Here is a 54,696-nt window from a genome sequence, read left to right on the forward strand (position 1 = left end):
TCGGCAAGAAGTTCGACATCCGCGAGTTCCACGACGCGGGCCTGCTCTCGGGCATGACCCCGCTGACCACGCTGGAACGCGTGATCGACGACTACATCGTCAGCAAGGGCGGCAAGGCCTGAGCTAGCTGGAAATCTCCTCCCCCAGGCGGGGGAGGAGGGTTATGGTCTACCCCCAGCTCTCCGACGCTCCTGTCCGGCGGGCCACCGCGGCGACCGCGGGGGTGGGGCGCAAGGGCGGGCTCGGCTTGTCGGCTGGCTTGCCATAGAGCCAGCCCTGGGCGAAGTCGACGCCGGCCGCGCGGACGATATCGGCCACCTCCACCGTCTCGACCATCTCGGCCACGGTGCGGATCTTCAGATCCTGGCACAGCTCGACCAGACGACGCACCAGGGCGCCATCGCGCCCATTGTCGGCCAACTCGCGGACATAGCGGCCGTCGATCTTGACGATGTCGAGCGACAGCTGCTGCAGATAGGCGAACGACGACGAGCCCGCGCCGAAGTCGTCCAGGCAGACCATCGAGCCCAGGCTGCGCAGGCTTTGGATATGGCGGTTGGCGCGCGGCAGGTCGTCGATCGCGGCCGTCTCCGTGACCTCGAAGATCAGCCGGCCCTTGGCTTCGTCGTGCTTGGACAGCAGGCGGCCGACGTGGTCGACGAAGGTCTCGTTGACGATCGTTCGTCCCGAGACGTTCACCGCCAGCTTCAGCTTCCGGTCCTGGTCGTTGGACAGCTTCTTCACCGCCTGTTCGACGATGGCATGGTCCAGCTCCTCGATCAGGTCGAATTCCTCGGCCATGCGGATCAGGGCGAACGGGCTGCCGCCGTCCTCGAAGCGCACCAGCACCTCGTGATGGTGCGCCTGACCGGTCATCAGCGACACGACCGGCTGGTAGGCGAGGTTGAAGCGGCGCTGGCTGACAGCCACGCCCAGGGCGCCGGCGCGGGCCAGGGTGCGCTTCACGGACCGGTTCATCGCCTCCGACAGCGTCATCGGCGGCATGTCCTTCAGGCCCTCGCGCAGGAAGTCGTCGAGGGCGTAGCGAAGCGCGCGAAGCGCGCGGGCCGAGCTGCCGCCGGCCTCCAGCGGCACGATGTGGGCGCGGGCCTCGGCGCTGACCATGCGGGTCAGGCGCTTGATCATGTTGTCCGGACGGTCGTCGCGGGTGCGCAGCAGGGCGAAACGATCGGGCGACAGCTGGGTGGCGGCCGAACCGCCGTGTGACTCGGCGCGCACGGCGCTGGCCACGCGCATGTCGAGGGCGACCGCCTCACCGGGCGGCAGGCCGTCACGCATCGTCTCCAGGCCGGCGAACTCGACCATGGCCAGTTCCAGCTCCAGGCCGGTGACGCGGGCGGCCTCGAACAGACCCTTGGCGATGTCGTCGAACGACTCGCGGGGATGCAGCGTACCGGCCGTCAGCGGCGGACCGGCCGACTGGGCGGCGGTGACGGCCAGCGAGACCCGGCCGTCGTTCTCGGGCAGGGCGCGCAGGATCACGCGGACGTGGCGATTTCCGGGGCCACCGAGGCGCAGCACCACCGGACCACGGCGCACGCCGTCGTCGGCGCAGTTCAGCATGGCGTCCATCAACGGCTGGTCATCGGGGTGGAACAGGTGCGGCCACACCTTGCCGGTCAGCCCCGCCTCGCTTTGGCCCATGACCTTCTGCGCGGCGCCCAGCACCAGGCGCACGCGGCCGTTTTGCAGTTCGACGAGGAGATCGGCGCTGGCGAACGCCAGGCCCAGAAGGCGACGCGGATCGATAGACAAGTCGGTAGTCCCCCCAGAAAACCGGGCCCCCAAGAAGCGGCGAAGCTGGCATGACGGGACTTAAAGAGCCGTTTCGGGCCGGGACGGGCGACCTCATATCCGGTTATCGCTGGTGCGACATTATGACCTACGACAGAAACGGTCGTTTCTATGGAGGGGAACATCTTGCGAACGTGGAACAAAGGGCGTACGACTTGATCATGTTCCACAGGTCGTTGGGACGCGGCGCGGGAAGCGCCGATCGGGCGACCGGAATCATGGGATAGAGGGCGGACAACAATGGCTAGTCAGGCGGCTTTGAAACTCGTGGGCAAAGAAGAAGGCGACAAGCAACGCGCGCTAGAGGCGGCTCTCGCCCAGATCGACCGCGCGTTCGGCAAGGGCTCGGTGATGAAGCTGGGCGAAAAGGGCAAGGTCGAGATGGAGTCGGTGTCGACGGGCTCGCTGGGCCTCGACATCGCGCTTGGCATCGGCGGCCTGCCCAAGGGGCGGATCATCGAGATCTATGGCCCTGAAAGCTCGGGTAAGACGACCCTGGCCCTGCACGTGGTGGCCGAGGTCCAGAAGGCCGGCGGCACCGCCGCCTTCGTCGACGCCGAGCACGCCCTGGATCCGGGCTATGCGTTCAAGCTGGGCGTCAATCTGGACAATCTGCTGGTCTCGCAGCCTGACAACGGCGAACAGGCCCTGGAGATCACCGACACCCTGGTGCGTTCGGGCGCCGTAGACATCGTCGTGATCGACTCGGTCGCGGCCCTGACGCCGAAGGCTGAAATCGAAGGCGAGATGGGCGACAGCCTGCCGGGCCTGCAGGCCCGTCTGATGAGCCAGGCGCTGCGCAAGCTGACCGCCTCGATCAACAAGGCCAACACCATCGTCATCTTCATCAACCAGATCCGTCACAAGATCGGCGTGATGTACGGCAGCCCGGAAACGACCACGGGCGGCAACGCGCTGAAGTTCTACGCCTCGGTGCGCCTGGATATCCGCCGCACCGGATCGGTGAAGGTGCGTGACGAGATCATCGGCAACAACGTTCGTGTGAAGGTGGTCAAGAACAAGGTCGCCCCGCCGTTCCGCGAGGTCGAGTTCGACATCATGTACGGCGAGGGCATCTCCAAGCTGGGCGAAGTCATCGACCTGGGCGTCAAGGCCGGGATCATCGACAAGGCCGGCTCGTGGTTCTCGTACGGCAGCCAGCGCATCGGCCAGGGCCGCGACAATGTCCGCGAGTTCCTGAAGACCAATCCCGACGTCGCCGCCTCCATCGAGGCCGCGGTTCGCAAGTCGTCGCAGAAGATCGAGGAAGAGCTTCTGGTCGGCGGCCCGGAGGACGGCGAGGAGGAATAGTCTCCTCGCGAGGTTTCGCGGCCCTCGCCCGACCCCGGGCGTCCCCGCCTTCAACACGCCCGCGGCCGGACCGCCGCGAGGGCCGCGATCGCAGGCCGCCTGGACCCCATGCCAGGCGGCCTTTTTCGTTCGTCGGACGAGGATGCTCCCCCGCATCGCGGGGGAGCATCGGCGCGCCCAACCCGCCCTTTTCCGCTCCGTCCCGAGCCCCCATCTGCCGAGTCGGTTTCCCCTTCGCCAAAAACCGCGCTATGCAGCGCGCGACTCCCGGCCGCTCGCCGGACGCCCAGACTTGAGACGCTCATGCCCAGCCTGAACGAGATCCGCAGCACCTTCCTCGACTATTTCGGCAAGGCCGATCACGCCGTCGTTCCGTCGGCGCCGCTGGTGCCGCAGAACGATCCGACCCTGCTGTTCGTCAATGCCGGCATGGTGCCGTTCAAGAACGTGTTCACCGGCGCCGAGACCCCGGCCTATCCGCGCGCGGCCAGCTCGCAGAAGTGCGTCCGCGCCGGCGGCAAGCACAACGACCTGGACAATGTCGGCTATACCGCCCGCCACCACACCTTCTTCGAGATGCTGGGCAACTTCTCGTTCGGCGACTACTTCAAGGAACAGGCGATCCACCATGCCTGGACCCTGCTGACCCGCGAGTTCAAGCTGCCGAGGGAAAAGCTGCTGGTCACGGTCTACCACACCGACGACGAGGCGGCGGACCTGTGGAAGAAGATCGCCGGCCTGTCCGACGATCGCATCATCCGCATCCCGACCAGCGACAACTTCTGGTCGATGGGCGACACCGGCCCCTGCGGCCCGTGCTCGGAAATCTTCTTCGACCATGGCGAAGGCATCCCTGGCGGCCCTCCGGGCAGCCCCGATGAGGACGGCGATCGCTTCATCGAGATCTGGAACCTGGTGTTCATGCAGTTCGAGCAGTTGGCCGGCGGCGAGCGCGTCGCGCTGCCCAAGCCCTCGATCGACACCGGCATGGGTCTGGAGCGCGTCGCGGCCGTGCTGCAGGGCGTGCACAACAACTACGATGTCGACCTGTTCAAGGCCCTGATCGCCGCCAGCGTCGAACTGACCGGCGTCAAGGCCGAAGGCGCGGAAGCGCCTTCGCACCGGGTCATCGCCGACCACCTGCGCTCGTCCTCGTTCCTGCTGGCCGACGGCGTCACCCCGTCGAACGAAGGCCGTGGCTACGTCCTGCGCCGCATCATGCGTCGCGCCATGCGTCACGCCTATCTGCTGGGCGCGCAGGAGCCCCTGATGCACCGTCTGGCCCCCACCCTGGTGGCCGAGATGGGCCAGGCCTATCCGGAGCTGCGCCGCGCCGAGGCCTCGATCGTCGAGACCCTGCGCCAGGAGGAAGAGCGCTTCCGCGTCACCCTGGGTCGCGGCATGGGCCTGCTGGACGAGGCGACCGCCAACCTGACCGCCGGCGGCGTGCTGGACGGCGAGACCGCCTTCAAGCTCTATGACACCTACGGTTTCCCGCTGGACCTGACCCAGGACGCCGTGCGCGCCAAGGGCCTGACCGTCGACACCGACGCGTTCGACGCGGCGATGCAGAAGCAGCGCGACATGGCGCGCGCTAACTGGGCCGGCTCGGGCCAGCAGGCCGGCGCGGCCGCCTGGTTCGCGATCAAGGAAAAGGCCGGCGCCACGAACTTCGTCGGCTACGAGACCACCGAGACCACGGGCGTCGTGAAGGCGATCGTCGTCGATGGGGTCGAGGTCGAAAGCGCCACGGGCGGGGCGACCGTCGAGGTGCTGCTGGATCGCACCAGCTTCTACGCCGAGAGCGGCGGTCAGGCCGGCGACACCGGCGTACTGGAAGCCAACGGTCGCGAGAACCTCGTGATCGACACCCAGAAGCAGGCCGGTGAGCTCTATGTGCATCGCGTCGAACTGTCGGGCGATCTGAAGGTCGGCGACCAGGTCGTGGCCTCGGTTAACGCCGAGCGCCGCCACACCACCCGTTCCAACCACTCGGCCGCTCACCTGGTGCACGCCGCCCTGCACCATGTGCTGGGTCCGCACGTCGCCCAGAAAGGCCAGATGGTCGACGGCGAGCGCATGCGCTTCGACTTCAGCCACGGCGGCCCGCTGACGGCCGAGGAGCTCGACAAGATCGAGGCCGAGGTCAACGCGGTCATCCGCCAGAACGTCCCGGCCGAGACTAAGGAAATGGCCCCGCAGGAGGCCATCGAGGCCGGCGCCGTGGCCCTGTTCGGCGAAAAGTACGGCGACAGCGTCCGCGTGCTCACGCTCGGCAAGTCGCTGAGCGATGAGGCCAAGGCCTATTCGGTCGAGCTGTGCGGCGGCACCCACGTGGCCCGCACGGGCGATATCGCCCTGTTCAAGATCGTCTCGGAGCAGGGTGTCGCCGCCGGCGTGCGTCGCATCGAGGCCCTGACCGGCGAGGCGGCCCGCCGCTTCCTGCTGGACCAGGCGGGCGTGGCCAAGTCGCTGGCCGACCAGTTCAAGACTCCGGTGGCCGAGGTGACGCTGCGCGTCGACGCCCTGATCGCCGACCGCAAGCGTCTTGAGAAGGAACTGGCCGAAGCCAAGAAGCAGCTGGCCCTGGGCGGTGGCGGCGGCGCGGCGGCGGGTCCGGAAGACGTCAATGGCGTCGCTCTGATCGCCCGTGTCCTGGACGGCGTCGGCGGCAAGGAGCTGCGCGGCGTCGCCGAGGAGTTCAAGAAGCAGCTGACCTCGGGCGTCGTGGCCCTGGTTGGCACAAGCGACGGCAAGGCTGCGGTCACCGTGGCCGTGACCGCCGACCTGACGGCCAAGTTCAGCGCCGCCGACCTCGCCAAGGCCGCCGTGATCGCCATGGGCGGCCAGGGCGCGGGCGGCAAGGCCGACTTCGCCCAGGGCGGCGCGCCGGACGACAGCAAGGCCAGCGAAGGCCTTGCCGCCGTGAAGGCGATCCTGGCCGGCTGATCGGCCTGACAGTTCGAATGACGAAGGGGACGCTGTGAGGCGTCCCCTTTTTCATGCCCGAAGCTTGACGGCGCGCTCGCTTCCATGTTGATTTACGCCTGTAGTCTTCTGGGGCGACGAGATGCGTAACTGGATCGGACTGGCGCTCCTGATGGGGCTCACCGCCTGCGACCAGACCCAGTCCCCGTCGACCGCCATCCCGCCGCCGTCGTTCTGGCGCGTCGAGATCATCGAGGACTCCGGCGGCCAGGCCGGCGCGGTCGAGGTCTGCGCCAATCCGGAGATCTTCGCGGCCTTCTCCCGCGCCGAGCCCAGCATCGCCGGCCAACCGTGCCAGCCCTACGGCAAGCCCGCGACCGACACGCCGACCGACTATGCCGGACGCTGCGAGGCAAGCGGACAGCGCTATGGCCTCTACGTCTCGACCAAGGGCGACCGCGCCAGCGACTTCACCGTCCGCTTCGCCCTGCAGCCGCTTCAGGCCGACATCGGCACGGTCGTGCAGGCCCGCCGTTACCGCCGCCTCGGCGACTGCCCCGCCGGCTGGAAGGCCGGCGACCAAGCCAAGGTCGGCGGCGGGCCGGCCTCGAACCTGCTCGCCCCCAAGGGCCAGCCCACCCCTTGAGAAAGGCCGACACGCCCTAGCTGACGCGGGCTGTCAGCAGCAGCGCGACGATGGACAGGGTCACCGCCGAGGCGGCCGTGGTCAGGGCCACGATCCGCGCCGCGCCGCGTGGCCAGACGCCATAGGCGCGAGTCTGGATGAAGACGTTGACCGCCGTCGGCGCGGCCGCCAGCAGGGTCGCGCCGGCGCGGAAGAGGGGCGGGGCCGGGGTCAGGCCGACGGCCAGCCAGACCAGCAGCGGGAAGGCGGCCAGCTTGACGAGCGTGGCCAGGACCACCGGCGCGGTCGCTGGGGCGGCCTCGTCCTCCGCCTCGCTCAGGCCTAGGGCCGCGCCCAGCGCCACCAGGCCGACCGGACTGCCCGAGGCGGCGGCCATGCCGACAGCGCGGTCCAGCGGCTCGGGCAGGGCGATGTCCAGCAGGGCCAGGGCGACGCCGCCGAGGGCCGCGGCCACGACCGGATTGCGGAACGCCTGCGCGGTCGAGCGCCAGACCGACCGACCGGCCGCCCAGCCCAGCAGGCCCACCCCGGCGGTCGCCAGCACCGCGAAGTCGATGGCCACCACGCCCGCGGCCAGCCGCGCGGCTTCGGCCCCGAGGACCGCGGCGGTGACGGGCAGGGCCAGGAAGGCGCTGTTGCCGACGCCGGACGCCATGCCTGCCCCGGCGCGCTCGGCCCGGTTCCAGCCCAGCGTACGGCCCGCCGCCACGGTCGCGGCCATCAGCAGAAGGCCGATACAGGCATAGGCGACCAGGCCCAGGATCAGGTCATGGCTGGGCCGGCCCAGGCGCGACAGCGAGTGAATCAGCAGGGCGGGAAAGCCGACCCAGTAGACATAGGTCGACAGACCTTGGGTCATCCGTCCGTCCAGCAGGCGCAGCCGGGCGAGGGCCACGCCGGCGCCGACCAGCAGGAAGAAAGGCCAGACCCGGGCCAGAACGTCGAGGACGAGAGGCGTCACGAGAGGTGGATCAACCTTGGCGCTCGTCGCCGGGCAGGCGGATATGCACCAGCTTCCAGGTGAACAGCGCCCTGCGCTCGAAGGTGAAGATCGTGACCCTGCCGCTGCCGTCCGGTCGCTTGACCGCGATGCGCACGCGGTTGGGGTCCCAATAGGCGATGCCGGGATAGGGGCCCTTGATGGTGTCCTTGACCTGGTCGCCCAGCGAAGCATCGCGGGACATGGCGGGTGGGGCCTTGCCAGGGGCGTAGCCCCGGGTCAGGGCCGAGACGCCGGCCACGGTCAGGTAGCGGTCGACCTTGGGTTCGGGCGGGGCGAGCGGTTCGATGGCCTTCCTGAAGACGTTGAGCGGGTCGCGCCAGATCGACGGGGCTTCCGGCTGGGCGGCGGGGGCCTCGGCCACCAGCTGGCCGGTCAGGCTGCGGCGCACGGCGGGGAAGTCGACCAACTCGCCGATCGCCTGCACGTCCTCGTACTGGGCGGCGGCTTTCAGGGCGCGGAACGCGAACCATGGCGCGGTGGCGAAGGCGGCGGCGAAGACGAAGATCGCCAGCACGATCAGGTCCCAGATCCGCTTCTGCAGGGTCATGCCGCCTCCGAAAGGTTAACGCCGGATATCCCAGCTATCGCCGTTCCCCGCAAGACCGCTCGCGCGAGAGGCGCGAAGGGGGGGAGAGGGGGGCTGGCGAAGTGACCCGCGGAAACGAAAAACGCCCCGGAGGCGATCCTCCGGGGCGTTCTCGTTCAGGCCGGAGCCCGGAGTGCCTAGGCCATGGCCTTCTTCAGGTTCTCGTCGATCTTGTCGAGGAAGCCTTCGGTGGTCAGCCAGCCTTGCTTGTCGCCGACCAGCAGCGCCAGGTCCTTGGTCATGAAGCCGCTTTCGACCGTGTCGATGCAGACCTTTTCCAGGGTCAGGGCGAAATTGGCCAGGTCCTGGTTGTTGTCCAGCTTGGCGCGGTGGGCCAGGCCACGCGTCCAGGCGAAGATCGAGGCGATCGAGTTGGTCGAGGTGCTCTCGCCCTTCTGATGCTGGCGGTAGTGCCGGGTGACGGTGCCGTGTGCGGCTTCGGCTTCCACCGTCTTGCCGTCCGGCGTCATCAGCACCGAGGTCATCAGGCCCAGCGAGCCGAAGCCCTGGGCGACGATGTCCGACTGCACGTCGCCGTCGTAGTTCTTGCAGGCCCAGACGTAGCCGCCCGACCACTTCAGCGCCGAGGCGACCATGTCGTCGATCAGGCGGTGTTCGTAGTGGATGCCCTTGGCCTTGAAGGCCTCGGCGTATTCGGCGTCGAAGATCTCCTGGAAGATGTCCTTGAAGCGACCGTCATAGGCCTTGAGGATCGTGTTCTTCGTGGAGAGGTACACCGGATAGCCGCGGCCCAGGCCGTAGGCGAACGAGGCGTGGGCGAAGTCGCGGATCGAATCGTCCAGATTGTACATGCCCATGGCCACGCCGGCGCCGGGAGCCTTGTAGATCTCGTGCTCGATGACCGCGCCGTCCTCGCCGACGAATTTCATCGTCAGGGTGCCCTTGCCCGGGAACAGGAAGTCGGTGGCCTTGTACTGGTCGCCGAAGGCGTGGCGGCCGACGATGATCGGCTGGGTCCAGCCCGGCACCAGGCGCGGCACGTTCTGGCAGATGATCGGTTCGCGGAAGATCACGCCGCCCAGGATGTTGCGGATCGTGCCGTTCGGCGACTTCCACATCTTCTTCAGATTGAATTCCTTCACGCGGGCCTCGTCCGGCGTGATGGTGGCGCACTTGACGGCGACGCCATGCTTCTTGGTCGCGTTGGCCGCGTCGATCGTCACCTGGTCGTCGGTGGCGTCGCGGTTCTCGACCGACAGGTCGTAGTAGTCCAGCTCGAGGTCGAGATACGGGAAGATCAGCTTGTCCTTGATGAGCTTCCAGATGATGCGGGTCATTTCATCGCCGTCCATGTCGACGACGGGATTGGCGACTTTGATCTTGGCCATTGCGGGGATGTTCCTCTGGCGGTGGCGCGACTGTGGCGATCTGGCGCACAGGGCCAGGAAGCGGCGCGGTCCGGGAGGCTATAGACTGTTGCGTCGCGGGGGAAAAGCGGGTCGGTTGGACCTCGTGATCAAGTTCGGTTTTCCAGCGTAGGGTTTCGAGGGCGACGGCCCAGGGGCGCGGGCCAGGCCGTGTTTCTTGAAGCACGGCTCTTTCTTGAGGACGCGAGCCGGTCTGTCCCAGACGGGCTGGGGGAGCAATTTTGAATACGAGTTCCGGAGCGGTCACGAGCGTGACGACGCCGCTGGCGCGGCGGCTTCTGACCATGGTGGCGATCCTGTCGATCGCGGTGACGGGCGTCGCGACGGCGGCGGCCTTCGTCTTCGTGCGCAAGAGCGCGGCCGACACCCAGACGCGGCACCTGGCCGAATATGTCGGCGAGCGGGTCAAGACCGAGGACCGGCTGTTCTCCGACCTGGTCAAGGTCCACGACGCGGCGAGCGAGGCGCTGACGCGGCGTCTGAACATGGGCGACGATCCCGAGATCCTCGCCCAGTTCCAACGGCTGTTCCCGGAAAAGGGCGACGGCACCCGGCGCTCGGTCGACGGTCTGTTCGACGGGGCGCGGATCGGCAACCGCTACGTCTACGGCATCGGCGGCTACCTCCCCAATGCCGTAACGATGAGCCTGCCCGAGCGGCAGTTGTTCGTCGCGGCCACGGACGTGGTGGCCGCGACCGGCGAGGCCCAGATCCGCCACTACGACAACTTCTACTTCTTCACGCCCAAGACGCGGATGGTGATGTTCGGTCCGCACCGGCAGGACAAGCTGCTCTACTACCGACGCGACGCACCGCCGACCCTTTCGATCGCCAACGAGGAGATGACCCTCCTGACCCTGCCGGAGAACAATCCGGACCGGGTGATGAAGTGCACCAAGCTGCGGCGCCTGATCTCCGATCCCAGCGGCCGAGGGCTGAACGCGGCCTGCATGACGCCCTTCTACTACAAGGGCCAGTTCATGGGGGCGTTCGGCACCAGCCTGTCGCTGGACAGCTACCTGCTGCGCGCCGTGGCCGACGCTCTGCCGGGCGGGCGTAACCTGATCGTCGCCGACGATGGCGAACTGATCGGCGCCCAGGGATTGGCTCGAGACGGCGTGGTCGACGTTGGCCTGCTGCGCAAGTTCGAGGCCGACAACGACCTGAAGAACCTGGTGGACACGATCCGCGCCCAGAAGCGCGACGTGGGCGCCGTCCTCACACCAAGGGGCGACCGATTGGTGGCCTATGGCCGGCTCGTCGAGCCGGGCTGGTGGTTCCTGATGACCTTCCCGCCGGGCGACATCGTCCTGTCGTCGCTGAAGACCGCCTCCTGGGTGCTATTGTTCGGCTTCGTCGGCGTGGCCCTGCAGGTGTTGCTGCTCTACCGCCTGACCAATCAGATGGTGGCCGCGCCGCTGGAGGCCCTGGCCGAGGCCCAGCGACGGGGCGATCCGACCGCCGCCGAGCCGATCGAGGCCCGCACCGATGAGATCGGCTCATTGGCTAGAGCGCTCCGCAGCCAGCGGGAGCGCAACGAGGAGCTGCGCCGCTCACTGGAGGACCGCGTGGCTGAGCGCACCGCCGAGCTTGAGCGCGCCAACCAGGCCAAGTCGGTGTTCCTGGCCAACATGTCTCACGAACTGCGCACGCCGCTGAACGGGGTGATCGCCATCGGCGACCGCCTCGGCGACGAGGAGGACCCGGTCGCCCGCCGGGAATTGGCGGCTCTGGTTTCATCGTCGGGACGCCTGCTGGAGCAGGTGCTGGGCGACATCCTGGACGTCTCCAAGATCGAGGCCGGCGAGTTCCGGCTGACCGTCGGGCCGTTCGACCTGACCCAGCTTGTGCGCGGCATGGCCGAGCTGCACGCCGCCGCCGCCGAAGCCAAGCACCTGATGTTCCGCTGGTCGGTCTCGCCCGACGCGGAAGGGGCCTATGAGGGCGACTCGGGGCGGATCAGCCAGATCCTTTCGAACCTCCTGGCCAACGCCGTGAAGTTCACCGCTCGGGGCGAAGTGTCGCTCGAGGTCGATCGAGCGGACGACAAGGTCCGCTTCGTCGTGCGCGATACCGGGCTCGGCTTCGACGAGGGCGTGCGCGAGCGCCTGTTCAAGCGCTTCGTTCAAGCCGATGAGTCGATCACCCGCCAGTTCGGCGGCACGGGCCTGGGCCTTTCGATCTGTGCGGCCCTGGCCGAGATGATGGGCGGCGGCATCAGCGCCGACGCCTCGCCGGGCCATGGCGCGCGCTTCGAGGTGCTGCTGCCGCTGAAGCGCTGCGCGACCCTGGCCGAGACCGCCGTCGAGGAGGATCGCGAGATCTCGCTGGAGGGCATGCGGGTGCTGGTCGCTGAGGACCACCCCACCAACCGCAAGGTCGTCGAGATCGTTCTGGAGCCGTTCGGCGTCGACCTGACCATGGTTGGCGACGGCGAGGCGGCGCTGCGGGCGCTGGACGAGGCCAGCTTCGACGCGGTGCTGATGGACATGCAGATGCCGGTCATGGACGGGCTGACGGCCACCCGCGCGATCCGGGCTCGCGAGGCCGCCTCGGGCGCGCCGCCGATCCTGGTGGTCATGCTGACGGCCAACGCCATGGAAGAGCATATCGCCGCCGCCCAGGCCGCCGGCGCCGACCTGCACCTGGCCAAGCCGCTGCATCCGGCGCAGTTGCTGGAAGCCCTCGCGCGGGCCCGCCATCCATAGGGTTTCGGTTAGAACTCCTTCAAGACCGCTCGGCCGACGTCCGTGTTGATCGCCTCACGCTGGGCCGCGTCGGCGGTCGAGGCGGTCAGGAAGACGACGAAGGCGATCCGGCGGCCGTCCTTCAGTTCGACGAAGGCCACGGCGTGGTTGGTGGGCTGGACGCCGAGGTCCGACCGTGGGGCGCCGGCCGACTGGATGATGCTGGCGCCATCGGGCAGGGCGTCGGCCAGGTAGCCAGGATCGCGGCCCAGCAGGCGCGCGGGGTCGGGTTTGAACAGCAGCTCGCGATTGATGAAGGCTTCCAGCAGGCGGACCAGGCCGACCGGCGTGGCGGTGTCGCGCGGGTCGGTCGCGCGCTCCCGGGTCGCTCGGGCGCGCGCGTCGGCCGGCACGGCGTTGACCGCCTTGCGCCAGGCGGCTTCGCCCTTCCAGCCGGCGCGGAACGAGGCCAGGCCGCGGGCGTCGGTGGCGATCTGGCGGCGGTAGCGGTCGACGCTGACGTGCTCGATCCGCTTGACGTCCAGCCAGCCGTTGACGCCGCCCGGCCCGCCGACCCGCTTGATAAGCAGGTCCAGCGCCGTGTTGTCGCCTTCGCGAGCCAGGGTCTCCAGCTCGGCGACGCTCCAGGTCTGGCGGCCTGGCCAGGCGTCGGCCACGGCGCTGGGCGGGGGCGACAGGTCGACGTCCCGGACAGACAGGATCTCGCCTGGCGGCAGGTGTCCGGACTCGATCTCGGCCATCACCGCCGCCAGGATCGGGATGCGCGCGGCTCCGCCCAGCGGGAACCGCCGGTCGCCGTTGAACGCCCAGAGCTGGCGCGTGCCGAGATCCTCGACCGCCACGCCCAACACGGCCGGCGCGGCGCGGACGGCGATGGCGTCGATGCGCTTCTGGAGGTCCTTCGGCTTCATGGCCGGCTCTTCCTGCCCCAGCATCGGCTTCTCGCCGCAAGAGGCCAGCAAGGGCAGGGCGAGGAGGGCGGTCAGGAGGGCGCGGCGGGACATGCGGGCTAAACGCGGCCGTGGCGGTTCGGCTGCGCTGCCTCTTGCATACGGTGCGCGGTCGGCGGCAAAGGGTGCGGATGACCGAAGACTTCAAGCCCGTCCCGCCCAAAGTCACGCCGCCCTGCGTGATCCTCAACGAGCCCCAGCTGGCCGAGAATATCGGCGCGGTGGCCCGGGTGATGGCCAATTTCGGGCTCTACGACCTGCGCCTGGTGCGGCCGCGTGACGGCTGGCCGCAGGAGCGAGCCTGGGCCAGCGCCTCTGGCGCCAACTGGCCGCTGGACGACGCCAGGGTGTTCGACACTCTGGAAGCGGCGATCGCCGATCTCAAGCTGGTCTACGCCACCACCGCCCGCCCGCGCGAGACGCGCCTGCCGGTCTACACCCCGCGCGAGAGCGCCGGCCACCTGGCCGAGGAGGTCGCCCTGGGCCGCGGCGTCGGCCTGCTGTTCGGCGGCGAGCGCGCGGGTCTGGAGACCCACGACATCGCCCTGTGCCAGGCCATCGTCTCGATCCCGATCGACGAGCGCTTCCGCTCGCTGAACCTGGCCCAGGCGGTGTCGATCAACGCCTACGAATGGAAGATGACCCAGGACGACCGCCCCTGGAAGAAGTTCGAGCAGAACGTCGAGGAGCCCGCCGATCAGGCGACCCTGATGGGCCTCTACGAGCACCTCGAGGGCGAGCTGGACAAGGCCGGCTTCTATCATCCGCCGGAGAAGAAGCCCTCGATGGTGCGCAACCTGCGCGTCCCCCTGGCCCGCGCCCGCCTGACCGACCAGGAGGTCCGCACCTTCCGGGGTGTGATCACCGCGCTCAGCAAGGGGCGCGGCCGCGTCCTGGCCAAGCTGGCCGCCAAGGCCGCCAAGAGCGAGGCTCCTTAAGGATCAAAGCTCGGCGCGAATTTGACTTTAATCATCCTTTTGCCGCTCCGGCGGGCGCACGTTCCAACCGTGGCAAAGTAAGGAACGTCCATGACCCCCGATGCAACAACCCTGATCGTCGTCGCCGATGGACGTCGCGCCCGGCTGCTGGAGCAGACGCGGATCGACGGACCGCTGCATGACCGGCCCGAATGGCTGGCTGACGTGAAGGAACATCACGACCACGCCGCGCCCAGCCATATCACCCACTCGGGCGACGCGCGCGATCGGGCCGAGAAGGCGTTCCTCGCCGATCTGGCCAAGCGCGTGGAAACCCTGGTGGCCAAGCATGGCCTGAACCAGGTGGTCCTCGTGGCGCCGCCCAGGGCCCTGGGACATCTGCGCGAGGCCCTGTCGTCGGCCGTCGCCAAGAAGGTCGTCGGCTCGGACGCTCACGACCGCGTCGACGCCACGCTGATCACCTTGGAAAGTGTCGTTCACGCCGCGCGTTTCGCAAGCGCGGACTGAACCGACTGACGGCGCGCGACGCTTGCGTCCCGCGCCGTTCCCGCGTTCACTCCCTTCAAACAAATGTTGGGGAGGGCGGAATGAACCGTCGTGAACTGCTGGCTCTGGCCGGATCCGTGGGGCTGACGCCGAGCTTGGCGAGCGCCGCTATCCAGGAAAAAATGGATGGTGACGCCACCGCCGCGCGCAACGCCTATCTCTACGCCCTGCCTCTGATCGAGATGGCCACCACTCGGGCGCGCGTCCTCAAGGCCTCCGGCGCGGCGATCAACAGGCTGAGCCATACCCGCACCCTGTCGGACCATACGGCCCGCTGGGTCACGACGCCCAACAACGACACCCTCTATTCGTCCGCCTTCCTGGATCTTTCCAAGGGGGCCGCGACCCTGACCATCCCGCCGATGGGCAAGCGCTACTATTCGGTGGCGGTGATGGACATGTTCACCAACAACAATGTGGTGCTGGGGACGCGCACGATCGGCGGCGAGGGCGGGACCTTCACCCTGATCGGACCGGGGCAGGCCTCGACGGGACCGAACCCCGTCCGCATCGCCACGCCGCATGCCTGGATGCTGATCCGTATCCTGACCGACGGTGGCGAGGATCTGGCCGCCACCCACAAGGCCCAGGACGGCTTCGTGCTGAAGGGGCCGGCTGGCGGCCCGCTCGCCGCCTACGCCGCCCGCGACGCCAAGCCGGCGGACTATTTCGCCGCCGCGCGGACCCTGCTGGCCAGCGACCCGGCCCCGCCGACCGACCTGAAGATCCTGCGTAGCACGGGGGCCTTCCTCGGTGCGGGACCCTTCAGCGAGACCGCGGCCGCCGACGGCGTCGACGAGGCCAAGATGATCACCGTCTTCGCCAAGGGGCGGCAGGTGTTCACCGGCGGCTGGGCGTATCCGCGTCCCACCCTCGGTGACTACGGCCAGGACTATCTCTACCGCGCCATCATCGCCCTGCAGGGCCTGGGCGCTTTGCCGGTGGCCGAGGCCATGTACCTGAAGGCGGCCGGAGACGATGGGGCGGGGACCTTCACGGGCGATGGCCCCTATCGCCTGAGCCTGCCGGCCCAGCCGCCGCTGGACGGCTTCTGGTCGCTGTCGATGTACGAGGCCACCGCCGATGGCCAGTTCTTCTTCACCGACAATCCGCTCAAGCGCTACGCGATCGGCGATAGCACGCCGGGGCTGAAGCGCAACGCCGACGGGACCCTCGACCTCTGGATCGGCCGCGCCGACCCCGGCGGCGACAAGACCGCCAATTGGCTGCCCGCGCCCAAGTCCGGCCCGTTCGCGATGTACCTACGGGCCTACCTGCCCAAGGCGGAACTGCTGGACGGCCGCTTCCGGTTGCCGGCGGTGGTCAAGGTCTAGCCGGCCTCGGCCAGGCTGCGCTCCAGGTGCTCGACCAGCAGGCGGGCCTTGGCGGGCAGCAGGCGCAGGTGCGGATAGACCGCCCACACGCCCTCGTCGGCGGGGCGGTGGGCCTCCAGCAGCGGGACCAGACGGCCGTCGGCGATGGCGGCGTCGACATAGAAGTTCGGCAGCTGGCAGATCCCCAGCCCCTGCAGCGCCGCGTCCAGCACCGCCTGGCCGCTGTTGCAGCGCCAGCGCCCTTGCGGCTTGAAGGCGATCTCGCGCTCGCCGTCGGGGCCATGCTCGCGGAACGGCCAGGTGTCGACCGCGCCCAGCACGCAGGCGTGGCGCGAGAGGTCGGCGATGGCGCGCGGGGCGCCGGTGCGCGCCAGGTAGCCAGGCGCGGCGCAGAGCCGGCGGGTGCGCGAGGCCAGGCGCTTGGCGATCAGTCGGCTGTCGGTCAGGCGGCCGAAACGAATGGCCAGGTCGAAGCCCTCGCTGACGATGTCGCGCACCGCGTCGTCCAGCTCGATCAGGATCGACACCCTGGGGTGGACCAGCATGAACGCGTTGACCGCCGGGGCCACGAACCGCTCGCCATAGGCCGTCGAACAGGTCATGCGCAGCAGGCCTTTCAGTTCGCCATCCTCCTCGCCGACGGCGGCCAGGGCCTCGTCGCGGTCGAGGATCAGCTGGCGGCAACGAGCCAGGAAGGCGCGGCCGGCGTCGGTCAGGCTGACGCGGCGGGTGGTGCGATAGAGCAGGCGGGTCTGCAGCCGCTCTTCCAGCCCGGCGACGGCGCGGCTGACTCCCGAGGTCGACAGGCCCAGGCGCAGGGCGGCCTTGGAGAAGCTCTCGGCCTCGGCCGTGGCCACGAATTCGTCGATCCCGTCCCAGCGGCTCATGCGCGAGAGTTGCGATAATTGTTCCGTGTGAGCAACAATGTTTTGCGCAGATCGGGATTATCGACGCGGCCCGCGCGGCGTACCAAGATCGCGCAAATCTCTAGGGAGTCTCTCCATGAAAACCCGCGCCGCCGTCGCCTTCGAGGCCAAGAAGCCGCTGGAGATCGTAGAGGTCGACCTGGAGGGGCCGAAGTTCGGCGAGGTGATGGTCGAGATCAAGGCGACCGGCGTCTGCCACACCGACGCCTACACGCTGGACGGCCTGGACAGCGAGGGCATCTTCCCGTCGATCCTGGGCCACGAGGGCGCGGGCGTGGTGGTCGAGGTCGGTCCGGGCGTCACGTCGGTGGCGGTCGGCGATCACGTGATCCCGCTCTACACGCCCGAATGCCGTCAGTGCAAAAGCTGCCTTTCCGGCAAGACCAACCTCTGCACGGCCATCCGCGCCACCCAGGGCAAGGGGTTGATGCCCGATGGCACCAGCCGCTTCTCGTACAAGGGCCAGGCCATCGCCCACTATATGGGCTGCTCGACCTTCTCGAACTACACGGTGCTGCCCGAGATCGCGGTGGCCAAGATCCGCCGCGACGCGCCGTTCAAGACGGCCTGCTACTGCGGCTGCGGCGTGACCACGGGCGTCGGCGCGGTGACCAACACCGCCAAGGTCGAGCCGGGCGCCAACGCCATCGTCTTCGGCCTGGGCGGCATCGGCCTGAACGTCATCCAGGGCCTGAAGCTGGTCGGCGCCAACATGATCGTCGGCGTCGATCTCAACCCGGACCGCGAGGCCTGGGGCCGCAAGTTCGGCATGACCCACTTCGTCAACCCGAAGACCATCGACGGCGATCTGGTCCAGCATCTGGTGGCCCTGACCGACGGCGGCGCCGACTACACCTTCGACGCGACCGGCAACACCACGGTCATGCGTCAGGCGCTGGAGGCCTGCCATCGCGGTTGGGGCGAGAGCATCATCATCGGCGTGGCCGAGGCCGGCAAGGAGATCTCCACCCGCCCGTTCCAGTTGGTCACCGGCCGCGTCTGGCGCGGCACCGCCTTCGGTGGCGCGCGTGGCCGCACCGACACGCCGAAGATCGTCGACTGGTACATGGACGGCAAGATCCAGATCGACCCGATGATCACCCACGTCCTGCCGCTGGAGGACATCAACAAGGCCTTCGACCTGATGCACGCCGGCGAGAGCATCCGGACCGTGGTGACGTTCTAAGGGAAGTTTCCCTCCCCCTTGGATGGGGGAGGGGCAGGGGTGGGGGTGACCCCGCTTCAGGATTAGGCGCGGCCTCAGTGACGTCCGCCACCGCTGTTCACCCCCATCCCCGACCCTTCCCCCATCAAGGGGGAAGGGGGAGAAGACGTCCATGACCGTTGAAACCCTCGCCACCCATCGCGTCCACGGCGGAACGCTGCGCTACTGCAAGCACGCCTCCACCAGCACCGGCACGCCGATGAAGTTCACGGTGTGGGTTCCGGACGGGAAGGGGCCGTTCCCCTATCTCGTCTGGCTGTCGGGCCTGACCTGCACCGAGGACAATTTCACGGTGAAGTCGGGCGTCTACGCCTATGCGGCCCAGCACGGCGTGGCGATCGTGGCGCCGGACACCTCGCCGCGCGGTGAGGGCGTGGCCGACGACCCGGCCTACGACCTGGGACAGGGGGCGGGCTTCTATGTCGACGCCACCCAGGCGCCGTGGGCGCCGCATTTCATGATGCATTCGTACGTCACCGGCGATCTGCTGGCGGCCGTCGATGGGGCGTTCCCGCTGGACCCGGCGCGCCGGGGGATCTTCGGCCACTCGATGGGCGGCCATGGCGCCCTGACCATCGCCTTGAAGCATCCGGAGCTCTTCAGGTCGGTCAGCGCCTTCGCCCCGATCGTCTCGCCGTTGAACTGCCCGTGGGGCGACAAGGCGATGACTGCCTATCTAGGGCCGAACCGCGCCGCCTGGCGCGCCCACGACGCCTGCGCGCTGATCGAGGACGGCAAGGGGGCCGCGTTCGACGACATCCTGATCGACCAGGGCCTGGCCGACAACTTCCTGGAAAGCCAGCTGAAGCCCGAACTGATCGAAGCCGCCGCCGCCAAGGCCGGCCGCAAGGTCACCGTCCGGCGGCAGGAGGGCTACGACCACAGCTACTTCTTCATCTCGACCTTCATCGGCGAGCACGTGGAATATCACGCGCAAAAATTGTAGTTCTCGCTGGCAAGCCGTTGAGGGCGCATGGCGATCTGCTATGCTGCCTCAATGGTTCCCGAACCCTCCATCTTCGAGATCGACGAGGAAGCCGAAGCGGCCGCCGACGCCGAAGGCATGGCCGACATCGCGGCTGGTCGCGTTGTTCCGCATGAAGAGGTGGCGGCTTGGCTCGACACCTGGGGCACGCCTGATGAGCAGCCTGCTCCAGCGACGTGGCGCAAGTAGTCTGGACCAAGCGTGCGCTGGCCGACCTGATGGCCATTCGCGAGTATATCGGGCGGTTCATTCCCCTGGCCGCGCAACGCATCGCCGCGCGTCTGAGGTCGGCGGCCGAGAGTTTGGCTGAGCACCCCGAACGTGGGCGCTTGGCGACAGCCACGTTGCGGGAACTGGTCGTCGCGCCGCCCTACGTGATCCGCTACTATTTCGGCGACGATGCCGTGCGCATCGTCCGTATCCGGCATGCCGCCCAGCTCTGAGGCGGCCGCATTGACTCGGATAGGCTCCTCCGGCATAAACCGCGCCTTCACGCCGCCGGCTCGCCGGACGGCGCGAAAAACGCATGACGGATTGACCCGAAGCCGCCGTTGAGATCGCACCTCGTTCGAGGGGCCGGCACGGATCGAATAAAAGAGTGACTTATGTCCAAGCGCCATAGCGCCAAGTACAAGATCGACCGCCGCATGGGTGAAAACCTGTGGGGCCGTCCCAAGTCCCCGGTCAACCAACGCTCGTACGGCCCCGGCCAGCACGGCCAACGCCGCAAGCAGAAGGTTTCGGACTTCGGCCTGCAGCTGCGCGCCAAGCAAAAGCTGAAGGGCTACTACGGCAACCTGACCGAGAAGCAATTCTCGCGCACCTACGAGGAAGCTGCTCGCCGCAAGGGCAACACCTCGGAGAACCTGATCTCGCTGCTCGAATCGCGCCTGGACGCCATCGTCTATCGCGCCAAGTTCGTGCCGACCGTGTTCGCCGCCCGCCAGTTCGTGAACCACGGCCACGTGACCGTGAACGGCAAGCGCGTGAACATCCCGTCGTACCGCTGCAAGGCCGGTGACGTGATCGCGGTCCGCGAAAAGTCGCGCAACATGGCGCTCGTGCTCGAAGCCGTCGCCTCGAACGAGCGCGACTTCGCCGAGTACGTCTCGGTCGACGCCAAGGGCCTGTCGGCCACCTTCGTCCGCGCTCCGGAACTGTCGGAAGTTCCGTATCCGGTGAAGATGGAACCGAACCTGGTCGTCGAATTCTACGCTTCGTAAGCGTCGGATCCGAACAGATACGGAAAAGGCCCCGGAGCGATCCGGGGCCTTTTTTGTTGGACCCTCCGCGCATCGCGGGGGAGGGTCTTGTCCTTAAGGGCTTCGCGCCTCTTGAAACGGCTAGGGCGCTATCCCAGCTTTAGGAGGCGGGACCGGGCCCCTCTGGCGAGTGATGCAAGCACTCGTGATGTCGGACCGCATCGGGTGTTCTCGATGTCTGGGTCCGGCCGCCACCGCCCCCTCCCCAAAGGCGCCGCCTGTCATCGAGGACACCCGTTCCATCTTTTGGACCGGAGGTTTCTTGATGCCCCTTCTGATGTGCCCCAACTGCGATGGCTCCATGCAGGCCGTGCAGCGCGCCAGCGTCGAGTTCGACATGTGCCCGCGCTGCCGAGGCGTCTGGCTGGACCGGGGCGAACTTGAAAAGCTGATGTCCCTGGAGCGCGAGGAGACCCAGGCCATCTACGGCCAGCCGCGCCCCTACACGCGTCCCGACCATCACCACGATCACCACAAGCGCGATCATGGGCGCCATGACCATGACGATGACCGTCGCCATTCGGGCTCGTACGGCCAAAAGAAAAAGCGCTTCGACCTGTTCGACATCTTCGACTGACAACCCTGATAGACCGATGAACCACCTCAAGACCTACATGCTGCTGGCGGGCCTGACCGCGCTGTTCATGGGCGCCGGCTATCTGATCGGCGGTCCCACGGGGATGCTGATCGCCTTGGCCTTCGCCGTGGCGCTGAACGCGTTCTCGTATTGGAACGCGGACAAGATCGTGCTGCGGACCTATGGCGCGCAGACGGTGGACGAGAGCCATCCCGAGTCGCTGATCCGTCACTATGTGACGGACGTCGTGGAGATGGCGCGGAAGGCCGGCCTGCCGCGTCCGCGCGTGACGGTGATCCAGAGCGACCAGCCCAACGCCTTCGCCACCGGCCGCGACCCGGCCCACGCCGCCGTCGCCGCGACCACGGGCCTGCTGTCCCTGCTGACCCGCGACGAGATCCGGGGCGTGATGGCCCACGAGCTGGCCCACGTGAAGAACCGCGACACCCTGACCATGACCGTGACGGCGACCATCGCCGGCGCGATCTCGGCCCTGGCCAATTTCGCGTTCTTCTTCGGCGGTTCGCGGGACGAGGAGCGGCCGGGCGGCGTGATCGGGGCGATCGCCATCGCCATCCTCGCGCCCATCGCCGCCATGCTGGTGCAGATGGCCATCAGCCGGACCCGCGAGTACGAGGCCGACCGCATCGGCGCGTCGATCGGCGGCGACCCGGCGGCGCTGGCCCGCGCGCTGGAGAAGATCGAGGCCTACGCCCGCGGCGGCTATGTGAACTACGAGGCCGAGCGCAATCCGGCCACGGCCCACATGTTCATCATCAACCCGTTGAACGGAAAGGGCGCGGACAGCCTGTTCTCGACTCACCCGGCGACCCGCAACCGAGTCGAGGCCCTGATGCGGCTGGGCGTCTCGCGCCAGGCCGTTCGCCCCGTCCCGGCCATGGCGGCCGCGCCCTCGGTCCCACCCAGCCCCGGCCGCGAGCCCGGTCCCTGGGGGTAGCCAGCCGATCCTCGTTAGGGGATGCTCCGACTCCGGGCGGCTAGCGACATGTGGAGTGGATGGCGAGCGGAGGCTCACGCAGGTGTTTCATGCTCTCCGGCGCGGCGTTCGTGCTGGCCGGCTGCGCGACGACGCCGAGGCTTGTCTCCGGCGAAACCTGGCCGGAGCTGGAGTCTCTGCTCATGGTCTCGCTGGAGCGCCGCGCGGTGACGATCCGGATCGAGAGCCGAGGCTGCGCCAACCGGGCGGACATGGTCTTCCGGGTGGACCGCAAGGATGGCCGGGCGGTGGTCGCCTTCGCCCGTCGCCGACTGGAGACCTGCAAGGGTCCCAAGGTCTGGGCGGACATGACGTTCAGTTATGAAGAGCTTGGTCTGAAGCGCGGCGAGCGGGTCTTGATCGCCAATCCGACAGCGTCTGAAGGGCAGCGGCGAGGGGGCCTTTGATGTTCGACAAAATCCGGAAGGCCCTCGGCAACTTCGCCGAGGATGTGACCCGAGAGTCGAGCGCTTGGAAGATCCAGTGCACGAGCTGTGGTCGGCAGCGGTCGTTGGCCTCCACGGGCGGCATCCGCTACGGAGGCTTTGGAACGAGCTACACGCTCGGCACATGTTCGCGGTGCGGCGGCCTCCGGATGCTCCGGATCTACAAGCCTCAGAAGACGCTTCCCTAACCCTTCGGCGTAAAGCGCTCGATCATCCAGGGCAGGACGCGCGCGGGGCGTTTGGCGGCGATGTCGATCAGCACCCAGTCGGTGCGGCTCTGGGCGCACATCTCGCCGTCCGGGCCGTCGATGCGGACGAAGCGCTCGAAGCGCGGACCCTTCAGTTCGCCGACCCAGGTGTAGCCAGTGGCGATTTCGCCTGGCAGCAACTCGCGGCGATAGTCGATCTCGTGGCGGCGCGCGATCCAGCTCCAGGGCGCGCGCTGCTCCTCGGTCGCCCAGGCTTCCCAGTGGGCGATGGCCAGGTCCTGGGCCCAGCCCAGATAGACCACGTTGTTGACGTGGCCGTTGGCGTCGATGTCCGACGCCTTGGGCTCGAAGGTCAGGGAATAGGCGTCAGAGGGCGGGACGAACAGGCGGCTCACGCGCGGATCAGGCCGCGATGAGGCCCTGGTCGACGAAGAGGGTCTTCAGTTCGCCCGACTGGAACATCTCGCGGATGATGTCGCTGCCGCCCAGAAACTCGCCCTTCACATAGAGCTGCGGGATGGTCGGCCAGTCGGTGAAGGTCTTGACGCCCTGGCGCAGGTCGTCGTCCTGCAGGACGTCGACGCCGATGAACTCGACGCCCAGGTGGTCGAGGATCTGGACGACGACCGACGAGAAGCCGCAGCGCGGCTGGTCCGGCACGCCCTTCATGAACACCACGACCGGATTTTCGGCCACGGTCTTGGCGATGAAGTCGAGGGCGGGGGAGGAGGCGACGTCGGTCATCGGGATTGTCCTGGAACTCAAGGCTTTCAGCTAGGCGCCCCGGGCCGAAGGGTCAAGTGCGCCCTGTCTTTCAAGTACGATTGGCGGCCTTCTCGCGCTCCTGGGCCGAGAAGCGGGCCATCTCGATCTGGGCGCAGACGCCGTTGGGCAGGTCCCGCTCGACCACGGCGGCCAGGCGCTCGACATCCTGGCGGGTGTCTGCGGTGATGCGCACGGTCGACAGCGACGGCTCGGTCAGGGCGTAGCCCAGGCAGATGTCCTCGCCGCTCCAGCCCTGGGTGGCGTGCAGGAACTCATAACCGCCGATGTCGGCCAGAGGGTCGGACCGGCGCCGCCAAAGGGACGGCTTCGGAGCGGCCAGGCCGCCGCCCTCGCGCAGGACCTGGGGCCAGAAGTCCTCGCCGATCACGGCGAAGTCGTGCGTCGAGGCGTGGCGGATGCGGTGGCGCTCGGCCCAGCCGGACGACAGGTTGAACGGCGAGGAAATGGTCGTGACCATCCCGTTCTTCAGCAGATGCGGATCGATGTCACCGCGACTGGCGACACCCAGGCCATGGATCGCGTGGCTGTCGTACAGCGAGCGCAGGCCGGCCTCGAAGACGGGCGGCAGGGCCGGGGCCAGCGGGTCGTTGATCAGCACGAGGTCGAGATAGTCTAGGGAAAGACCCTCGAACGCCGACTTCAGCAGGTCGTCGACGGCCTCGTGGCCCAGGGCCGCCGCGTCGCCGCGCACCCGCCAGGTCAGGAACAGCAGCCGCCGCTCGACGCTGGCGAAGGCCTCGGCCGCACCCTTCAGCAGTTCGGGCGAGTCGCCCTCGACCTGGAAGCTGTTGATGCCGTTTTCCAGCGCCGTGAAGATCAGGGCGCGCCATTCGCTGGTCCGGAGGCGCGAGCTGTCGGCCAGGCGCAGCGTGAGCGCCGAGATCGCCATGCCCGAGGCGCCGAAGGGCCGGTAGCGCACGCCCTTCTCCTATTCCGCCGGAGCAGCGGTTTCGAGGGCCAGGGCGTGCAGGGTCCCGCCCAGCACGTCGGCCAGGGCCTTGTTGACCAACTGGTGCTGGCGCACGCGCGGCAGGCCCTTGAAGGCCGGCGAGACGATGCGGGCTTTCCAGTGGTCGTTGTCGCCGGCCAGGTCGGTCAGCACGATCTCGGAATCGGGGAAGGCCTTGGTGAGGCGGGCCTCAAGCTCGGCGTGGGACATGGGCACTGGGAAGGCTCCGGTCTCTGAAGGGCTTATGTGGCCGGGATTTCTTAACAACGAGCCTACGCTGACAGCGTTGGTCACGAGGGTCCACGGCGATATGAGCGAGATTTAATTGAATTCGCCACCTCGCGCACGGCATGTAGGCGCCATGATCCGTCTTTCTGCGCTGATCGCCGCGGCGATCCTCTCCGCCGCCGCGCCGGCTCTCGCCGCTCCCGGCGACAAGGCCATCGACGATGTCCGCACCCTGTCGGCCGACGACATGCAGGGCCGTGCGCCCGGCGCGCCGGGTTCGGAAAAGGCGCGGACCTACATCCTGTCGCGCTTCGCGCAGATCGGCCTCTCGCCGATCGGCGACAGGTTCGAGCAGCCCTTCGAGTTCGCCAAGCGCGACGGGACCAAGCTGCAGGGCGTCAACCTGGTGGCCCGCATCAAGGGAACCAAGCCCGGCAAGGCGATGGTCGTCTCGGCCCATTACGATCATCTGGGCGTCCGTAACGGCGAGATCTACAACGGCGCCGATGACAACGCCTCGGGCGTGGCGGGTCTGCTGGCCGTGGCCGAGGCCTTCAAGGCCAAGCGGCCCAAGCACGACGTGATCTTCGCGGTGGTCGACGCCGAGGAGAGCGGCTTGCGCGGCGCCAAGGCCTTCGCCGCCGCCCCGCCGGTTCCGCTGGAGACCATCGCGCTGGACGTCAATTTCGACATGCTGAGCAAGAACGCCAGGAACGAGCTCTACGTCTCGGGCGCTTCGCCGTTCCCCTTCCTGAAGCCGATCCTGGTCAAGGTCGCGACGACCGCGAATGTGACGCTGAAGCTGGGCCACGACACCGACACCGACGGCAAGGAAAACAACTGGACCACCCAGTCCGACCACTACGCCTTTGGCGAAAAGGGCGTGCCGTGGGTCTATTTCGGGGTCGAGGACCATCCCGAATATCATAAGCCCACGGATGATTTCGCGACCGTGCCGCAGGACTTCTTCAAGCGTTCGGTGGCGACCGTCGTCCTGGCCAGCCTGGCGCTCGAAAAGGACCTTGACGTCGTGGCCAAGGCTTCGGGGCGCTAAGTCTCGGGTTTGATTTGAATTTCCGCGCGACGAAATGTCGCCGCGGCTGGCGGAGCCACGCAATCTTTCCTTATTCTGGCGAGGTGCAACGTGATTCAGTCGGCGGCGGGAGCGCACCATCAACCTGGGCGTCTTGAAAGATCGGATCTTTGGAACCGCGCCGACGGTGGCTCTCATCGTGGGCGCGGTCATGGCGACGGACTATCTGGTCAACATTGTCCTGTTGAATGCGCCGAACGCCTACACGCCCCTCTCGACCCTGCTGATCGCGCTGGTGGTGGCCGCGCCGCTGTCCTACTGGCTGACCAGCCAGCGCCTGCGGCTGGAACGCTTGCGCGACGACCTCTCCGCCAGCCTCGACGCCAAGCAGGAGGCGATCGAGGAGGCCGACCGGCGCCGGGTCGAGGCGGAGGAGGCCGAACGCCTCTATCGCCTGCTGAGCGACAACCTGACCGACCACGTGGCCCTGTGGTCGCCGAAGGGCGAGCGCGTCTATAGCTCGCCCAGCATCCAGCGGATCACCGGCTACACGCTGGACGAGTTCATGGCCTTGCCGCCCCAGGCCATGGTCGGCGAGGTCGATTTCGCGCGCGTCCAGAAGCTGATCCGCGGCCTGACGCCCGGTGGCGCGCCCGCCACCGCCGACTACGAGTGCACGCGCAAGGACGGAACATTGATCTGGCTGGAGAGCGCCTATTCTCTGCTGAGCGACGGCTCCGGGATCCTGCTGGTCACCTCGCGCGACATCACCGAGCGCAAGCAGCTGGAGTTGGACATCGCCAAGGCGCTGGAACTGGCCGAGACGGCGTCGGCGGCCAAGTCCGACTTCCTGGCCAACATGACCCACGAGCTGCGCACGCCGCTCACGGCCATCATCGGTTTCGCCGAGGTGCTGCGCCGCTCGCGCGGCCTGAGCCAGACCGCCGCCCGCCAGGTCGGCCACATCCTCGACGCCAGCAACACCCTGCTGAGCGTGGTCAACGACGTGCTGGACTTCTCGCGGCTGGAGGCCGGCGGGCTGGAGCTGGACCCGGCGCCGTTCGATCCCGCCGCCATGGCCTCGTCCTGCGCGGCGCTCGTCGAGGAGCGGGCCGTCGCCAAGGGCCTGGTCATCAAGGTCAAGACCAGCAAGGGCCTCAGGCCCATGAACCTGGACGGGCCGCGCCTGTCGCAAGTGCTGCTGAACTTCCTGTCCAACGCCGTGAAGTTCACGGCCCACGGCTCGATCACGGTGGCGCTTAGCCAGAAGGTCGAGGGCGACGCGGCGCTGTTGCGCGGCGCGGTGACCGACACCGGCATCGGCATCGCGCCGGAGCACCTGGACAACATCTTCGACCGTTTCTCGCAGGCCGACGCGGCTGTCTCGCGCCGGTTCGGGGGCACGGGCCTGGGCCTGGCCATCTCGCGCCGCATCGTCGAGCGTATGGAGGGCCAGATCGGCGTCGACAGCGTCGAAGGGCAGGGTTCGACCTTCTGGTTCGAGGTCCGCGGGCCGCTGGCCGAACTGGCCGCGCAGGAGGCGGAGGCCACGCCGCTGCTGGACGGCGAGGCGGGCGTGCGCCTGCTGCTGGTCGAGGACAACGCCGTCAACCGCGAGCTGATCAAGACCATGCTGGAGCCGTTTGGCGTGGACGTGGAGACCGCCAATGACGGCGTCGCCGGCGTCGAGGCCATGCGCCAGGGCCATTTCGACCTCGTGCTGATGGACGTGCAGATGCCGATCATGGACGGCCTGACCGCCACCCGCGAGATCCGGGCCATGGAGGGCGCGCGCGGAGCGGCCACCCCGATCGTGGCCATGACCGCCAACGTCCTGCCCGAACAGATCGCCACCTGCCTGGCGGCAGGCATGGACGACCACCTGGGAAAGCCGATCAACCCGACGAAGCTACTGGAGACGGTGGCGCGGTGGTCGGGCCGGACGCACGCCGCCTGATTCGACTTGGTTGTATATCGGCGTTATTCTAGTTTGGATTGCGATCCACGCTGGGAGGATAGCCATGCCCGCCGACACCGCTGAACCGCTTGCCGCCGCCTCGACGGAGGTGGCCGCGCCCGATTTCGTCAACGAGTCCAACGACCGTAACCAGGCCGACATCACCGCTTTCGCTCAGGCGGGCGATGAGCAGGACGGCCATGCCGTCAAGCTGAACTTCATCAATCAGTCGAACGATCTCAACAGCAGCGACATCGTGATCTTCGGCAGAAACGCCTCGACATCGTTCGACGAGCTGGCGGTGGCCTGGCGGGTCATCAAGAACTGCGGCCAGGGCTGGAACCACCCCTTCACCTATCCCATGAGCAACATGGTCTCGGCTTCCGACAGCTATGGCAATTATTCGCCGCAGATGTCGGCGGCGAATGGCCAGGCGTTCGCTCTGTCGCTAACGGCCTCGGGCGATACGTTGCAGGCCGTCGGTCCGGCGACCAGCGTGACCGAGATCGAAGTCCGCAACAACCTGGCCATGGGCGCGATCAACGCCAACATCTACAAGGCCGGAAAGCTCTTCGCGAGCAAGACCAGCATCGCGCCCGGCCAGAAGGCCGTCTTCTCGTTCAGGCCGACGATCTGGATCGGCGTGGTCTCTCAGGTCGTTGAGGGCGAGGTGATGAACGCGGCCATCCTGTCCCAGGTCAACACCGAGATCTCACTTCTGGGCTTGGCCAGCGCGGATATCGTGATGACCGGCGGCGGGCCGGGACGAACGTCCACGCCCTTCGCCTTCAGCCTGGAGAACGTGACCTACGCCTGACCCCGGGCGGGATCAGTCGACGCAGATCGCCCCGGTCGACTTGCCGTTCACGACCTTGGCGTAGCAGCCGAACTGGCGATTGGTCTTCTGGCACTGGCCGGTGACGTCGCTCGCGGGTTCCAGGTTGCCCTCGAGGATGCACGCGCCTTCGCACTGGCTCTTGTCGGTGCAGGCCTTGCCAGCGTCGGCATAGGGCACGACGCAGGTCGGGATCTGGGCCTTGCCGACCGGCTGGATCGAACCGCCCTTGGCCGAGCACTGGGCGGCCAGGGTCTGGGCGGCCAGGGTCTGGGCGGACGGAGCGGCCGGTTCGGCGGCCTGTTGGGCGCTGGGCGCCGCGCAGGCGCTCAGCATCAGGGCGGCGATGGCGGCGGTGAGGGCGGGGATACGCATCGTACTGGAGCCTTCCGGGCTTAGGCCTTGGGGGCGTTCATGTAGCCCGGCAGCCAGGCTTCGTGAGCCGTGCGCAGGGCGTCGAGCGAGACGCTGAAAAGGTCCTTCGACGCGAAGTCGTTCCCGCCCGCGACGCCGGCGACACTGGCGCGAACGTCAGCGTCCTTGGCCGCGTCCAGCACCGCGTCGGGATCCGGCGTGGCGATCAGGTAGCGGGCCTGGTCCTCGCCCAGCAGATAGTGGTGGGCGTGGGCGGTGCTGGTGGCGTTCAGGGTGACGCCGACCTTGCTGGCCAGGGCGATATCGGCCGCGGCGATCAGCAGGCCGCCGTCGGACAGGTCGTGGACACCCGCGACAAGGCCCGAGCTGATCAGACCGCGCACGAAGTCGCCGTTCTTACGCTCCAGCGCCAGGTCGACCGGCGGCGGCGCGCCGTCCTCGCGGCCCAGAATCTCGCGCAGATAGATCGAGGCGCCCAGTTCGCCGCGCGTCTCGCCGATCAGCACCAGCGTATCGCCCTCGGCGACGCTGGAGAAGTCGGTGCGCAGGTCGTAGTCCTCGAGCAGGCCCACGGCGCCGACGGTCGGGGTCGGCGGAATGGCGACGCCGTTGGTCTCGTTGTAGAGGCTGACATTCCCGCTCACGACCGGGAAGTCCAGCGCGCGGCAGGCCTCGGCCATGCCGTCGGTGGCGCGGACGATCTGGCCCATGGTCTCGGGCTTTTCGGGGCTGCCGAAGTTGAGGTTGTCGGTGATGGCGATCGGCAGGGCGCCGGCGGCCGTCAGGTTGCGCCAGGCCTCGGCCACGGCCTGTTTGCCGCCCTCGTAGGGATCGGCCTGGACGTAGCGCGGGGTGCAGTCGCTGGTGACCGCGATGGCCTTGCCCGTGCCGTGGATGCGCACGATGCCGGCGTCGCAGCCTGTAGCGCTGTCTTCCAGGGTGTCGGCCATCACGTGGCGATCGTACTGCTCCCACAGCCAGCGCTTGGAGGCCATGTCCGGGCAGCCGACGATCTTCAGGACCGCTTCGTTCCAGTCGATCGGGGCGGGGATGGTCGCGGGGTCGAGGCGCGGGTCGAGCTTGGGCTGGACCCACGGGCGGTCATACAGCGGTGCGTCGTCGAACAGCGGGGCCAGCGGCACGTCGCAGACCGTTTCGCCGTGGTGCTTCAGCACCAGGCGGCCGGTGTCGGTGGTGTAGCCGATGACGGCGGCGTCCAGGCCCCACTTCTCGAAGATGGCGTGGCCGTCCTGCTCGCGGCCGGGCTTCAGGACCGCCAGCATGCGCTCCTGGCTTTCCGACAGCATCATCTCGTAGGCCGACATGCCGGTCTCGCGCTGCGGGACCATGTCCATGTTCAGCTCGATGCCGACGCCGCCCTTGCCGGCCATTTCGACCGACGAGGAGGTCAGGCCCGCCGCGCCCATGTCCTGGATGGCGGCGACAGCGCCGGTGGCCATCAGCTCCAGCGTGGCCTCGATCAGCAGCTTCTCGGCGAAGGGGTCGCCGACCTGCACCGTGGGACGCTTCTCCTCGGAGTCCTCGGTGAACTCGGTGGAGGACATGGTCGCGCCGTGGATGCCGTCACGGCCGGTCTTGGAGCCGAAATAGACGACCGCCAGGCCCGGGCCCGGGGCGGCCGAGTAGAAGATGCTGTCGGCCTTGGCCAGGCCCACGCACATGGCGTTGACCAGGATGTTGCCGTTGTAGCCCTTGTGGAAGTTGGTCTCGCCCGCGACCGTGGGCACGCCCACGCAGTTGCCGTAGCCGGCGATGCCGGCGACCACGCCGTCCACCAGGCGCTTGGTCTTCGGGTGCTCCGGATCGCCGAAGCGCAGGGCGTTCAACAGGGCGATCGGCCGCGCGCCCATCGTGAAGACGTCGCGCATGATGCCGCCCACGCCCGTCGCCGCGCCCTGATAGGGTTCGATATAGGAGGGGTGGTTGTGGCTCTCCATCTTGAAGATGATCGCGTCGCCATCGCCGATGTCGATGACGCCGGCGTTCTCGCCAGGCCCGCAGATCACGCGCGGTCCGTCGATCGGAAACTTCTTCAGCTGGTTCTTCGAGGACTTGTACGAGCAGTGCTCGGACCACATCACCGAGAACACGCCCAACTCCACCAGGTTGGGCTCTCGCCCCAGGCGCTTGAGGACAACGTCATATTCGGCGGGTTTCAGGCCGAACTCGGCGGCCAATTCGGCCATGGGCTTTTGGGGCGTGCTCATGGGCGCGCCTTCTAACCCGCTCGTTCAGATTCCGCCACAGTCTGTCGCTCTTCTTGCCGGCCGAACGGCGAGCTACATCGACCTGATGAGGCGCTCCATGTGGGCGCCGCCCTCGCCGAGCCAGTGATCGATCACTACGCCACCCTTCTCGACCGAGCCCATGCGCAGCGACACGCCGATGACCACGGCCCCGAACAGGGCCAGCAGGATCACGATCAGGTTCAGAAGGGGATGCACGCTGGAGCGCTTGCGGCGCTTGGCCCAGACGGGCACGCCGCTGACATAGGTCTCGGGGAACCGAACTTCGTGGTCGGCCATGGTGTTTTGACTCTTCGCGTCTTCGGAGGGCTCCGCCGACGCCTCCCCATTCAGTGTTCGGCTGACGTTGCGCGCTGCGAAACGAGGATTCCAGTTCTCTCCCCCGCAGAGTGCGGATTAACCTTGAATCTCACGCTGGAGGCGAAAGCTTTGCTTTAAGCGGCGCGATCAGCGGAATGAACGTTTCGGCTTCAGACAATCGCGGCGGCGGGGCGAGAATTTCCGGCAAAGCTGTGTAAATTCCAAAGCTTAGCCTGAATTAAGGCGGCTCGGCCGTAGGAACGCCGCGAGTCCCGACCCGTTCTATCTCCGTGCGTCACGAGCGCGCTGTGTAACAGGAGTAAGGCCCATGGCTGACAACAACCGCGATCCGCAGCAGCAGCAGAACGACCAGCAACGCCGAACGCCCGGCCAGCAACAGCAGCAAGGGCAACCCAGGCAGGATGGGGCCAAGCAGGACGGGCCCAGGCAGGACGAGCAGGGCCGCAACCCTGGGGGCGAGGCCAATCAGCAGGATGAAAACGTCAGGCGCGGCGACCGCTGACCTGTCGACACTCTCTCCGTAGAAGGAAGGCCGGCGGTGACCCCGCCGGCCTTTCTCGTTGTTACTTGGCGTCCACCACCGGCAGTTCGATGAAGCTGGCCGCGTCGCCCCTGTGGAACACGCGCTGTGTGGCCTTCACATAGTCGGCCGGCTTGGCGAAGAAGATGTTCGGCACGAAGGTCTGCGGGTTGCGGTCGTACAGCGGGAACCAGCTGGACTGCACCTGCACCATGATCCGGTGACCCGGCTTGAACACATGGTTCGTGATCGGCAGGCCGAAACGATAGGGCAGGGGCTTGTCCGGCGTGATGGCCTTGGGATCGCTGTAGCTTTCGCGATATCGGCCGCGGAAAATGTCCATCGACACCGCCAGTTGATAGCCGCCCATGTCCGGCTGGGCCGGAACCATGTCCGGATAGACGTCGATCAGCTTTACCACCCAGTCGCTGTCCGTTCCGCTGGTCGAGGCGATCAGATTGACCAGTGGCTCGCCGGAGATCTGAACCGGGGCTGTCAATACATCGGTGGTGAAGGTCAGGACGTCGGTGCGGCCCGAGCTCTCGCGCTGGTCGTCGACCAGCCACTGGGTCCAGGTGAACGGGGGATCGTATCCGACCGGCTGGCTGGGCCGCGCGCGGTTGGGCACGGGCTTGGCGGGGTCGGAGACGTATTCGTCATAGGCTGTCCCGTCTCCGGCGGGCGGTGAGAACGACAGCTTGCCGCCGGCCCGCAGGTACAGCGCCTGGGGCTTGGCCGCGCAGGTCTCGCAGGAGAGCGGCCACGAGGCCAGCTTGCGCCAGGTGTTGGTCCCGGTCTCGAAGGCGGTGACGGGGGCGATGTCGGCGGCCGGCGCCTCGTCCTTCAGGTAACGCGCCAGGAACGGGGCTAGCACCTCGTGGCGGAACTGCTTGGCGGTGTCGGCATCCCACTTGATCGCGCCCAGGGTCGAGCCGTCCTCGATCTGCTGACCATGGAACCAGGGACCCATGGCCAGGAAAACCTTGTCGCCGGCCGTGTCGAGCGGCTTCAGCGCCTTGTAGACCGCTGGGGCGCCATAGATGTCCTCCTGGTCCCACAGGCCGTGGACCAGCATGACCGGAACCTTCAGCGGCTGCTTGGCCAGGACCTTGTCCATGGCTTGCTCCTGCCAGAAGGCGTCGTAGGCGGGGTGCTCGATGATCTTGCGCCAGAAGCCGACCTGGTCGAGGCCGCGCTGGCGGGCCAGTTCGCCCGCCGACCCGGCGCGCAGATAGAGGTCGTAGTCGTCGTGGGTGTTGGACCACCACTTGGCGCTGTTGTCGCGCGTGGCCTGCTGTTCCCAGATGTAGGGCAGGTTCTGCTGACGGAAGGCGCCGTGGTGGAACCAGTCGTCGCCCATCCAGCCGTCGACCATCGGGTTCATCGGCACGGAGACCTTCAGGGCCGGGTGCGGATTGACCAGCGCCATCAGCGGCAGGAAGCCGTCATACGAGATACCCAGGATCCCGACCTTGCCGTTGGTCTCGGCGATGTTCTTCACCAGCCAGTCGATGGTGTCGTAGGTGTCGGTGGCGTGGTCGACCTTGGTCGGGTTCAGCGGCCCCTGCAGGGGCCGGTTCATCACGTAGTCGCCTTCCGAGCCGTACTTGCCGCGCACGTCCTGGACGACGCGGATATAGCCGCCCTCGACGATGACGTCGGTGGCGTTGTCGTAGCCTTGCAGGACGGCGGCCAGCGTGCCGCTGGCGGCGTGGCTGGTCAGCTCGGTGGCGTTGTAGGGCGTGCGGGTCAGCAGGATCGGCGCGCGCTTGGCGCCCTTGGGGACCAGGATGACGGTGTGCAGCTTCACACCGTCGCGCATTGGGATCATCACGTCCCTGCGCTCGAAGTCGAAGCCCTCGGTCGACTCGACCAGCTTGGCGGGGGTCTCGTTATAGGCGCCCGGCTTGGGGGCTTTCTGCGCGTGAACGGCGCTCGTCATCAGCAACGCGGCGAGGCTCGCGGCGCCCAGTGTCTTTCCGATGGTCATGATTGGTCCCTCTCCCAGCCGGACGTTGGCGCGTCCGGCTGGGGTTGGCAACCAGCGCGACCCTACTTGGCGTCCACCACCGGCAGCTCGATGAAGCTGGCGTCGGCGCCGCTGTGGAACACCCGCTGCGTGGCCTTCACGTAGTCGGCCGGTTTGGCGAAGAAGATGTTCGGCACGAAGGTCTGCGGGTTGCGGTCGTAGAGCGGGAACCAGCTGGACTGCACCTGAACCATGATCCGGTGACCCGGCTGGAAGGTGTAGTTCGCGGTCGGCAGGATGAACTGGTACTTCAGCGGCGTGTTCGGCTTGATCGCCTTGGGATCGCTGAAGCTCTCGCGATAGCGACCGCGGAAGATGTCCATGCCCACGGCCAGCTGGTAGCCGCCCAGCTCGGGTTGGCTGGCGACCTCGTCGGGGAAGACGTCGATCAGCTTGACCACCCAGTCGCTGTCGGTGCCGCTGGTCGAGGCGACCAGATTGACCTTCGGCACGCCGGCGATCTTCAGCGGCTCCTTCAGCGGCTCGCTGACATAGCTCACGACGTCGGTGCGGCTCTCGGCGTGGCGCTGGTCGCTGACCAGCCAGGCTTTCCAGCGGTCGCCGTCGGCGAACTGCACCGGACGCTGCACGTACGGCACCGGCTTGGCCGGGTCGGAGACGTACTCGTCATAGGCCGCCGCGCCCTTGGCCGGCGCCGGAGCCGAGAAGGAGAGGGCGCCCTGGGCGCTGAGATAGAGGTTCTTGCCGGCCTTCGCCTGCGTTCCCCCCTGCGGCCAGCTGGCATAGCGGTTCCACTTGTTCTGGCCCGGGTCGTAGATCAGCACCGGCGGGGTGTCGGCCTTGGGGCCGTCCTTCAGATACTGGTCGAAGAACGGCTTCATCACGTCGCGGCGGAACTGCAGGGCGGTGTCGCCGTCCCACTTGAACGGACCCAGGTTGTAGCCGTCGTAGTTCACCTGGCTGTGGCGCCAGGGGCCCAGCACCAGATAGTTCTTGTCGTTGTTGACGTCCTTGGACTCCAGCGCCGGATACGAGTGCACCGCGCCCCAGATGTCCTCCTGGTCCCACAGGCCCTGGATCCACATGGTCGGCACCTTCAGCGGCGTCTTCTCCATGGTCTTGTCCAGCGCCTGCTCGCTCCAGAAGCTGTCATAGGCCGCGTGCTGGGCCAGCTTCTTCCACCAGGTCAGCTGGTCCAGACCATGGTTCTTGGCGTAGTCGCCGGCCGAGCCCTCGCGCAGGAAGTTGGCGTAGTCGTCATAGCCCTGGCGCTGGACGCCTTCGCCCGCGCCGCGGACGGTGGTCTGGCGCGTGAAGTAGTCGAAGTTGATCTGGCGGAAGGCGCCGTACTGGAACCAGTCGTCGCCCATCCAGCCGTCGACCATCGGGCTCATCGGCGCGGCGACCTTCAGGGCCGGGTGCGGATTGACCAGGGCCATCACGACCGTGAAGCCCTCGTACGAGCTGCCCAGCATGCCGACCTTGCCGTTGGTCTCGGGCACGTTCTTCACCAGCCAGTCGATGGTGTCGTAGGCGTCGGTGGAGTGGTCGACCTCGGACGAGTTCAGCGGCCCCTTCAGCGGCCGGGTCATCACGTACTCGCCTTCCGAGCCGTACTTGCCGCGGATGTCCTGGAAGACGCGGATATAGCCGCCGTCGGCGACGAACGGCTCGTCGCCTTGCGGCATGGCGGCGACCATGCGCGGGCTGTCGGCGCGGGCGGCGCGCTTGGCGGCGTTGTAGGGGGTGCGGGTCAGCATGATCGGCAGGTTCTTGCCGCCCTTGGGGACCACGATGACGGTGTAGAGCTTGGTCCCGTCGCGCATCGGGATCATCACCACGCGCTTTTCGTAGTCGTAGTTGATCTTGGCCGCGACGTACTTGCCGTCGATGTCCGGCGTCATCGGCGTGACCTGGGCGTGGGCGGCGACGCCGAAGGCGGTCAAGGCCGCGGCGGCCAGCAGGCCCGCGCGCAGGGTGGAGACGAGATTCATAAGTGGCCCTCCTACAGAGGGCCGCACCTTAGGACCGGGACTTTTCGGCTGCTATATGGTCACGGCGTCGCCGAGCCCATTTTTCGTCGGCGGACGGCAGGAGAAGCCCTCAGGCGCTCTGGAAGATGCTGCGGAACAGCACCGCGCCGTCTTCCGAGCCCAGGTCCGGATCGAACGAGCGGTCGGGGTGGGGCATCAGGCCCAGGACGTTGCCGCCCTTGTTGACGATGCCGGCGATGTCGCGGGCCGAGCCGTTCGGGTTCTGCTTGTAGCGGAACACCACCTGGCCCTCGCCCTCGATCCGGTCGAGGGTCTCCTCGTCGGCGAAGTAGTTGCCCTCGCCGTTGCCGACGGTCATGACCGCCTCGCGCTGCTCGCCGTAACCGGCGGTGAAGCGGGTCTGGCCGTTGACGATGTCGAGGTCGACGGCCTTGCAGACGTACTTCAGGCCAGCGTTGCGCAGCAGGGCGCCGGGCAGCAGGCCAACCTCGGTCAGGACCTGGAAGCCGTTGCAGATGCCGACCACCGCCACGCCCTTGTCGGCGGCGGCGACGACCTCCTTCATGACCGGGCTCTGGGCCGCCATGGCGCCGCAGCGCAGATAGTCGCCATACGAGAAGCCGCCGGGCAGGACGATCAGGTCCAGGTCGTCCGGCAGCGCCGTCTCCTGGTGCCAGACCATCTCGACGCGGGCGCCGGCGGAGCGCTCGATGGCGACCTTGCAGTCGCGGTCACAGTTCGAACCGGGGAATACGACGACGGCGGCTTTCATGGCGCGGGCCTGTAGCACCGTTCGGACGGGATGTCAGTCCCGCGCGGCGGGAAAGTCAGGCGCATTCGTCCAACTCGGGCTCGACCGCCTCGCCGGTAGGCGGGGGGAAGGGCGACTTGAAGGTGAAGGCGGCCGGCGTCGGGCCGTGAGCCTCGAGCAGGGCGAGCTTCTCCAAGGCCTCTTCGACCGTCGGCGTGTGGCTGGCGGGGACCCACCAGAGGGCCATGTACAGGTCCATATGCTCGAACCACTCGCGGCGACGGCGCATGATCTCCACGTGACCGCTGCGATAGACGTAGGCGCCGAGAGAGGGGATGTCCTCCCAGACCGACAGGTTCGGGATGAACAGGGGATCACTGTCGATCGCCAGGTCGGTGGCGTTGTTGCCGTCGCCCTTCAGCCGCCAGACGAAGCCGGGCGAGGATTCGGCCAAGGCGTTGATGCGGTCGAGATTGTCAGCGAAGTCCTTGATCGTCGGATGGTCGATCGGCGCCCTCAGGCGTCCGACATTGACCTGCGCCAGATGGAACTTCGCGCTCATAGACGGTCTCCCCTTCGCATTCCGCCGAACATTGTGCGGCCAGGCGCGAAACGGAAGGGGCGCGGTCCGATTTCCTACAGCTCGATCATGTCGAAGTCGGACTTGGGCGTGCCGCACATCGGGCAGATCCAGCCGTCGGGGATGTCGGCCCAGCGGGTTCCGGGCGCCAGGCCTTCGCCCGGATCGCCCTGCTCCTCGTCGTAGATGTAGCCGCAGGTGCGGCACTGCCAGACCTTGAAGGGTTCCGCGCTCATCGTCCCGCCCTCAGTGCATCCTGAAGCGGATCGGCACCGACTTCGGCCCGCAGACGAAGTTGGCGACCATGCGGGTGGGCTGGCCGTCCAGTTCGACGCTGTCGAGACGCGCGAACAGCTCTTCCCACAGCACCCGCATCTCCATCCGCGCCAGATGCTGGCCCAGGCAGATATGGGCGCCGTAGCCGAAGGCCACGTGCTTGTTGGGCGTGCGGTCGACGCGGAACTTGAACGGGTGCTCGAACACCGCCTCGTCGCGGTTGCCCGACGGGTAGGACAGCATCATCCAGTCGCCCTTGGCGATCTTGCGGCCCGCCAGCTCGGCGTCGGCGGTGGCCGTGCGCATGAAGTGCTTCACCGGCGTGACCCAGCGGATCGACTCCTCGATCAGGCCGGGGATCAGGGACGGGTCGGCCTTGACCTTGGCGAACTGCTCGGGGGTCTCGGCCAGGGCCCATAGCGCGCCGGCGGTGGTCGAGGAGGTAGTGTCGTGCCCGGCCGTGGCGGCGATGATGTAGTAGCTCATCGCCTCCAGGTGCCCCATCGGCTCGCCGTTGATCTTGCCGTTGGCGATGATGCTGGCCAGGTCCTCGCGCGGCTTGGCGCGACGGTCCTCGGTGATGGCGTTGAAGTACATCATGAAGTCCATGACGACCGACTGCAGGCTGTCGATGCCCTCGTTGACGTCGGTGACCGACTTGCCGGACCGGTTCAGGTCCGGGTCGGCGTTGCCGAACAACTCCTGGGTCAGCTTCAGCATCCGGGGTTCGTCGCTTTCCGGGACGCCCAGCACCTCCATGATCACGTGCAGGGGATAGAGGAAAGCCACATCGCGGGCGAAGTCGCAGCGGTCGCCGTGCTCGGCCATGCGGTCGACGAAGCCGCGGGCGATCTCGCGGATCCGCGCTTCCAGCGCCCGCAGGTTCTGCGGCAGCAGCGAACCCTGGGTGACCTTGCGGTAGGCGAAGTGGTCGGGGTTGTCCATCTGGACCAGCGAGCGGACCAGGTGGGGCGAGCCGCCCATCATCTCGCGGACCTTCTTGTCGGCCTCGATCGTGGTCACCACGGTGGCGCGATCGCCGTTGTGGAACAGCTCGTTCTGGCGTTCGACCTCGAGAATGTCGGCGTGGCGGGTCACCACCCAGAACGGATCGAAGCCGTCGGGCTGGGCCACCTCCAGCGGCGCTTCGCGGCGCAGTTGGGTGAAGGCCTGATCGACGCGATCGCCGTCGGCGTAGGCCTTCGGGTCGACGATGGTGTTGGCGATGTCGGTCGAGATCGTCATGGCGGCTCCTCCTTCCTCACGGCGGCCTGGCGACCGTCCTTCTTATTTGCTTGTTGTCCAACAAATAACTATGTTCCGCAAGATGACGACAACCCTTAAGGCGCCCGCCGCGCGCCGAACCCAGCTCGATCGCCGCCAGCAATCCGAGAGCGAGCTCCTTCGGGCGGCGGCCGAGCTGATCGCCGAGCGCGGCGTGGCGGCGGCCACCTTCGAGAGCATCGGCCAGCGCGCCGGCTACAGCCGGGGGCTGGTCACCCAGAGGTTCGGTTCGAAGCAGGGGCTGATCGAGGCGCTGATCGCGCGGCTGGGCGCGCGCGTCGAGGCGCTGCTGGACGCCCGCCAGATGGACACCCTGGACGGTCTGGAGGCCGTGCTGGGCTTCGTCGACGTCTTCCTGCGCAACCTGACGCGCGACGGCGAGATGCGGGCCTATTTCACGCTGATGGCCGGGGCGGTGTCCGACGTTTCGGACCTGCGCGCGCCGTTCGCGGCCGCGCACAGGGACGTCGAGACCCGCCTGGAGGCGTTGGTCCTGCGGGGGCAGCGCGAGGGCGTGATCCGCGCCGGCCTGAACGCGGACGCGGTCGCGTTGATGGTGGGGGCTTTGCTGCTGGGGCTCTCGACCCAGCTATTGGTCGATCCCGGCATGGACCTGGAGCCCATCCGGGAGACCAGCCTGGCGGCGCTGAGGGCCAGCTTCAGCGCCTAGATCGCGCTCTAGAATCAGACATTTAGAGCCCTTTTGAACGCTTTGGATGACTCCATCTAAAGCTAAAGGGCTCTAGGCGATGTCGATGCGGTAGCTTTCGATGACCATGTTGGCCAACAGCTTCTCGCACATGGTCTTGACCTCGGCCTTGGCGGCTTCGGCGTCCGCGGCGTCGAGGTCGAACTCGATGACGCGACCGACGCGGGCGTCCTTCACCGACGGCCAGCCCAGGCCATGCAGGGCGTTCTCGACGGCCTTGCCCTGCACGTCGAGTACGCCGGGCTTCAGGAACACGTGGACGGTGGCTTTCACTGACAGATTCTCCCCGCGCGGCGCTCCGGGCCGCGCTGCTTCCAGATGAAGGGTTTAGTGCACGCCGCCTTGGATGACGGTCGGCATTTCCTTCATGATCCCTAGGCGGCGGGCCACCTCGGTATAGCTCTCGATGACGTTGCCCAGGTCGCGACGGAAGCGGTCCTTGTCCAGCTTCTCGTTGGTCAGGCTGTCCCACAGGCGGCAGCTGTCGGGGCTGATCTCGTCGGCCAGGATGATCCGCGAGAAGTCGCCCTCGTAGATGCGGCCGAACTCGATCTTGAAGTCCACCAGCGTGATGCCGACCGCGCTGAACAGGCCCGACAGGTAGTCGTTGACGCGCAGAGCGGTGGCCATCATGTCGTCGATCTCCTGGGTCGCGGCCCAGTTGAACGCGGTGATGTGCTCCTCGGAGACCATCGGGTCGCCCAGCTTGTCGTCCTTGTAGTAGAATTCGATGATCGAGCGGGGCAGGGGCTGACCCTCGGTCAGGCCCAGGCGCGTGGCGATCGAGCCGGCGGCGATGTTGCGCACCACGACCTCGAGCGGAACGATCTCGACTTCCTTGATCAGCTGCTCGCGCAGGTTCAGGCGGCGGATGAAGTGGTTCTGGACGCCGATCGAATTCAGGCGAGTCATGATGTACTCGCTGATCCGGTTGTTGATGACGCCCTTGCCTTCCAGGATGGCCTTCTTTTGGGCGTTGAAGGCCGTCGCGTCGTCCTTGAAGTACTGGATCAGGGTGCCGGGCTCGGGGCCTTCGTAGAGGATCTTGGCCTTGCCTTCGTAGATCTTCTTGCGACGGGTCGTCATGGCTCTCGTCGAGGCCCTTCTGTAAGCGCGCGCCGCTCCTCAAGTCCGGAATCTTCCGGAGAAACGAAAAGCGCGCGCGGCGGATAGCTGCGCGCGGCGTTCGACTCAAGGCCGCTCACTGGAAAATGTCGCGCGGAACCTACCTGAATCAGCGCGGCCGCGCAAACGAAGGACAACTTTCGGACGGCGTTTGGGCTATGTTATGGTTGGAAACGTCATCCGCGGCCTATCCGCCGATTGCGGCGGAGACCGCCGCAGGATATGCAGCCGGCGTAAGAGCGTGATAGTCGAAAGTGGACGCCGGTTTCGGCGACCATCATGCTCTAAACGTTTAGAATTAGAGCCTGTCGCGGCCAGATGACTTATCTTGCCGCGACAGGCTCTCGGCGACTTTGGGGCCTTCATGACCACCTTCGACGAACGCGAACAGGGTTTCGAACGCAAGTTCGCGCACGACCAGGAAATCGAGTTCAAGGCGGCCGCGCGCCGCAACCGCCTGCTGGGCGAATGGGCGGCCGGTCTCATGGGCCTGGCGACCGTCGAGGAATACGCGCGCGCCGTGGTGAAGTCCGACTTCGAACAGCCGGGCGACGAAGACGTGCTGCGCAAGGTTTTCGAGGACCTCAAGGGCTCGGGCGTCGCCGCCTCCGAGGGCGAGGTCCGCATGAAGATGGACGAACTGCTGGCCGTCGCACGCGAGCAGATCAAGGCCGGCGAGTAAGCCTCAAGCCTTGATGGTCTGAACGAGGCCGCCCCTTGGGGCGGCCTTTTTCATGGTCAGTGGCTCTCGTAGGCCGCCTTGCCGCCGTTGATGGCGAAGGCCTCCTCGGGCGACAGCACCAGCTTCTTGCGGCCGACGGCGGCGAAGTAGGCGATTCCCACCGCGAACCAGATCGCCACCCCGATGACTCCGGTCCGATAGACCGGGTCCTTGAGCTGGTAGAAGATCGTGACCAGCGAGATGATCACGGTCACGCCGGCCCCGGCCACGCCGAACACGCTCTTGTAGGGCCGTTCCAGGTTCGGGAGCTTGCGGCGCAGCAGGATGTAGGACGCGCCCTGGGCGACATAGGACAGCATGGCGCCGAAGACGGCCATGTTCAGCAGGGTTCCGCCGATCACCGCCGCGCCCTTCTCCGCGCCGAGGGCGAACCAGACGACCAGCATCACCGCCAGGCCGGCCAGCGAGCCGGTGATCAGGGCCACGTCCGGGGTCTTGCGCACGCCATGGGTCACCGACAGGGCGCGCGGGAAGTAGCCGGCCCGCGACAGTGAATAGATCTGCCGGCCATAGGCGAAGATGATCGCGTGGAAGCTGGCTACCAGGCCGGCCACGGCGATCGCCGAGAGGAGCTTGGCCAGAGAGCCGCCGTAGATCGCCCGGAAGCCGTCCAGGATCGGTTCGCCCGACTTGGACAGGGCGAAGGTCCCGGCTGGGATCGAGCTGTTCAGCCACAACACCAGCAGGGCCGAGACGATCAGGGTCAGCATGCCCAGGATGATGCCCTTGGGCAGGTCGCGCTGGGGCGTGTGTGATTCCTCGGCGGCCAGGGGCAGTTGCTCGATGGCCAGGAACAGCCAGACCGCGAACGGCAGCTGGGCCAGGGCGCCGCCGATCCCGGCCGGCAGGAAGGGGCCGTGGCCGTCCTTCAGCTCGGTCCCGCCGGGGCCGACGTTCAGGGCGTACCTGCCGAAGTCGGCGTGCGGGAAGGCGCTGACCCAGAACACGACGAGACAGGCCAGGGCCAGCAGGGTGATGAACACCGTGAAGCGGAACGACATCGCCACCCCGCCGGCGTTGAGGCCGACGAACACGACATAGGCCCCGATCCAATAGAGCGGCTGGACCCAGGCCGGCGTCTCGAAGATCCCGCCCAGATAGCTGCCGATGAAGAAGCAGACCACGGCCGCGGTCAGCACATATTCCACGTTCTCGCACAGGCCGGTGACGAAGCCGCCCCAGGGCCCCATGGCCGAGCGCGCGAACGAATAGGCGCCGCCGGTATGGGGCTGGGCCGCCGCCATCTCGGCGATCGAGAAGGTCAGGCCCAGATACATGACGGTGATGATCAGGGTGGCGACCAGCATGCCGCCCCAGCCGCCGACGCCCATGCCCAGGTTCCAGCCGGAGAACTGGCCCGAGATCACCGCCCCGACGCCCAGCGCCCATAGCGAGAACACGCCCGCATAGCGCTTGAGGCCGCGCTTTTCGAAATAGCCGTCGTCGACAGTCTCGTAGCTGACGCCGCCGCCCGGTCCTGGTTCGCTCATGACCCGTCCCTCCATGGTCTGGACGTCGAGGGTGCGCCCCGCGTTCGTCCGGGGACGAGTCCTGGAGGATGTGTCGGACGCCCGCCCCCCGATCGCCGTTTACTATTTCATCACGACGAACGCGGTTCGTCCAAATCGCGGGCGATCGTCGGCTGCTCGGCGGCGTCGGACAGGCCCTTCATGTCGCTTTCGTCCTTCAGCGCCACGCCGGTGGCCGACAGGCGCAGCGCCTCGCGCATCAACCAGGCCAGCTTGAAGGCGGCCTGGTCGTAGGAGAGCCCCTCGGCGCGGATGTTGGAGACGCAGTTGCGTTCGGCGTCGGTGCGCCCGACGCGCGGCTGAAAGGTCAGGTAGGCCCCGAGGCTGTCGGGCGAGGACAGGCCCGGGCGTTCGCCGACCAGCAGCAACACGAGCCGCGCGCCGAGCAGCTCGCCCACCTCGTCCCCCAGGGCCACGCGGGCCTGACTGGCGACAGTGACGGGCGCGAGGCTCCAGCCTTCGGTTCTGACGTAGGGCAGCAGGGCGGCGACCAGCGGCGCGGCGTGGGCGTGGACGGCGGTGCTCGAGAGGCCGTCGGCCACGACGATCGCCAGGTCGGCCGGACCGCGCGCCGCGGCCAGGGCGATGCGGCTGGCGTCGGAAAGGCGGCGGCCCAGGTCCGGCCGGCGCAAATAGGTCGCACGGTCGGGCGCGGCGCTGTCGACGTGCAGCGTGGGGACGCCCAGCGCCTCGATCCCGGCGGCGACCTGCTCGGCCGCGAACGGCGTGCGCACCGCGTCGCGGGCCTGGGCGTGGGCCAGCGAGAAGGCCAGCACCTCGCGCGTCGGCAGGCTGGACCCGGAGCGGCCGATGGCGATGCGGGCCGGGGTGTGCGCGCGCAAGGCGCTCCAGGGGTCGGGCGGAACCAGCCGGCTCATGCGCTGGCCAGCAGCGGATGGCCGGCGCGGGCGGGAGCCAGCCGGCCGTCGTCGCCGGTGATCCTCAGCCGGGCCAGCCAGGCCTCGAACTCCGGCGCGCGCTTCAGGCCCAGCAGCTCGCGGACATAGAGAGCGTCGTGGAACGAAGTGGACTGGTAGTTCAGCATCACGTCGTCCGCGCCCGGCACACCCATCACGAAGGTGACGCCCGCCGTGGCCAGCAGGGTCAAGAGGCTGTCCATGTCGTCCTGATCGGCCTCGGCGTGGTTGGTGTAGCAGACGTCCACCCCCAGCGGCGCGCCCAGGAGCTTGCCGCAGAAGTGGTCCTCCAGCCCGGCGCGGATGATCTGCTTGCCGTCATACAGGTACTCGGGGCCGATGAAGCCGACGACGGAGTTGACCAGCAACGGCTCGAACGCGCGCGCCACGCCATAGGCCCTGGCTTCGAGCGTCTGCTGGTCGACACCGTGGTGCGCTCCGGCCGACAGGGCCGAGCCCTGGCCGGTCTCGAAGTACATGACGTTGTCGCCGATGGTCCCGCGCTTCAAGGAGCGGCCGGCGTCCAGACCTTCCTTCAGCAGGGCCAGGGTGACGCCGAAGCTGGCGTTGGCCGCCTCGGTTCCGGCGATCGACTGGAACACCAGGTCCACCGGCGCGCCGCGCTCGACCAGTTCGACGGCGCTGGTCACGTGGGTCAGGACGCACGACTGGGTCGGGATCTCGAACCGCTGGATCAGATCGTCCATCAGCCGCAACAGGTCGCTTAAGCCCGACAGATTGTCGCTGGCCGGGTTGATGCCGATCACCGCGTCGCCGCACCCGTACAGCAGCCCGTCCAGGATCGAGGCGGTGATCCCGGCCGGATCATCGGTCGGGTGGTTGGGCTGCAGCCGCACCGCCATGGTCCCGGGCAGGCCGATCGTATTGCGAAACTTCGTGACGACCCTGCATTTGCTCGCGGCCAGGATCAGGTCCTGGTTGCGCATGATCTTGCTGACGGCGGCGGCCATCTCGGGGATCAGGCCCGGCGCGAGGCGGGCGAGGGCGGCTTGTGTCGCGGCTTCCGAGAGCAGCCAGTCACGGAACTCGCCGACGGTCAGGGAGGCGACGGGCGCGAAGGCCGCCGGGTCATGGCCGTCCAGGATCAGACGGGTGACCTCGTCGGTCTCGTAGGGGACCACGGCCTCGGACAGAAAGGCCTTCAGCGGGACGTCCGCCAAGGCGTGCTTGGCGGCGACGTTCTGCTGCGCGCTGGTCGCGGCGATCCCGGCCAGGGCGTCGCCCGAGCGCGGCGGAGAAGCCTTGGCCAGCAGGTCGGCCAGGCCGTCGAACCGCCACGTTGTCGCGCCGATGGTTGAGGCGAAGGTCATGCTCTCTCCGAGGTCGCGGAGAGGGTGCCCCGAGAAGCGCGGAGCCGCAAACGCGAAGCGGGGGCGCCGATGCGACGCCCCCGCCCATGCTTTTCGGTTGGTCAGTTCCGCGGCTACCAGATGCGCGAGCGCTTTTCCGGCGGCAGGTAGAACTTGTCGCCCGGCTTGACGCCGAAGGCCGCGTACCAGGCGTCGACATTGCGCGTCGGGCCGATGACCCGGAAGTTCGACGGCGAATGCGGGTCGGAGGCCATCTGCTGCTTCAGCGAATCGGGGCGCGACTTGTCCTGCCAGGCCTGGGCGAAGGCCAGGAAGAAGCGCTGGTCGCCGGTCATGCCGGCCACGACTGGGGCGGGCTTGCCCTTCAGCGAGGCGTGATAGGCGTCATAGGCCACCTGCAGGCCGGCCAGGTCGGCGATGTTCTCGCCCATGGTCAGCTGGCCGTTGATGCGCATTCCGGGCACCGGCTCGTAGGCGTCATATTGCGCGCCCAGCACCGCGGCCTGGCTGTCGAAGCGCTTGGCGTCCTCGGCCGTCCACCAGTCGCGCAGCTTGCCGGTTTCGTCGATCTTGCGGCCCTGGTCGTCGAAGCCGTGGCTGATCTCGTGGCCGATCACCGCGCCGATCGCGCCGTAGTTCACGGCCGGGTCGGCGGCCGGATCGAAATAGGGCGCCTGCAGGATGCCGGCCGGGAACACGATCTTGTTCTCCAGGCCGCCATTGTAGGCGTTCACCGTCTGCGGGGTCATGCCCCACTTGGCGTGGTCGACGGGCTTGCCCAGGTCGCTCAGAGCGTAGGCCCACTCGAAGGCGCCGCTGCGGCGGACATTGCCGTAGAGATCGTTGGCGTCCAGCTTCAGGGCCGAATAGTCGCGCCACTTGTCGGGATAGCCGACCATCACCGTCATCTTCGACAGCTTGGTCAGCGCCGCCTGCTTGGTGTCCGGAGCCATCCAAGGGGCCTTCTGGATCCGCTCGGCCATGGCGACCTTCAGATTGGCGATCAGGTCGACCATCTGGGCCTTGGACGAAGGTGGGAAGTACTTGGCGACATAGGTCTGGCCGACCACTTCGCCGAGGCTGCCGTCGACCAGCTGCACGCCGCGCTTCCAGCGGGGGCGCAGCTGGGTCTGGCCGCTCAGCACCTTCACATATTCGAAGCGGCTGTCGACGAAGCGCTTGGACAGATAGGGCGACATCTCCTGGACGCCCTGCACGGTCTGCCAGGCCTTCAGGGTTTCCAGCGGCGTGGCGGCGAACAGCTTGGCGATGTCGCGGACGGCGGTCTTCTCACCCAGCACCACTTGGTCGCGGCCGGTGACGCCCGCGGCGGCCAGATAGTCCGCCCACGGAATCTCGGGGGCATAGGCCTGCAGTTCGGTGAGGGAGACGGGGTTGTAGACCTTGTCGATGTCGCGGCGGTCGGCGACCGGCCAGCTCACCTTGGCGACGGCGGTCTCGAAGGCGACCACGTCGGCGGCGGCCTTGGCGGGATCGGAATAGCCCGCCATCTTCAGCGCCCGCTCGGCGAAGGCCCTGTAGGCCTCGAGCTGCGGCTTGAAGCCGTCGGTCAGGTAATAGTCGCGGTCCGGCAGGCCCAGGCCCGACTGGCCGATATAGAGCGTGTTGATCTCGGGCGTCTTGGCGTCGGCGAAGATGTCCAGCGAGAACAGGTCGGGGCCGAAGCCGCCGTGGGCGCGACCCATGGCCTTGGCCAGTTCGGCCTTGGACGTGATCGCCTGGATGGCGGCCAGGTCGACCTTGAGCGGCGCGTCGTCGATCTGCTCGACCTTGGCCTCGTCGACGAAGCTCTTGTAGAGCGCGCCGATCGGGGTCGAGGCGTCGGCCGTCTCGATCAGGGTGCGCAGCTGGTCCTGCGAGCGGTTGTAGACGTCGTAGCCGACGCCGGCCGAGGCCTGGTCGGCCGGGATGGTGGTGCGCTTCTCCCACGCCCCGTTGGCGAACTTGTTGAAGTCGTCGCCCGGTTTGACCGTCAGGTCGCGCGACGTCAGGTCGACGCCCCAGGTCCCGTACATCGGCTTGTCGGCGGCGAAGGCCGAGCCGGAAATCGCGACCGCGGAAACGGCGGCCAGCAGGAAGATGCGCATGTGTAGGATTCCAATACCCCTCTGAGCCGCGGATGCTGCCCTAAGCGCGGCCGCCGTGCAGATGAATTTCCCGTAATGTCGCGGCCGGCTCGCCCGGACCGGGACTAGGAGACGAGAAAAGTCTTGAGGCGGGCCCAGGCGTCCGCCTTCTCGCCGAAGCTCCGCGCCGCGTGGGCGGGGCTGGACGAGGGCAGGGCGATCGTCGGCGCCCGCTCGCCGATCAGCCGCGCGCCGAGCTTCGCCGCCGTGCCGCCGTTGAAGGCGACGCACCGCAGCGCCGGCAACGTCTCGATCAGCTTCAAGAGGTCGTTGGCCGCCGGATCGCGAATGGCCGCGTCCAGACTGCCCTCGCGCTTGGCCTCGGCGATCACGTCCCATAGGCCGACGCCGTGCCCGAGCAGCGTCGCCAGCCGCGCCTCGTAGGCCAGCGGCGCAAGCGGCGCGTCGATCACGCCCTCCATCAGCCGCCAGAAGGCGTTCCTGGGATTGCCATAGTACTGGCTGACCGCCAGCGAGGCCTCGCCCGGCAGGCTGCCCAGCACCAGCACGCGGGTGTTCGCGTCGACGACCGGCGGGAAGCCGCGCTTAGCCGCCAATGGTGGCGCCGGCGCCATTGGGCGGATCGTTGCGCAGCCAGCCGGTGACGGTCAGACGCGGGGCGCCGGCATAGGGCGCGACCGGCGCGACGGAGTGCCGCTGGGGCACCTTGAACAGGGTCAGGACATTGAAGGCGGGCGCGAAGCCGCGCGCCACGTCGCCGTTGTCGTCGTGGAACAAGAGTTGACCGCCCCAGTCCGGCCGCCACTCGCGGGTCAGGCCCAGGGTGTAGGCGGCCAGGCGCTCGCCGACGCCGGTGTCGTCGTGCTGGGTCAGAAAGTCGCCAGGGCGATAGCAGGTCGCCTGGCCGTCGATCTTGGTGATCCCGCTCTCGCCGGTGACGGCGGCGCCGAAGGCGATGAACTCGGGACTGTTCAGGAACACGGTCAAGGCGTGGATCGGATGACCCGGGTCGCGGCCTTCGACATAGGCGTTGATCATCGGATAGCCGAGATAGACATAGGCGAAGCCGGTGCGGGCGCGGACCGTCGCCGCCCGCAGCTTGTCGGCCACCACCGGGTCGCCCAGCTCGGCCCGGCGGGCGCGGGTGATGACCTCGGCTCCGCCGCGTTCATTCGAGCAGATGATGTCCCAATCGATGGTCTGTTCGAGAATGCCGGCCAGCCGGTCCACGACCCCCGGCTCGAACGCTTCGGGAATACGCACCAGGCCGTCGCGCGCGTAGGCCTGCGCGAAGACCGCCGGATCCAGCGCCGGATTGAGGCGAAGAACCGGCGGTTCGCTCATGCTCAGGCCTGCTCGCCGAAGACGCGCTTGAAGATCACGTCGACGTTCTTGGTGTGATAGCCGTAGTCGAACAGCTCCTCGAGCACGGTGTCCGACAGGGCCTTGGACACCACCGGATCGGCCTTCAGGAAGTCGATGAAGCGGCCTTCGCCGCGCCAGACCTTCATGGCGTTGCCCTGCACGGCGGCATAGGCGTCCTCGCGAGAGACGCCTTCCTGGGTCAGGGCCAGCATGACGCGCTGCGAGAAGACCAGGCCGCCCAGCTTGTCCAGGTTCTTGGCCATGTTGTCGGGATAGATATTGAAGCGCTCGATGACGCCGGCCAGGCGGCGCAGGGCGAAGTCGAGGTGGATGGTGGCGTCGGGGCCGATGCCGCGCTCGACCGACGAGTGGCTGATGTCGCGCTCGTGCCAGAGGGCGACGTTCTCCATGGCCGGGACCACGGCCGAGCGGACGAGGCGGGCCAGACCCGTGAGGTTCTCGGTCAGGATCGGGTTGCGCTTGTGCGGCATGGCCGACGAGCCCTTCTGGCCCGGATCGAACGGCTCCTCGGCTTCCAGAACCTCGGTGCGCTGCAGGTGGCGGATCTCGGTGGCCAGACGCTCGACCGACGAGGCCACGACGCCCAGGGCCGCGAAATAGGCGGCGTGGCGGTCGCGCGGGATCACCTGGGTCGAGACCGGCTCGACCGCCAGGCCCATCTTGTCGGCCACGTGCTGCTCGACGCGCGGGTCGACATTGGCGAAGGTGCCGACAGCGCCCGAGATCGCGCAGGTGGCGATCTCGAACTTGGCCATGGCCAGGCGCTCCTTGGCGCGCTGGAACTCGGCGTAGTAGCCGGCCAGCTTGAGGCCGAAGGTGATCGGCTCGGCGTGGATGCCGTGGCTGCGGCCGACGCAGACGGTCATCTTGTGCTCGAGCGCGCGGCGCTTCAGGGCGGCCAGGACGAGGTCGACGTCTTCCAGCAGCAGGTCGGTGGCCTTGCTGAGCTGCACGGCGAAGCACGTGTCCAGCACGTCCGAGCTGGTCATGCCCTGGTGCAGGAAGCGGGCTTCCGGACCGACGATCTCCGACACGTGGGTCAGGAAGGCGATGACGTCGTGCTTGGTGACGCGCTCGATCTCGTCGATGCGGTCGCTGTCCCAGACCGCGTCGCGGCCCTTTTCCCAGATCGTCTCGGCGGCGAGCTTCGGGATGGTCCCGATCTCGGCCATGGCGTCGGCGGCGTGGGCCTCGATCTCGAACCAGATCTTGTACTTGGTCTGGCTGGACCAGATGGCGGCGGCTTCGGGGCGGGCGTAGCGGCTGATCATGGGCGGGCGTTTCGGCCCGCCCGCCCCGGGAGTCAAGGGAAGAGGCTTATTACTTACGCCGCTTCGCGAGACTTCATGTGCTTGACCATGCCGATGGCGGCCAGGGCGTAGTGCACGCCGGCCCAGGCGTAGAAGCACAGCGAGATGATGATGCCCTGCTGGCTGGACAGGGCCAGGGTCGAGCGGCACTGCGCCGCCAGCTCGGGCGCCGAGCCCTTGGGCGCGATGCCGCCGGGACAGGTCGCCGCGAAGCTCTGGCCGCCTTCGACGCCAAACGAGCCCAGCAGGCTGTGGACCACGCCGGCCGCGTCGGGGGTGTTGAAGTGGTACTGGGCCAGATGGTCGATCAGCCAGCCGGTGAAGACCGGCCCGCCGCCCAGGGCGATCAGGTTCAGGAAGAAGAACAGCAGGGCCGTGGCCGTGGCCCGGCGGCGCGGCTCCACCGAGTTCTGGACCACGGCGAAGGTCGGGGCCAGGTAGACATAGTGGAAGATGCCGGGGATCAGCAGGATCATCGCCGTCGCCTGCCAGTCGCTCTGCAGATAGGCGAGGATGTAGATCGGCGTGCAGATGATCAGGCCGATGGCCGGGACCCAGGCGTACCACTTGACGCTGCGCTTGCCGGCCCAGTCGCTGAGGAAACCGCCGACGAGGGTGCCGACGCCGGCCGAGAAGCCGCCGATCAGGCCGGTGATCAGGCCCACCTGCGCCAGGCCCAGGCCGAAGGCCCGCACGAAGTAGGACGGCACGAAGGCGCCCGAGCCGTACGAGCCGAAAGAGGCGATGGTCACGCCCAGCACCATGTGCAGGACCGGCCACTTGAAGAACAGGATCTTGAAGACCGCCCACAGCTCGGCGAACTCGTTGGCCATCGAGAAGGCCGGCTTGGGCGCGGGCTCGACCACAAGGTTCTCGGGTTCGATCGGGCGCTCGACGATCTCGGAATGGCCGCGCGGCGGCTCCTTGATCACCAGCTTGACGATCAGGGCCAGGATCACGCCGGGCAGGCCGACAATGACGAACGCCACGCGCCAGCTGAACTCCTGGGCCAGCCAGCCGCCGGCCACCGCGCCGAACATGGTGCCCAGCGGGATGCCGAACGAATAGATCGACAGGGCCGAGGCGCGCTTCTTGGGCTCGTAATAATCGCTGATCAGCGAGTGGCTGGGCGGCGAGCAGCCGGCCTCGCCGACGCCGACGCCGAAGCGGAACAGGGCCAGCTGGGCGAAGCTCGTCGCCGCGCCGCACAGGGCGGTGAAGCCCGACCAGACGACCAGCGACAGCGAGATGATGGTCACGCGGTTCCAGCGCTCGGCCAGGCGCGCGATCGGGATGCCGAGCAGGGTGTAGAGCAGGGCGAAGTAGAGGCCGCCCAGCAAGCCCAGCTGGGTGTCGGTCAGCTTCAGGTCGACCTTGATGGCCTGACCGATGGTGGCGATGATCGTCCGGTCGATGAAGTTGAAGGTGTAGGTGGCCAGCAGCAGCCCCAGCACCGTCGCCTTGTAGCCATTCGAATAAAGCGGCCGTTCGCCGCCGGACGCACGCGCGTCGGCCATACTGACTCTCTCCCTTCAAACATTTGTTCTAATTGTTGAGGGGACTGTGACGGAGCGGAAGCCAAAGCGCCAGAGGCTAAATTCCGGGCCCTTGGCGCTCTGGGAATCAGGCGACCATCTCCTCGCGGATGCTGTTGCGGGCGGCCCAGAACAGGCCGAAGGCGGCCAGGCCCAGCGTGGCGGAGACGATCAGCGCCCAGCGGACGCCCTGCGCCTCGCCCAGGCCCATCTGACCGGCCAGCACGTCGCTCAGGAGGCCGACGGCCACCGGCCCCAGGCCCAGGCCGATCAGGTTGATGATCAGCAGCAGTACTGCGGAGGCGGTGGCCCGCATGTGGGGTTCGACGATGCTCTGAGCCGTGGCGTAGACTGGGCCGTACCACAGGGTGGCCAGCAGGGCGTTGATCGATAGAAAGCCGATCGCGTGCATCGGCGCGTCCAGGCTGACGGCGGTGATGAAGATGGGAATGGTCACCAGCGACGCTATGGCCGGCACCATGACATAGGCCCGCAGGTCACGGGCCCCCAGGCGGTCGGCCAGGACGCCGCCCAGCCAGGCCCCGACCACGCCGGCGGTGCCGCCGATCAGGCCCAGCGCCAGGCCCAGGAAGCCGGCGGACTTCAGGCCAAAGCCGGCGGCCAACTGGGCGATCTCGGGTCCATGGTTGCGAAAGAAGAACGAGGCGATGAAGGGCGCGTAACCATAACCGATGAAAGCCTTGATCGAGGCGGCCAGGGCCACCAGCCAGAAGGTCTTCTTGGTCGCCAGCACCGCAATGGCGGCGGCGAAGCTGATCTGCGAGCTCGCGCGGGCGGCGATGTCGGCGGCCAACTGGCGGCGCGGCTCCACCAGGGTGAAGGCCGCGACCAGGGCGAAGATCACGCCCGGCGCGCCGGCCACCATGAAGGCCGCGCGCCAGCCATAGGCGTCAGCGACCAGGCCGCCCATGGCCATGCCGGCAAGGGTGCCCAGGGGCGTGCCGATCGAATAGAAGGCGATGGCGCTGGCCCGCTTCTCGCGCGGCACGTAGTCGGTGATCAGCGAGTGGGCGGGCGGCGTGCAGCCGGCCTCGCCGACCCCGACGCCGATCCGCGCCAGGATCAGCTGCCAGAAGTTCTGGGTGAAGCCGCACAGCACGGTGAACGCGCTCCACGCGGCCACCGAGGCGCCAATGATGAAGGGCCGGTTCTTGGTCTCGGCCAGGCGAGCGATCGGGATGCCCAGCACGGTGTAGAAGATCGCGAAGGCCAGGCCCGTCATCATGCCCAGTTGCCAGTCGGCCAGGCCAAGGTCGCGCTTGATCGGCTCGGCCAGGATGTTGACCACCTGCCGATCCAGGAAATTCAGGGTGTAGATGATCAGCAGCACCCACAGGGCGTATCGGCGATAACCCGACGAAACGGGATTGATGACCGGTGACGGCGTGGCTGCTTCCGCCATGAGCGCTCTTCCTCGAACAGTTGTTCTAATCGTTGAGGCCACCTTAGACGCAGGGTAAGCCGGGCGGCAATCGCATCAGGGAGCGCGCGCCATGGAACTCGTGATCGGCACCAAGAAGTGGTCCAGCTGGTCGTTGCGGCCGTGGCTGGCGCTGAAGCGCACCGGCGCGCCGTTCCGGGAGATCGAGATCCAGCTGCGTCAGGGCGCGGCCAGCGACGCGGCCATCGCGGCGCACTCGCCCAGCCGGCAGGTGCCGGTATTGAAGGTCGGCGACCTGACCATCTGGGACTCGCTGGCCATCTGCGAATACCTGGCCGAGACCTATCCCGACGCCAAGCTGTGGCCGGCCGATACGGTTCTGCGTGCGTTGGCCCGCTCGGCGGCGGCCGAGATGCATGGCGGCTTCCAGGCCCTGCGCGGCGAATGCCCGATGGCGCTGGAGGAGGCGCCCCACGTGCTCGACATCTCCGAGGCCGCGCGGAAGAACGTCCGCACGATCGTCGAGCGCTGGAACCAGTTGCTGGCGAAGTCCGGCGGGCCGTTCCTGCTCGGCGACTGGTCGATCGCCGACGCCTTCTACGCGCCGGTGGCGACGCGCTTCCGCACCTACGGGATCAAGCCCGCGGACTACGGCGACACCGGAACGGCGCAAGCCTACGCCGAGCGCCTGCTGGCGACGCCGGAGTTCCTGGAGTGGGAGCGCGCGTCGCTAGGCTAGCCTTCGCGCCGGCGGGCCAGTTCCGCGTGGATCAGCGCCTGGATGTCCATGCCGAAAATGGTCAGCCCGTCGATCCTGGCGTCGTCGATCGTGACGCCGCTGAGATTGACATTGTTGAGGCTGGTCTTTGACAAATCGACATCCGTGAATGTCGCGCTGGCCAGGCGGCAGTTCGCGAAGGCGGCGCTCGACAGGTCAAGGTTCTCGAAGCGTGGGGCCTCTGCGCCCGCCTCGAGCGGCTGGCCGACGTCGATGCGGTTGCCGTCAGGGTCGGCGAAGACGAAGGCCCTGAGGCCGTAGTCCTTGTCCGCCAGCGACTTGATGATCCGCACGCCGGCCGCGACCAAGACCTGATGCAGGGCGTCGACATCGTCGACCATCAGGTGGGCGACATTGGCGGTCGAGGGCTTGTGGTTCCGGACCAAGCTGAGATGCAGCTCGGCGCCGCCCTTCTCCAGGATCATGAAGCCGACGGGATCGCCGTTTTCGAAGGTTTTCGTAAAGCCCAGGACGTCGCGATAGAAGGCATGGGCGGCCTGGATGTCGCGCGTGAAGGCGGATGCGGCCAGACGGCCGAACCGGATGTTCGAGTTCGATGAGGTCATCGCTCGCGGGTTCCCTGTGGAAAGGGCAGGGGCGGCGGTGCGCGTGCCCGATGTGGAGCGGTGTCCGGCTCCGACCCTGCCACAGGGAAAACGCCAGTTCTAGAGACCTGCCGGCACGCCGTTGGTGACCGGTGGCGGCTTGCAGCGGCCGGCGCGGGCCTGGACCACGTAGAACAGCGCGCGGCCCTGGGCGAAGCTGCTGTGCTCGGCCAGCGGGTTGGTGGGCTGGCCGGTGGTCAGGCTCAGGGCCTGCTCGCCAGTATTGCCGGTCTGGCCCAGCGAGGCCTGGTTCCAGCGGCTGAGCACCGGGGCGCAGGCGGCCACGACCGCTT

The 54,696-nt window shown here is 67.6% G+C and carries 55 protein-coding genes and 1 pseudogene (2 of these 56 only partly in view); 24 read left to right on the plus strand and 32 right to left on the minus strand.

What is annotated here, in order from left to right; translation table 11 throughout:
- A protein-coding gene (locus AC1RJ9_RS02270) for a DUF885 domain-containing protein (RefSeq protein ID WP_492835090.1) crosses the window boundary here: on the plus strand, positions 1-122 show its end. 1,702 nt of this gene lie to the left of the window's left edge; only the last 122 of its 1,824 coding nucleotides appear in the window; its start codon lies beyond the left edge, outside the window; its stop codon occupies positions 120-122.
- A gap of 46 nt (positions 123-168) precedes the next feature.
- Here the strand turns inward: AC1RJ9_RS02270 and AC1RJ9_RS02275 are convergent, their stop codons facing one another.
- Positions 169-1,776: an EAL domain-containing protein gene (locus tag AC1RJ9_RS02275; protein WP_492835088.1), complete on the minus strand. Its 1,608-nt coding sequence runs from the start codon at positions 1,774-1,776 to the stop codon at positions 169-171.
- Positions 1,777-2,055: 279 nt separating this feature from the next.
- Here AC1RJ9_RS02275 and recA point away from each other — a divergent pair, with 279 nt between their 5' ends.
- From recA to AC1RJ9_RS02290, 3 genes are all read left to right on the plus strand, one after another.
- Complete coding sequence (gene recA / locus AC1RJ9_RS02280; RefSeq protein WP_099580226.1) at positions 2,056-3,126, plus strand: recombinase RecA; 1,071 nt, start codon at positions 2,056-2,058, stop codon at positions 3,124-3,126.
- A gap of 303 nt (positions 3,127-3,429) precedes the next feature.
- The gene (alaS, locus tag AC1RJ9_RS02285) at positions 3,430-6,075 is read left to right on the plus strand and encodes an alanine--tRNA ligase (protein WP_492835086.1); all 2,646 of its coding nucleotides are present in this window, start codon (positions 3,430-3,432) and stop codon (positions 6,073-6,075) included.
- A 121-nt stretch (positions 6,076-6,196) separates the two neighbouring features.
- The gene (locus AC1RJ9_RS02290) at positions 6,197-6,700 is read left to right on the plus strand and encodes a hypothetical protein (protein ID WP_492835084.1); all 504 of its coding nucleotides are present in this window, start codon (positions 6,197-6,199) and stop codon (positions 6,698-6,700) included.
- Between the two features lie 16 nt (positions 6,701-6,716).
- Here the strand turns inward: AC1RJ9_RS02290 and AC1RJ9_RS02295 are convergent, their stop codons facing one another.
- The 3 genes from AC1RJ9_RS02295 to AC1RJ9_RS02305 form a co-directional block, all read right to left on the minus strand.
- Entirely contained in the window at positions 6,717-7,661 is a 945-nt protein-coding gene (locus AC1RJ9_RS02295; RefSeq protein ID WP_492835082.1) for an AEC family transporter, read from the minus strand.
- Between the two features lie 10 nt (positions 7,662-7,671).
- Positions 7,672-8,250: a DUF2939 domain-containing protein gene (locus AC1RJ9_RS02300; RefSeq protein WP_492835080.1), complete on the minus strand. Its 579-nt coding sequence runs from the start codon at positions 8,248-8,250 to the stop codon at positions 7,672-7,674.
- Positions 8,251-8,426: 176 nt separating this feature from the next.
- Complete coding sequence (locus AC1RJ9_RS02305) at positions 8,427-9,638, minus strand: NADP-dependent isocitrate dehydrogenase (protein WP_492835078.1); 1,212 nt, start codon at positions 9,636-9,638, stop codon at positions 8,427-8,429.
- Between the two features lie 323 nt (positions 9,639-9,961).
- Here AC1RJ9_RS02305 and AC1RJ9_RS02310 point away from each other — a divergent pair, with 323 nt between their 5' ends.
- Positions 9,962-12,385, plus strand: a complete 2,424-nt coding sequence (locus AC1RJ9_RS02310) for an ATP-binding protein (RefSeq protein WP_492836065.1) — start codon at positions 9,962-9,964, stop codon at positions 12,383-12,385.
- A gap of 8 nt (positions 12,386-12,393) precedes the next feature.
- On the opposite strand, the gene AC1RJ9_RS02315 is transcribed toward AC1RJ9_RS02310, so the two are convergent.
- Positions 12,394-13,389, minus strand: coding sequence for a serine hydrolase (locus AC1RJ9_RS02315; protein WP_492835076.1), 996 nt, complete (start codon positions 13,387-13,389; stop codon positions 12,394-12,396).
- 77 nt (positions 13,390-13,466) lie between these two features.
- Between AC1RJ9_RS02315 and AC1RJ9_RS02320 the strand changes: the two genes are divergently transcribed.
- From AC1RJ9_RS02320 to AC1RJ9_RS02330, 3 genes are all read left to right on the plus strand, one after another.
- Positions 13,467-14,273, plus strand: a complete 807-nt coding sequence (locus tag AC1RJ9_RS02320; protein WP_492835074.1) for an RNA methyltransferase — start codon at positions 13,467-13,469, stop codon at positions 14,271-14,273.
- A 90-nt stretch (positions 14,274-14,363) separates the two neighbouring features.
- Positions 14,364-14,780, plus strand: coding sequence for a host attachment protein (locus AC1RJ9_RS02325; RefSeq protein ID WP_492835072.1), 417 nt, complete (start codon positions 14,364-14,366; stop codon positions 14,778-14,780).
- An 80-nt stretch (positions 14,781-14,860) separates the two neighbouring features.
- Positions 14,861-16,153, plus strand: a complete 1,293-nt coding sequence (locus AC1RJ9_RS02330) for a DUF1254 domain-containing protein (RefSeq protein WP_492835070.1) — start codon at positions 14,861-14,863, stop codon at positions 16,151-16,153.
- Here the strand turns inward: AC1RJ9_RS02330 and AC1RJ9_RS02335 are convergent.
- Positions 16,150-17,040 (minus strand): LysR substrate-binding domain-containing protein, encoded by an 891-nt coding sequence (locus tag AC1RJ9_RS02335; RefSeq protein ID WP_492835068.1) that lies wholly within the window; start codon positions 17,038-17,040, stop codon positions 16,150-16,152. The two genes, AC1RJ9_RS02330 and AC1RJ9_RS02335, sit on opposite strands and share 4 nt — an antisense overlap.
- A gap of 115 nt (positions 17,041-17,155) precedes the next feature.
- Between AC1RJ9_RS02335 and AC1RJ9_RS02340 the strand changes: the two genes are divergently transcribed.
- The 9 genes from AC1RJ9_RS02340 (at position 17,156) to AC1RJ9_RS02380 (ending at position 22,759) form a co-directional block, all read left to right on the plus strand.
- The gene (locus AC1RJ9_RS02340) at positions 17,156-18,265 is read left to right on the plus strand and encodes an S-(hydroxymethyl)glutathione dehydrogenase/class III alcohol dehydrogenase (protein WP_492835066.1); all 1,110 of its coding nucleotides are present in this window, start codon (positions 17,156-17,158) and stop codon (positions 18,263-18,265) included.
- Positions 18,266-18,416: 151 nt separating this feature from the next.
- Positions 18,417-19,250 (plus strand): S-formylglutathione hydrolase, encoded by an 834-nt coding sequence (fghA, locus tag AC1RJ9_RS02345; protein WP_492835065.1) that lies wholly within the window; start codon positions 18,417-18,419, stop codon positions 19,248-19,250.
- Positions 19,251-19,301: 51 nt separating this feature from the next.
- Complete coding sequence (locus AC1RJ9_RS02350) at positions 19,302-19,478, plus strand: antitoxin (protein WP_492836063.1); 177 nt, start codon at positions 19,302-19,304, stop codon at positions 19,476-19,478.
- 29 nt (positions 19,479-19,507) lie between these two features.
- Positions 19,508-19,732 (plus strand): type II toxin-antitoxin system RelE/ParE family toxin, encoded by a 225-nt coding sequence (locus tag AC1RJ9_RS02355; RefSeq protein WP_492836061.1) that lies wholly within the window; start codon positions 19,508-19,510, stop codon positions 19,730-19,732.
- A gap of 162 nt (positions 19,733-19,894) precedes the next feature.
- The gene (gene rpsD / locus AC1RJ9_RS02360) at positions 19,895-20,512 is read left to right on the plus strand and encodes a 30S ribosomal protein S4 (protein ID WP_099580201.1); all 618 of its coding nucleotides are present in this window, start codon (positions 19,895-19,897) and stop codon (positions 20,510-20,512) included.
- A gap of 304 nt (positions 20,513-20,816) precedes the next feature.
- On the plus strand, positions 20,817-21,128 hold the full coding sequence (locus AC1RJ9_RS02365) for a TFIIB-type zinc ribbon-containing protein (RefSeq protein WP_492835063.1): 312 nt from the start codon (positions 20,817-20,819) through the stop codon (positions 21,126-21,128).
- Between the two features lie 16 nt (positions 21,129-21,144).
- Positions 21,145-22,086 (plus strand): zinc metalloprotease HtpX, encoded by a 942-nt coding sequence (htpX, locus tag AC1RJ9_RS02370; protein ID WP_492835061.1) that lies wholly within the window; start codon positions 21,145-21,147, stop codon positions 22,084-22,086.
- A gap of 89 nt (positions 22,087-22,175) precedes the next feature.
- Complete coding sequence (locus AC1RJ9_RS02375; protein ID WP_492835059.1) at positions 22,176-22,532, plus strand: hypothetical protein; 357 nt, start codon at positions 22,176-22,178, stop codon at positions 22,530-22,532.
- Positions 22,532-22,759, plus strand: coding sequence for a hypothetical protein (locus AC1RJ9_RS02380; RefSeq protein ID WP_492835057.1), 228 nt, complete (start codon positions 22,532-22,534; stop codon positions 22,757-22,759). Before AC1RJ9_RS02375 ends, AC1RJ9_RS02380 begins: the two co-directional genes overlap by 1 nt.
- Here AC1RJ9_RS02380 and AC1RJ9_RS02385 read toward each other — a convergent pair.
- The 4 genes from AC1RJ9_RS02385 to AC1RJ9_RS02400 all read right to left on the minus strand — a co-directional run bounded on the left by AC1RJ9_RS02385 (position 22,756) and on the right by AC1RJ9_RS02400 (position 24,731).
- Positions 22,756-23,175, minus strand: coding sequence for an acyl-CoA thioesterase (locus AC1RJ9_RS02385; protein WP_492835055.1), 420 nt, complete (start codon positions 23,173-23,175; stop codon positions 22,756-22,758). The two genes, AC1RJ9_RS02380 and AC1RJ9_RS02385, sit on opposite strands and share 4 nt — an antisense overlap.
- Before the next feature lie 7 nt (positions 23,176-23,182).
- The gene (gene grxD, locus AC1RJ9_RS02390) at positions 23,183-23,524 is read right to left on the minus strand and encodes a Grx4 family monothiol glutaredoxin (RefSeq protein WP_492835053.1); all 342 of its coding nucleotides are present in this window, start codon (positions 23,522-23,524) and stop codon (positions 23,183-23,185) included.
- A gap of 70 nt (positions 23,525-23,594) precedes the next feature.
- Entirely contained in the window at positions 23,595-24,485 is an 891-nt protein-coding gene (locus AC1RJ9_RS02395; RefSeq protein ID WP_492835051.1) for a hypothetical protein, read from the minus strand.
- A gap of 9 nt (positions 24,486-24,494) precedes the next feature.
- Complete coding sequence (locus AC1RJ9_RS02400; protein ID WP_492835049.1) at positions 24,495-24,731, minus strand: BolA/IbaG family iron-sulfur metabolism protein; 237 nt, start codon at positions 24,729-24,731, stop codon at positions 24,495-24,497.
- A 145-nt stretch (positions 24,732-24,876) separates the two neighbouring features.
- On the opposite strand from AC1RJ9_RS02400, the gene AC1RJ9_RS02405 reads away from it, so the two are divergent.
- The 3 genes from AC1RJ9_RS02405 (at position 24,877) to AC1RJ9_RS02415 (ending at position 28,550) form a co-directional block, all read left to right on the plus strand.
- On the plus strand, positions 24,877-25,797 hold the full coding sequence (locus AC1RJ9_RS02405) for a M20/M25/M40 family metallo-hydrolase (RefSeq protein ID WP_492835047.1): 921 nt from the start codon (positions 24,877-24,879) through the stop codon (positions 25,795-25,797).
- Between the two features lie 118 nt (positions 25,798-25,915).
- Entirely contained in the window at positions 25,916-27,733 is a 1,818-nt protein-coding gene (locus AC1RJ9_RS02410; RefSeq protein WP_492836059.1) for a PAS domain-containing hybrid sensor histidine kinase/response regulator, read from the plus strand.
- 64 nt (positions 27,734-27,797) lie between these two features.
- A complete protein-coding gene (locus AC1RJ9_RS02415; RefSeq protein ID WP_492835045.1) occupies positions 27,798-28,550 on the plus strand; it encodes a hypothetical protein in 753 nt (250 codons plus the stop codon).
- A 12-nt stretch (positions 28,551-28,562) separates the two neighbouring features.
- On the opposite strand, the gene AC1RJ9_RS02420 is transcribed toward AC1RJ9_RS02415, so the two are convergent.
- The 3 genes and pseudogenes from AC1RJ9_RS02420 to AC1RJ9_RS02430 form a co-directional block, all read right to left on the minus strand.
- The gene (locus tag AC1RJ9_RS02420) at positions 28,563-28,943 is read right to left on the minus strand and encodes a hypothetical protein (protein ID WP_492835043.1); all 381 of its coding nucleotides are present in this window, start codon (positions 28,941-28,943) and stop codon (positions 28,563-28,565) included.
- Between the two features lie 20 nt (positions 28,944-28,963).
- Positions 28,964-31,171 (minus strand): phosphoribosylformylglycinamidine synthase subunit PurL, encoded by a 2,208-nt coding sequence (gene purL / locus AC1RJ9_RS02425; protein ID WP_492835041.1) that lies wholly within the window; start codon positions 31,169-31,171, stop codon positions 28,964-28,966.
- Between the two features lie 117 nt (positions 31,172-31,288).
- Positions 31,289-31,489: pseudogene (locus tag AC1RJ9_RS02430) on the minus strand (hypothetical protein); the annotation flags it as partial.
- A 349-nt stretch (positions 31,490-31,838) separates the two neighbouring features.
- On the opposite strand from AC1RJ9_RS02430, the gene AC1RJ9_RS02435 reads away from it, so the two are divergent.
- The gene (locus tag AC1RJ9_RS02435) at positions 31,839-32,033 is read left to right on the plus strand and encodes a hypothetical protein (RefSeq protein ID WP_492835039.1); all 195 of its coding nucleotides are present in this window, start codon (positions 31,839-31,841) and stop codon (positions 32,031-32,033) included.
- Positions 32,034-32,094: 61 nt separating this feature from the next.
- Here the strand turns inward: AC1RJ9_RS02435 and AC1RJ9_RS02440 are convergent, their stop codons facing one another.
- The 6 genes from AC1RJ9_RS02440 to AC1RJ9_RS02465 all read right to left on the minus strand — a co-directional run bounded on the left by AC1RJ9_RS02440 (position 32,095) and on the right by AC1RJ9_RS02465 (position 38,887).
- A complete protein-coding gene (locus AC1RJ9_RS02440) occupies positions 32,095-34,041 on the minus strand; it encodes a CocE/NonD family hydrolase (RefSeq protein ID WP_492835037.1) in 1,947 nt (648 codons plus the stop codon).
- A 62-nt stretch (positions 34,042-34,103) separates the two neighbouring features.
- The gene (locus AC1RJ9_RS02445) at positions 34,104-36,035 is read right to left on the minus strand and encodes a CocE/NonD family hydrolase (RefSeq protein ID WP_492835035.1); all 1,932 of its coding nucleotides are present in this window, start codon (positions 36,033-36,035) and stop codon (positions 34,104-34,106) included.
- 109 nt (positions 36,036-36,144) lie between these two features.
- Positions 36,145-36,807, minus strand: a complete 663-nt coding sequence (gene purQ, locus AC1RJ9_RS02450) for a phosphoribosylformylglycinamidine synthase subunit PurQ (RefSeq protein WP_492835033.1) — start codon at positions 36,805-36,807, stop codon at positions 36,145-36,147.
- 55 nt (positions 36,808-36,862) lie between these two features.
- On the minus strand, positions 36,863-37,348 hold the full coding sequence (locus tag AC1RJ9_RS02455; protein ID WP_492835031.1) for a DUF3291 domain-containing protein: 486 nt from the start codon (positions 37,346-37,348) through the stop codon (positions 36,863-36,865).
- 74 nt (positions 37,349-37,422) lie between these two features.
- Positions 37,423-37,602: a rubredoxin gene (locus AC1RJ9_RS02460; RefSeq protein ID WP_492835029.1), complete on the minus strand. Its 180-nt coding sequence runs from the start codon at positions 37,600-37,602 to the stop codon at positions 37,423-37,425.
- A 10-nt stretch (positions 37,603-37,612) separates the two neighbouring features.
- On the minus strand, positions 37,613-38,887 hold the full coding sequence (locus AC1RJ9_RS02465) for a cytochrome P450 (protein WP_492835027.1): 1,275 nt from the start codon (positions 38,885-38,887) through the stop codon (positions 37,613-37,615).
- Between the two features lie 82 nt (positions 38,888-38,969).
- On the opposite strand from AC1RJ9_RS02465, the gene AC1RJ9_RS02470 reads away from it, so the two are divergent.
- The gene (locus AC1RJ9_RS02470) at positions 38,970-39,596 is read left to right on the plus strand and encodes a TetR/AcrR family transcriptional regulator (protein WP_492835025.1); all 627 of its coding nucleotides are present in this window, start codon (positions 38,970-38,972) and stop codon (positions 39,594-39,596) included.
- A gap of 72 nt (positions 39,597-39,668) precedes the next feature.
- On the opposite strand, the gene purS is transcribed toward AC1RJ9_RS02470, so the two are convergent.
- A complete protein-coding gene (purS, locus tag AC1RJ9_RS02475) occupies positions 39,669-39,908 on the minus strand; it encodes a phosphoribosylformylglycinamidine synthase subunit PurS (protein ID WP_395442981.1) in 240 nt (79 codons plus the stop codon).
- A gap of 54 nt (positions 39,909-39,962) precedes the next feature.
- Positions 39,963-40,721 (minus strand): phosphoribosylaminoimidazolesuccinocarboxamide synthase, encoded by a 759-nt coding sequence (gene purC, locus AC1RJ9_RS02480; RefSeq protein WP_492101317.1) that lies wholly within the window; start codon positions 40,719-40,721, stop codon positions 39,963-39,965.
- Positions 40,722-41,124: 403 nt separating this feature from the next.
- Between purC and AC1RJ9_RS02485 the strand changes: the two genes are divergently transcribed.
- On the plus strand, positions 41,125-41,442 hold the full coding sequence (locus AC1RJ9_RS02485; protein ID WP_125156314.1) for a DUF1476 domain-containing protein: 318 nt from the start codon (positions 41,125-41,127) through the stop codon (positions 41,440-41,442).
- A 56-nt stretch (positions 41,443-41,498) separates the two neighbouring features.
- Here AC1RJ9_RS02485 and AC1RJ9_RS02490 read toward each other — a convergent pair whose 3' ends face one another.
- The 9 genes from AC1RJ9_RS02490 to AC1RJ9_RS02530 all read right to left on the minus strand — a co-directional run bounded on the left by AC1RJ9_RS02490 (position 41,499) and on the right by AC1RJ9_RS02530 (position 53,041).
- The gene (locus tag AC1RJ9_RS02490) at positions 41,499-42,992 is read right to left on the minus strand and encodes an amino acid permease (protein WP_492835022.1); all 1,494 of its coding nucleotides are present in this window, start codon (positions 42,990-42,992) and stop codon (positions 41,499-41,501) included.
- Positions 42,993-43,102: 110 nt separating this feature from the next.
- Positions 43,103-43,909 carry an ethanolamine ammonia-lyase subunit EutC gene (gene eutC / locus AC1RJ9_RS02495; RefSeq protein WP_492835020.1) on the minus strand — a complete coding sequence of 269 codons (807 nt, stop codon included), beginning with the start codon at positions 43,907-43,909 and terminating at the stop codon, positions 43,103-43,105.
- Positions 43,906-45,279 carry an ethanolamine ammonia-lyase subunit EutB gene (locus tag AC1RJ9_RS02500; RefSeq protein WP_492835018.1) on the minus strand — a complete coding sequence of 458 codons (1,374 nt, stop codon included), beginning with the start codon at positions 45,277-45,279 and terminating at the stop codon, positions 43,906-43,908. Before AC1RJ9_RS02500 ends, eutC begins: the two co-directional genes overlap by 4 nt.
- A gap of 113 nt (positions 45,280-45,392) precedes the next feature.
- On the minus strand, positions 45,393-47,387 hold the full coding sequence (locus AC1RJ9_RS02505) for a M13 family metallopeptidase (RefSeq protein ID WP_492835017.1): 1,995 nt from the start codon (positions 47,385-47,387) through the stop codon (positions 45,393-45,395).
- A 104-nt stretch (positions 47,388-47,491) separates the two neighbouring features.
- On the minus strand, positions 47,492-48,001 hold the full coding sequence (locus tag AC1RJ9_RS02510) for a DNA-deoxyinosine glycosylase (RefSeq protein ID WP_492881543.1): 510 nt from the start codon (positions 47,999-48,001) through the stop codon (positions 47,492-47,494).
- Positions 47,973-48,731: a 2OG-Fe(II) oxygenase family protein gene (locus AC1RJ9_RS02515; RefSeq protein ID WP_492835013.1), complete on the minus strand. Its 759-nt coding sequence runs from the start codon at positions 48,729-48,731 to the stop codon at positions 47,973-47,975. The genes AC1RJ9_RS02510 and AC1RJ9_RS02515 overlap by 29 nt, the downstream gene beginning before the upstream one ends.
- A 2-nt stretch (positions 48,732-48,733) precedes the next feature.
- Complete coding sequence (gene purB, locus AC1RJ9_RS02520; protein ID WP_492835011.1) at positions 48,734-50,044, minus strand: adenylosuccinate lyase; 1,311 nt, start codon at positions 50,042-50,044, stop codon at positions 48,734-48,736.
- A 53-nt stretch (positions 50,045-50,097) separates the two neighbouring features.
- Positions 50,098-51,600 (minus strand): spinster family MFS transporter, encoded by a 1,503-nt coding sequence (locus tag AC1RJ9_RS02525; protein WP_492835009.1) that lies wholly within the window; start codon positions 51,598-51,600, stop codon positions 50,098-50,100.
- A 106-nt stretch (positions 51,601-51,706) separates the two neighbouring features.
- Positions 51,707-53,041, minus strand: coding sequence for a spinster family MFS transporter (locus tag AC1RJ9_RS02530; protein ID WP_492835007.1), 1,335 nt, complete (start codon positions 53,039-53,041; stop codon positions 51,707-51,709).
- A 91-nt stretch (positions 53,042-53,132) separates the two neighbouring features.
- Between AC1RJ9_RS02530 and AC1RJ9_RS02535 the strand changes: the two genes are divergently transcribed.
- Positions 53,133-53,759, plus strand: coding sequence for a glutathione S-transferase family protein (locus tag AC1RJ9_RS02535; RefSeq protein ID WP_492835005.1), 627 nt, complete (start codon positions 53,133-53,135; stop codon positions 53,757-53,759).
- On the opposite strand, the gene AC1RJ9_RS02540 is transcribed toward AC1RJ9_RS02535, so the two are convergent.
- Positions 53,756-54,364 (minus strand): glyoxalase superfamily protein, encoded by a 609-nt coding sequence (locus AC1RJ9_RS02540; protein WP_492835003.1) that lies wholly within the window; start codon positions 54,362-54,364, stop codon positions 53,756-53,758. The genes AC1RJ9_RS02535 and AC1RJ9_RS02540 overlap by 4 nt on opposite strands.
- Positions 54,365-54,463: 99 nt before the next feature.
- On the minus strand, positions 54,464-54,696 hold the 3' portion of the coding sequence (locus AC1RJ9_RS02545; RefSeq protein WP_492835002.1) for a hypothetical protein. The gene runs 229 nt beyond the window's last position; only the last 233 of its 462 coding nucleotides appear in the window; the start codon falls outside the window, past its right edge; the stop codon is at positions 54,464-54,466.

It is taken from the genome of Caulobacter sp. GW822-FHT07D08 (assembly GCF_058798735.1).

What these genes read in the sequence shown, in the direction of transcription:
- AC1RJ9_RS02300 (WP_492835080.1), bottom strand. Translation starts at nt 8,250, where the DNA reads ATGACCCTGCAGAAGCGGATCTGGGACCTGATCGTGCTGGCGATCTTC.
- AC1RJ9_RS02445 (WP_492835035.1), bottom strand. Translation starts at nt 36,035, where the DNA reads ATGAATCTCGTCTCCACCCTGCGCGCGGGCCTGCTGGCCGCCGCGGCC.
- AC1RJ9_RS02435 (WP_492835039.1), top strand. Translation starts at nt 31,839, where the DNA reads ATGGCTGACAACAACCGCGATCCGCAGCAGCAGCAGAACGACCAGCAA.
- AC1RJ9_RS02320 (WP_492835074.1), top strand. Translation starts at nt 13,467, where the DNA reads ATGACCGAAGACTTCAAGCCCGTCCCGCCCAAAGTCACGCCGCCCTGC.
- AC1RJ9_RS02525 (WP_492835009.1), bottom strand. Translation starts at nt 51,600, where the DNA reads ATGGCCGACGCGCGTGCGTCCGGCGGCGAACGGCCGCTTTATTCGAAT.
- rpsD (WP_099580201.1), top strand. Translation starts at nt 19,895, where the DNA reads ATGTCCAAGCGCCATAGCGCCAAGTACAAGATCGACCGCCGCATGGGT.
- AC1RJ9_RS02340 (WP_492835066.1), top strand. Translation starts at nt 17,156, where the DNA reads ATGAAAACCCGCGCCGCCGTCGCCTTCGAGGCCAAGAAGCCGCTGGAG.
- AC1RJ9_RS02535 (WP_492835005.1), top strand. Translation starts at nt 53,133, where the DNA reads ATGGAACTCGTGATCGGCACCAAGAAGTGGTCCAGCTGGTCGTTGCGG.
- AC1RJ9_RS02380 (WP_492835057.1), top strand. Translation starts at nt 22,532, where the DNA reads ATGTTCGACAAAATCCGGAAGGCCCTCGGCAACTTCGCCGAGGATGTG.
- alaS (WP_492835086.1), top strand. Translation starts at nt 3,430, where the DNA reads ATGCCCAGCCTGAACGAGATCCGCAGCACCTTCCTCGACTATTTCGGC.
- AC1RJ9_RS02290 (WP_492835084.1), top strand. Translation starts at nt 6,197, where the DNA reads ATGCGTAACTGGATCGGACTGGCGCTCCTGATGGGGCTCACCGCCTGC.
- purL (WP_492835041.1), bottom strand. Translation starts at nt 31,171, where the DNA reads ATGAGCACGCCCCAAAAGCCCATGGCCGAATTGGCCGCCGAGTTCGGC.
- purQ (WP_492835033.1), bottom strand. Translation starts at nt 36,807, where the DNA reads ATGAAAGCCGCCGTCGTCGTATTCCCCGGTTCGAACTGTGACCGCGAC.
- AC1RJ9_RS02420 (WP_492835043.1), bottom strand. Translation starts at nt 28,943, where the DNA reads ATGCGTATCCCCGCCCTCACCGCCGCCATCGCCGCCCTGATGCTGAGC.
- AC1RJ9_RS02485 (WP_125156314.1), top strand. Translation starts at nt 41,125, where the DNA reads ATGACCACCTTCGACGAACGCGAACAGGGTTTCGAACGCAAGTTCGCG.
- purC (WP_492101317.1), bottom strand. Translation starts at nt 40,721, where the DNA reads ATGACGACCCGTCGCAAGAAGATCTACGAAGGCAAGGCCAAGATCCTC.
- AC1RJ9_RS02405 (WP_492835047.1), top strand. Translation starts at nt 24,877, where the DNA reads ATGATCCGTCTTTCTGCGCTGATCGCCGCGGCGATCCTCTCCGCCGCC.
- AC1RJ9_RS02335 (WP_492835068.1), bottom strand. Translation starts at nt 17,040, where the DNA reads ATGAGCCGCTGGGACGGGATCGACGAATTCGTGGCCACGGCCGAGGCC.
- fghA (WP_492835065.1), top strand. Translation starts at nt 18,417, where the DNA reads ATGACCGTTGAAACCCTCGCCACCCATCGCGTCCACGGCGGAACGCTG.
- htpX (WP_492835061.1), top strand. Translation starts at nt 21,145, where the DNA reads ATGAACCACCTCAAGACCTACATGCTGCTGGCGGGCCTGACCGCGCTG.
- AC1RJ9_RS02440 (WP_492835037.1), bottom strand. Translation starts at nt 34,041, where the DNA reads ATGACCATCGGAAAGACACTGGGCGCCGCGAGCCTCGCCGCGTTGCTG.
- AC1RJ9_RS02455 (WP_492835031.1), bottom strand. Translation starts at nt 37,348, where the DNA reads ATGAGCGCGAAGTTCCATCTGGCGCAGGTCAATGTCGGACGCCTGAGG.
- AC1RJ9_RS02415 (WP_492835045.1), top strand. Translation starts at nt 27,798, where the DNA reads ATGCCCGCCGACACCGCTGAACCGCTTGCCGCCGCCTCGACGGAGGTG.
- AC1RJ9_RS02330 (WP_492835070.1), top strand. Translation starts at nt 14,861, where the DNA reads ATGAACCGTCGTGAACTGCTGGCTCTGGCCGGATCCGTGGGGCTGACG.
- purB (WP_492835011.1), bottom strand. Translation starts at nt 50,044, where the DNA reads ATGATCAGCCGCTACGCCCGCCCCGAAGCCGCCGCCATCTGGTCCAGC.
- AC1RJ9_RS02470 (WP_492835025.1), top strand. Translation starts at nt 38,970, where the DNA reads ATGACGACAACCCTTAAGGCGCCCGCCGCGCGCCGAACCCAGCTCGAT.
- AC1RJ9_RS02325 (WP_492835072.1), top strand. Translation starts at nt 14,364, where the DNA reads ATGACCCCCGATGCAACAACCCTGATCGTCGTCGCCGATGGACGTCGC.
- recA (WP_099580226.1), top strand. Translation starts at nt 2,056, where the DNA reads ATGGCTAGTCAGGCGGCTTTGAAACTCGTGGGCAAAGAAGAAGGCGAC.
- AC1RJ9_RS02375 (WP_492835059.1), top strand. Translation starts at nt 22,176, where the DNA reads ATGCTCTCCGGCGCGGCGTTCGTGCTGGCCGGCTGCGCGACGACGCCG.
- AC1RJ9_RS02355 (WP_492836061.1), top strand. Translation starts at nt 19,508, where the DNA reads ATGGCCATTCGCGAGTATATCGGGCGGTTCATTCCCCTGGCCGCGCAA.
- AC1RJ9_RS02505 (WP_492835017.1), bottom strand. Translation starts at nt 47,387, where the DNA reads ATGCGCATCTTCCTGCTGGCCGCCGTTTCCGCGGTCGCGATTTCCGGC.
- AC1RJ9_RS02530 (WP_492835007.1), bottom strand. Translation starts at nt 53,041, where the DNA reads ATGGCGGAAGCAGCCACGCCGTCACCGGTCATCAATCCCGTTTCGTCG.
- grxD (WP_492835053.1), bottom strand. Translation starts at nt 23,524, where the DNA reads ATGACCGACGTCGCCTCCTCCCCCGCCCTCGACTTCATCGCCAAGACC.
- AC1RJ9_RS02310 (WP_492836065.1), top strand. Translation starts at nt 9,962, where the DNA reads ATGGTGGCGATCCTGTCGATCGCGGTGACGGGCGTCGCGACGGCGGCG.
- eutC (WP_492835020.1), bottom strand. Translation starts at nt 43,909, where the DNA reads ATGAGCCGGCTGGTTCCGCCCGACCCCTGGAGCGCCTTGCGCGCGCAC.
- AC1RJ9_RS02490 (WP_492835022.1), bottom strand. Translation starts at nt 42,992, where the DNA reads ATGAGCGAACCAGGACCGGGCGGCGGCGTCAGCTACGAGACTGTCGAC.
- AC1RJ9_RS02365 (WP_492835063.1), top strand. Translation starts at nt 20,817, where the DNA reads ATGCCCCTTCTGATGTGCCCCAACTGCGATGGCTCCATGCAGGCCGTG.
- AC1RJ9_RS02515 (WP_492835013.1), bottom strand. Translation starts at nt 48,731, where the DNA reads ATGAGCGAACCGCCGGTTCTTCGCCTCAATCCGGCGCTGGATCCGGCG.
- AC1RJ9_RS02465 (WP_492835027.1), bottom strand. Translation starts at nt 38,887, where the DNA reads ATGACGATCTCGACCGACATCGCCAACACCATCGTCGACCCGAAGGCC.
- AC1RJ9_RS02305 (WP_492835078.1), bottom strand. Translation starts at nt 9,638, where the DNA reads ATGGCCAAGATCAAAGTCGCCAATCCCGTCGTCGACATGGACGGCGAT.
- AC1RJ9_RS02510 (WP_492881543.1), bottom strand. Translation starts at nt 48,001, where the DNA reads ATGGCGCCGGCGCCACCATTGGCGGCTAAGCGCGGCTTCCCGCCGGTC.
- AC1RJ9_RS02315 (WP_492835076.1), bottom strand. Translation starts at nt 13,389, where the DNA reads ATGTCCCGCCGCGCCCTCCTGACCGCCCTCCTCGCCCTGCCCTTGCTG.
- AC1RJ9_RS02460 (WP_492835029.1), bottom strand. Translation starts at nt 37,602, where the DNA reads ATGAGCGCGGAACCCTTCAAGGTCTGGCAGTGCCGCACCTGCGGCTAC.
- AC1RJ9_RS02350 (WP_492836063.1), top strand. Translation starts at nt 19,302, where the DNA reads ATGGTTCCCGAACCCTCCATCTTCGAGATCGACGAGGAAGCCGAAGCG.
- AC1RJ9_RS02540 (WP_492835003.1), bottom strand. Translation starts at nt 54,364, where the DNA reads ATGACCTCATCGAACTCGAACATCCGGTTCGGCCGTCTGGCCGCATCC.
- AC1RJ9_RS02500 (WP_492835018.1), bottom strand. Translation starts at nt 45,279, where the DNA reads ATGACCTTCGCCTCAACCATCGGCGCGACAACGTGGCGGTTCGACGGC.